The organism is Streptococcus infantis, assembly GCF_047464615.1.
Lineage (GTDB): Bacteria > Bacillota > Bacilli > Lactobacillales > Streptococcaceae > Streptococcus > Streptococcus infantis_Y.
Genome location: NZ_JASHBO010000016.1, coordinates 1 through 42,821 on the forward strand (window position 1 = coordinate 1; position 42,821 = coordinate 42,821).

The window sequence follows — 42,821 nt, forward strand, 5'->3', positions numbered from 1 at the left end:
CTAACATCTCTTCAAAAGTAGTGCGCTGAACACCAACAAGGCGCTTAAAGCGTGCATCAGTTAATAGTTTACTTGATTCATAATTCATAGTTTTATTGTATCATATTTTTATTTCGCAGGAAGTCTATTAGAACAGTAACGATTAAGATATCAAACTATTTTAAGTATTTTCAAGGTCTAGCAAGATAAATACTTTGTAGAAACTTCATATTCCCTCCTTATCTTTAAATGTATGGATTGATTATAAACATTCATTCTTAAAGTTATATGAACCGACTTGCTGGAAGATTAAAAAACAGCCTTATCAAAGACTGTTTTAATCCATTAAACTGAATGATGTTTCTTTTCAAGCATTAAATCCGTCAATGAAATGATAGTCACGGCTAGTAAAATCATTGCCATACCAAGAAAATCTACAGGATAAAAGATATCCCCCATAATCATGAAGGCAAAAAATACTGCCGAGATAGGCTCAATCGAAGCCAAAAGGCTAGACTTGACTGGTCCTATCATACTAGCTCCCTTGAGGAAGGCTGTATAGGCAAAGACCGTTCCAATCAGAATGATGCCTGCAAAAGCTAGAATGGTATCAAAAGCTAAGGGGACACTTGCACCGATAATTCCTGTAAAAGGCACTGCTAAAAAACCAGAGATGGTCATTCCAACACCAATAACCAATATGCTCCCCCATTTTTGAATCAATTTTATGGGTAAAATGATATAAAGAGCATAGGTTAGGGCTGAGAACAAGCCCCAGAATAGACCAGCTGGAGTCATCGAGAGTTGATCCAATTGCCCATGTGTTGCAATGAGAAAGGTCCCACCTATAGCTAAAAACATAGAGATGATTTCTGAAAGCGTCGGAGACACCTTATCCTTGATACAAGTGTAAGCAAGGATTCCAACTGGACAGACATACTGAAGTACTGTCGCTGTCCCAGCATTTGTCTCCTGAATAGCTGATAGATAAGCTAATTGATTTAGAAAAAGACCAAATAAAGAAAATAACAAGAGAGAAAACAGACTTGATTTATCCTTCAGAAAGGCCATAAATTTATCCCTCGATTTAGTATAAGCCAGAAGAACCAAGAGTAATCCAGCGATTATCAAACGAATATTAGTCAGAACGAGAGCTGAAATCCCGTGAACCATCAAGTACTGACCACTGGTTCCCGATAAGCCCCAGGCAATACCTGCAATGACTGTATAAAGAGTTCCTTTTAAAGCTTTTGACATACTTCCTCCCTAGTCTGCCTCTCGAATCAAGTCCATAACCTGATTACGGTCCAATATCCACTGGGCACGCTCATCTTTTTCATAGGTTCTGTTAGATAAAAAGATTACCGCCTCTTGTTTCTTACGATTCCACATGATAAAGGTCCCAGTATAGCCTGTATGGTCCAGCCAATCACCTTCAAGATTCCAGGCCAATGAGCGTTCTTTATCACTCAGATCCGAAAAATTCTGACTTAAGTCTGAAGCAAAATCATCCTGCAAATAATGCTCTAGAAAGATTTTTAAATCATGAACTGTCGAAAACAAACCTGCACTACCTGCATGCTTTCCAAGCAAACGAGCCTTGGGATCATGGACCACTCCTGCTTTCTGTCCACGGACCGTTGGAACAGCACAGTTAACTGGACCAAACTGAGTTTCCTTCATTCCCCAAGGATCCAAAACTTGCTCTTGTAAAATCTGATCCAAGTCCTTTTCAAAATAGTTTTCTAAGAGAAAACCTAGTAAGAGAAAGTGCACATCCGAGTAGAGAAAGGCTCTCTTCTCTCGACGATTCAAATGAAACATGGCATCTTTAAGTTGGTCTGATGAGAGTTGATCCCTATTAGGGATAAAAGGATCCAAATCTGTCGCATGCGTTAATAATTGTCGAACGGTTATGTCTGGATAATCCGCCTCTGGAAGATAATCTCTTATGGAGTTATCTAGCTCAATCTTACCTTCCTTCCACAAGAAGGATAAGACTGTTCCAACTCCAACAACCTTGCTGACACTTGCCAAATCATAGACCAAGCCCTCACGAGTATTCTCACCAATTTCTGTATTTACTTCTCCTAGATACCAGTCAGACCAAACGCCATCCTGATAATATGCAAAAGAGGCACCAGGATAAATCCCCGCCTCAATTTGTTGCTTTATTTTTTGAATGATTTTTTGTTTCATACTTCTTCAAACCACAATTCAATATTGTTGGCATCCTTGGTTAGGAAAAACTTCTCAGACTTAGGAATAAAGTAACCTGCAGTTTCAAAACGTTGACGCAATACAGGCAAATCCAAATTCTCTACTTGAAATTTCAACACGGACAAGTCCCAAGTTACATTATTTTCAACCAGTAAATCGCTCCCTTGAGCTTGATTAAAAGCTAGTCGATTTTCGATTTCTTCTTTATCAAGTAGGCTTGATGTCTCATCTGGCAAGTTAATTTCCACCGAGATTTCAAAAGCTGTCAAATATCTCAGTTTCTCATCTTTTGAAAAAGTGACTTCTTCCTCAACTTTTTTCAAAGCCTTGATATCATCTTCGGCATGAATAAGAATACAATCCCCTTCTGGAGAAAGAAGCTCAAAAGCATATCCCTTAGCTCCCTTATAGAGTTGAGGGATTTCTTCCATTCTAGCTAGTAGTGCTTCAATCTCAGATGGCTTCTCTACCTTTACAAGTAATCTAGCTAATTTTTTAATCCCTTCAACCTTACGGCTCCTCATACTTGGTGACTCTTCTAAAACTAACTTTTCAATGCCCGACCGGTCTCCTAGTGATAAGAAGGCTGACTCTTCAAGCAAAGGTTTCATCCCCAAAGTCTCAATATAAAATGATTCATTTAGATTTCTATTATTTACCTTTAGCGTCGGGATCATACGCTTTATTTGATTTACAATCATAAATTCCTCCAACACTTTTTATTTTAAAGGATTTTATCTTTTTTTACAAGTTATTCAATAAAAAACTTTAACTATATTAACTCTTTAAATGAAATTCCCCCTTCTGTTTGTAGAAGGGGGCTTGATTGTTTTTACTAAAATACCTTATTTAGTCTTTCCAAGATAGTGTTGCTTGTAGACCGTAATGATCGCTCACCTGTGGACTGTTTTTACCATCAAAGACCACGTGAAGTTTTTCTACCTGCACATCCTTTGTTGTAAAGATATAATCGATTCGAAGAGGTTCTGTATTTCCCTTCCAACCATCAATTTCAGGTGGAACAGTGTAGCTACCACTTCTTTCTTGAGCAACCTCAAATGCATCCTGTAAAGCTAATGGACTAGCTAAAATAGCCTGGTAACCTTCTTGACCTGCAGGATTGTTAAAATCTCCCGCTAGTAAAAGAGGCTTGTTTAATTCTCTTAAAACTGCTTCAAATCGTGCCCATTCTTCTTGGAAACCTTTATCCCACCATGAGAGATGGACACTCGCAACTGCAAGTGCTTTACCTTCAACTACTGTTTCTGCTAGAGCAACACGACGAGTGTGGTAATCTGTCGGATCATCGACATCTGAAACCAAAATTTCACGAGCTTCAATTGGTGTTTTAGAAAGGATTGCAACACCTTCATGGTAACGATCATAACCGATATGGTTGTAGGCCCAAGTCCAATAATAGTTTTGACCTTGCTCAGCCAACTTCTCTACCAAAAGTCGCACATAGTGGTCTTGATGAATCGGCTCAGCAGATGGTAATGGCTGATAAAGTGGGCCTGTTTCTACTTGAGCTGAAGTGATTTCTTGGTTGATTTCCTGAAAACAAATCAAATCATAACTGTTTTCAAGTATATCTTGAAGTAAAAGTTGGAACTTTTGTTCAGGATCTTTTTCCATCCAACTATGGGTATTCAGTGTTAAAAACTTCATTCTTTTCTCCTATAAACAAGAGGTTGGAAACAGCTTCCAACCTCTTAAATATTACAATTCTACTTTTGCAACTGCTGTTTTAGCAGCAAGAGAACCTGTTTTTTCTAATTTAACTGATTTGATTGCATCACCATTTGTGAAGACAACCACAGTTGTGGTTTCACGTCCTGCTGCACGGATAGCATCCAAGTCAGCTGTGACAAGAAGATCACCTGCCGCAACTTTTTGTCCTTCAGCAACATGAACTGTAAATGGTTTTCCTTCAAGACTTACTGTGTCCAAACCAATGTGAACAAGCACTTCAAGACCTGCTTCAGTCACAAGACCAAGAGCGTGTTTAGTTGGGAAGATACTTGATACAGTACCTGAAACTGGAGACACAATGTTTCCATTTGCAGGTTCAACTGCAAATCCATCACCCATCATTTTTTGAGCAAATACTGGATCTTTTACTTGTTCCAAGGCAATCACTTGACCGTCAGCAACTGAATAAACTTCTTCAGTTACACCTTTATATACAACAGCATTTTTAGAAGATGATGCCATTTGACTTGGAAGAGTTTCAGGAATCACTTCACCTGAGTCAAGAAGGTCTTGAATATCTGATTTCAAAACATCAGCTTTAGGTCCATAGATAGCTTGGACACCTTGCCCTTTCATGACAAGTCCCATAGCTCCTTCAGCTTTCCATTGTTCTTCTGTTCCGACTTTTTCAGCGTCTTTTACAGTAACACGAAGACGAGTCATACATGCGTCAACGTCAACGATGTTAGCACGTCCACCAAGAAGGTTGATGATGTTAACAGCTTGAGAAGCTTCTGCAACTTTTGACTCACCAGAAGCAGCAGATTCTGATGAACCTTCAGCAGTTTCGTAGTTTCCGTTACGTCCTGGAGTAGCATAGTTGAATTTTTGAATCATGAAGTTGGCGATGAAGTACATGATAACTGCAAATAGCGCTGTTACCCAGATAAAGTTAATAATATCCATACCAAGACCCGCATTAATCGCCATTGGTGTACGAGTCAAGAATTCGATAGAACCGAATGAGTGCATACGTAGGTTAACCACGTCAGCCATAGCAAAGGCAGCACCTTGAACTACTGAATAAACAAGATACATAGGTGTTGCAACAAACATGAACATATATTCAATTGGCTCAGTAACACCAGTCAAGAAAGTTGCAAGAGCTGTCGCAATCATCATTCCTTTGTATTGGTGTTTCTTGTCTGCTTCAACATTACGGTAAATAGCAACAGCCACACCCATCAAAATACCGAATGAACCAATCATTTGTCCAACTTTGAAACGAGCTGGATGTACTGTATCTAACAAGTGTTGGTATTGACTAGCATCAGTACCTTTAAGGTTTACAAGGTCTGTTACCCATGCAAGCCAAAGTGGGTCTTGACCAAATACTTGAGTACCTTTAGCTGCACCAGTTAAAATGTCATAAGTACCACCAAGAGCTGTGTAGTTCATTGGGATAGTCAACATGTGGTGAAGACCAAATGGCAAGAGCAAGCGTTCCAAAGTACCATACAAGAATGGTGCAAGGATTGGAGCAGTTTCTTGTGAGTTGGCAATCCAGATACCGAAGTTGTTGATACCTGTCTGAATCAGTGGCCAGAAAGCTGAAAGAAGAATTGCAGCGATTGCTGAGCGAAGAATAACTACAAATGGTACAAAACGTTTCCCGTTAAAGAATGAAAGTGCATCAGGAAGTTTACGGAAGTTGTAGTATTTGTTAAAAGCAGTCGCTCCAACAAAACCTGAGATAATCCCTACAAATACCCCCATGTTAAGGGCTGGAGCCTCAAGTACGCTAATGAAGTAATCAGAAACCTTGATAGATCCACCAAAGATTGTTGAAACCATAGCGTTAGGATCCTTCAACATATCCCCTGATACACCGAAGATTGTACCAGTGATACGGTTAATAAGGATAAATGCAAGACCTGCCGCAAAAGCACCACCAGCACGTTCCTTAGCCCAGCTTCCTCCAATAGCAAGGGCAAACAAAATATGAAGGTTACCGATAACTCCCCAACCAATTTGCTCTAGTACGCCACCAGTAATAACTAGGGGAGCAAGGTTTGGGTCAATCATTGCAAGTGACTTACCGATTGAAATCATCAATCCAGCCGCCGGCATAACAGCGATAACCACCATTAGAGCCTTACCGAATTTCTGCCAAAATTCGAAAGACAAGACATTTTTGAATGTATCTTTCATCATTCAAATCTCCTTTATATTTATTCGGCAAACGTTTTACGAAAACGTTTGCGCGTGTTTATGTTTTAATTTTACCACTTTTTATTTTTTTGTAAAGGCTTTTATAAAAAAAATTTGACTTTTTCTGTCGTTTCACTTTCTAGGCATGCTCTCTCTTACTGACCTTTTTTGAGTTTGCGGGTCTTTTCTGATATAATATTAGCTATGAAATCCTATAATACCTTGAATGATTATTATCGAAATTTATTCGGAGAAAAAACTTTTAAAGTCCCTATTGATGCTGGCTTTGATTGTCCCAATCGCGATGGAACTGTAGCACATGGGGGCTGTACTTTTTGCACGGTTTCCGGTTCTGGAGATGCAATCGTTGCTCCTGATGCTCCTATCCGCGAGCAATTCTATAAGGAAATAGACTTTATGCACCGTAAGTGGCCTGAAGTTAAAAAATATTTGGTTTACTTCCAAAATTTTACCAATACACATGAAAGACTTGAAGTGATTCGCGAGCGTTATGAGCAAGCCATTAATGAACCGGGGGTTGTCGGTATCAATATTGGGACTCGACCTGACTGTCTTCCTGATGAGATAATTGAGTACTTGGCAGAATTATCAGAGCGAATGCATGTTACCGTAGAGTTAGGCTTACAAACTACTTATGAAGAAACTTCAGAATTGATTAACCGCGCCCACTCCTATGAACTCTACGTGGAGACTGTCAAGCGCTTGAGAAAATATCCTAAAATCGAGATTGTTGCCCATTTGATCAATGGTTTGCCAGGTGAAACTCATGACATGATGGTGGAAAACGTTCGGCGTTGTGTAAGGGACAATGATATCCAAGGAATTAAACTTCACCTACTTCACCTCATGACCAATACTCGGATGCAACGCGACTATCATGAAGGTCGTTTGCAGCTCATGAGTCAGGATGAATATGTCAAGGTCATCTGTGACCAACTAGAAATTATTCCCAAGCATATTGTTATCCATCGGATTACGGGTGATGCGCCTAGGGATATGTTGATTGGTCCTATGTGGAGTCTCAATAAATGGGAAGTTCTAAATAGCATTGAGGCTGAAATGAGACGACGCGGTAGCGTCCAAGGATGCAAGGCTGTAAAACAGGAGTTTATGAATGAAAAGACCACTTGAAATGGCGCATGATTTTCTTGCCCAAGTCATCACCCAAGAGGATATTGTCGTTGATGCGACCATGGGAAATGGCCATGATACCCTTTTTCTAGCTAAGTTAGCTAAACAAGTCTATGCTTTCGATATACAGGAACAAGCTCTAGAAAAGACTAGTCAACGTCTACAAGAAGCTGGTTTGACCAATGCAGAATTAATCCTACAAGGTCATGAAACCGTGGATCAGTTTGTAACCGAGGTGAAAGCAGCTATCTTTAATCTTGGTTATCTTCCTTCAGCTGATAAAAGCATTATCACTCAACCTCAGACAACCCTTGAGGCACTAGAAAAACTCTGTCAGATGCTCATTAAGGGCGGACGGATAGCCATTATGATTTACTACGGGCATGAAGGCGGAGATATAGAGCGAGATGCTGTCTTAGATTTTGTCAGTCAGTTGCCACAACAAGAATACACCGCTACGATCTATCGCACTCTCAACCAGATTAACAATCCACCGTTTTTAGTCATGATTGAAAAATTAGAAAGGTATCGACATGGATAAACAATATCTACGAGATAAAATAGAAAATCTACGTCACAAGTTTGTAGAATCAACCCAACATGAACGGGCAGTTGGTATGTTAGATGAAGCTCATATGAGCAAGAAGATGCTGAAAATCAAGAAAAAAATGATAACACTTGAAATGGAACGTTGCCAGAAGAAAATCGAGCATAAAGACTGCTCGAAAATTGATCAAAAAATCCAAGAACAAAAAGAACTTTTTGAAGCTTGTCGAAAACAAAAATAAGGAGGTAGAAGATGGATTTACTTTTTTATCTCTTGATATTTTTACTTGTTCTCATTGTTTCTAGTACGACCAATAAACTTCTTCCCTTCCTACCCATGCCCCTGCTTCAGATTCTTCTGGGAATCGGTATTGGTCTTTGCTTACCTAATAACCAATATCACTTAGATACTGAGTTGTTTCTAGCTTTAGTTATCGGACCGCTCCTCTTTCGAGAAGCTCAAGAAGCAGATGTAACCTCTATCTTAAAACACTGGAAAATCGTTCTCTATCTAATTTTCCCTGTCATCTTTATATCTACTCTAAGTATGGGAGGACTTGCCCATGTCCTTTGGGCGAGCTTACCTTTAGCTGCCTGCGTAGCCGTAGGGGCTGCACTTGGTCCTACTGACCTGGTTGCCTTTGCTTCCCTTTCTGAACGATTTACCTTTCCAAAACGAATTTCAAATATCTTAAAAGGGGAAGGCTTGTTAAATGACGCTTCTGGGCTAATTGCTTTTCGTGTAGCTCTCATCGCATGGACAACAGGGACTTTCTCACTTACCCAAGCTGGTACTTCATTAGCAATTTCCATCGTTGGAGGTTTTGCAGTCGGCTTTATAACAGCCTTAATCAATCGTTTCCTCCATACTTTTCTACTCAGTGTTCGAGCTACTGATATAGCCAGTGAACTTCTGTTAGATCTCAGTTTACCACTTTTAACATTCTTCATCGCTGAAGAGATTCACGTTTCTGGAATTATCGCGGTCGTTGTCGCTGGTATTTTAAAAGCCAGTCGTTTTAAAAAGATAAATCTTCTCGAAGCTCAAGTGGATACAGTGACTGAGACCGTTTGGCACACTGTTACCTTTATGCTCAATGGTTCTGTCTTTGTTCTGTTAGGAATGGAACTGGAGATGATTGCGGAGCCCATTCTTAAGAGTGCTTTTTATAACAATGTGCTTCTTCTCGTCACAGTCTTTCTTTTAACCTTCCTACTCTTTGCCATCCGCTTTGTGATGATTTACGGCTTTTACGCGTTTCGAATAAAGAAACTTCAAAAAAGCCTCCACAAGTATGTCAAAGATATGCTTCTCCTTACCTTTTCTGGCGTCAAGGGAACTGTATCCATTGCTACTATCCTCTTGATACCGTCTAACTTAGAGCAGGAATATCCGCTCCTTCTCTTCCTCGTAGCTGGTGTAACCCTGGTCAGTTTTCTTACTGGATTATTGGTCTTGCCACACCTCTCTGAAGAGCAAGAGCCATCTAAGGATCATCTCATGCACATCGCTATCCTAAATGATGTTGCCATGAAGTTAGAGAGAGATCTGGACCATACTAAAAACAAGGTTCCACTCTATGCTGCTATTGATAACTATCATGGACGGATTGAAAATCTCATCCTCAGCCAAGAAAACAAAGAAATCCAAGAAGACTGGGAAGCTCTTAAACTCTTGATTCTCAGTATCGAGAACGATGGTTTGGAACAGGCTTATGAAGAAGGAAAAATCGGTGAAAGAGGTTATCGTGTTTATCAACGGTACTTGAAAAGCATGGAGAAAAATATTAAGCGAAACTTTGCTTCTCGCCTAACCTATTACTTCCTTGTTTCTATACGGATTGTGCGTTTTCTCCTTCATGAATTGGTCACATTTGGAAAAACCTTTTGTTCTTGGAGAGACAAGGAAAACCAAAGACTTCTTGCCATCGATTATGACCAGATTGCAGAGCTCTATCTAGCCAACACTGAAATCATCATCGAAAGTTTAGAAAACCTCAAAGGGATTTATAAGAGTTCTCTGATCAGCTTCATGCAGGAATCGCGTCTCCGTGAAACCAGTCATATTACCAGTGGTGCCTTTGTGGAACGGGTTATCAATCGTATCAAACCCAATAATATCGACGAAATGTTGAGAGGATACTATCTAGAACGTAAGTCCATCTTTGAATACGAGAAACAAAAACTCATTTCAGCCCAGTATGCTAAAAAACTGCGACAAAATGTTAACAACCTAGAAACTTATTCCCTAAAAGAATCAGCCAACACACTGCCTTATGATATGATGGAATTAGTTCGCAGAAATTAATGGCTATATAACATAAACAATTAAAAAATGGAGGTTTGATAAATGGTAAAGCTATGGAGAAAAATAACAGATAAACCTCTGTTAAAAGCCTTTTTGCATTACTATCAAGTCTCAGATAGTGAGTTGACTAGTGTAGCCGTTGCCTACTATTGGTTGATTTCAATCTTCCCTTTACTTATGATAGCCGTCAATATCTTGCCTTATTTTCAAATTCCAATCTCTGATTTTTTACTAACCTTAAAAGAACTTTTACCAGATACAATCTATGATGTAGTAGCAAAGATTGCTCGTGAAGTCCTGACGCAACCGTCTGCTGGACTATTGAGTTTTGCGGTGATATCAGCTCTTTGGACCTTTTCAAAATCCATGAATTTCCTTCAAAAGGCCTTTAACAAAGCCTATGGAATTGCAAAAAATAGAGGAATTATCTCACACCAACTGATGAGTCTCCTAGTTAGTTTGGGACTTCAAATTCTCTTTGCTCTTGCCTTATTCCTAAGTATGTTTGGTCATATGTTGTTGGATCTGCTAAAAAACTACTGGAAATCCGAAAGTTCTCTATTTGCATATTTACAGGACTTTACAGGACCGCTGATTTATGTCTTTCTGTTTGCGATCTTGATCATGCTCTATTATTTCCTTCCAAACGTGAAAGTCAGTCGTATTCGTTACGTCCTTCCTGGAAGTCTGTTCGTACTTCTTACTCTCATATCTTTATTAACGATCTTTTCAGCTTATTTCAATAACTATGTCAACTATCTAGTCGACGTTCGATTTTTCAGTTCCATCATCGTTGTTGTCATGATGTTTTGGTTCATTATCATTGCCAAGTTATTGATTGTCGGTGCAGTGATCAATGCCAGTGTTCAAAGTTTGAAGGATCCAGACTTTAAAGCAAAGCAATAATTTTTTATCGATTAATACTCAATAAAAATCAAAGAGCAAACTAGGAAGCGAGCCACAACCTCAAAACACCGTTTTGAGGTTGTGGATAGAACTGACGAAAGCAGCTCAAAATACTATTTTGAGGTTGCAGATGGAAGCTGACGTGGTTTGAAGAGATTTTCGAAGAGTATAAACAAATCAATCCCCCAGTTATTTGATACTGGGGGATTTTTGGATTTCGTACTTTATTGTCCACTCGTTAGGGCTTGCAATTCTGTTTTTAAATAGTGAGCCAAATGTTGGTGGGCAAAAATATTGGCATTTTTTTCTGCGGTAGGATTGTAGTTTGTGTTGGTATTCACATCATAAACATAAATATCACCGCTCTCTGACTGAACCCATTCAATCGCCGCAACTTCAATCTGAGCATTTTTTAGGAAGTTTTCATAAGCTTCTCTTCGGTCATCTGGTAGAGGTTCTGTAATCTGGAATTTCTCAGATGTTTCCAGTTGCTCTGGTCTCTTACCGATTTGGCAACCATCTGCTGGGCACAGTTGGAAACCATCTGAAGAATCAATTGAAACAGTATAAAGGAACTTCTGGTTGATAAACTCTGAACGACGGATGCGTCCATCACTTGGTTTGATGTAGGCTTGTAATAAGGTAATCCCGTCCACTGATGGTTCAAAGAGAGGGCTATTGACATAAGCTGCCAGTTCCTCTTCATTTTGGAAGAGTTGAACCCCTAAGCCCTTACCTGCTCGATTATGCTTGGTAATCAAAGGATAAATGTTCAATTTTCTTGCTGCTTCAATGATATTTTCTTGACCCAAAACTGCAACTGTCGCGGGAGTCTCGATACCAGACTCATTTAACTTCAAATATTGTTTGACTTTACTGATTTCTAGGTTGATAGCACCTGTTCCGTTCACAACCTTGCGTCCATGTGCCTCCAACCAAGTAATCACCTGCTCTGTAAATTCTGGTGCATAGCGATGCCCTCTGGTGTGAGAAGACGCAGACATACGATTGTAAAAAATACCTTGTGGCGGTGGACTTTGCAGATCCAAAATTCCACTAGACAAATCCCACAGTTCATACGGAACTTCTAACTCTTCCAACCATTTGACCAAATGCTGGGTCCATTCAAGATTCTCATGAATTACATAAACTTTTGCTTCACTCATTACTTATCATCTCCTTAAGAAAAGCTGACTGATAGTTGGCTTCCCTTTTCTTCTTCTAAAATATATCCTTCTGTTTTTTCAATAACACTGACTGTTAAGATTTGACCCAAAACATTGATCATAGTACGGCCAGCATTGACAAAGAAATCAACTGCAAAGATCAAGGCGACTCCTTCAACTGGCAAGCCCAGTTGAGGTGCTGCGGCTAGTAGAACCACGATAGCACCTGATGGCACAGTTGCTGCAGTTTTTCCAATCAAGGTCAAAAGCAAAACAGTAAACAAGAGACTTGATAAAGAAAATTGAATGCCGTAGGCATGCGCGATAAAGATTGTCGCTACTGAGAAATAAACTGCTGCTCCCTCTAAGTTAAAAGTATATCCTAAAGGAACAACTAAATCAATTGTATGCTCGTCATGCCCCTGTTTTTTCAAATCTTTAAGAAGTGATGGCAAGACAACACTAGAACTCCCCGTAACAAAAGCCAGAGTCAAAAGACTCCAATTTTCACGAAAGGCTGACAAATACGGTACTTTAAAGAATAGAGCGATCAAAGGGAAAATAAGCAGAACCAATACAGCATAAGTCAAGTAAGTTCCGATTACAAATTGACCAAGTCCGATCAATTTATCAAGGCCAGTCGTTGCAACATCTTTGGCGATAAAACCAAAAATTCCAATCGGTGATAGTTTGACAATCTCTGTAACAATCTTGTAGATGGCCTCAATCCAGATTTGGAAACCTTCGATAATTTTCTGAGATTTCTCTGATTTAAGATTCCCAATTCCGTAACCAAGAAAGATAGCAAACACGATAATTGGCAAAAGAGCACCTTCTGAAAGAGACTTGACGATATTTGATGGAATAAAACCAAGCAAAAATTCGCTGAACTTGACATTGTTCGCAATCCCATCAAGGTTTCCACCAGTTTGACCAATGTTCACACCTTGTCCAAATCCCAAAAAGTAACTAGCAAATACAAACAAAAGAGTAATGGCAGTTGTTACGGCAAAAAAGTAAACCAAGCTCTTGGCCAAGATTTTTTCGAAAGATTTTTTTCCGATAACTCCAGCTACTGCAACAACGATGGTTGGGAAGATTAGCGGAATGATAACCATATTGATCAATTTAATAAAGGCTTGTCCTAAAAATTGATAAAAGCCTGCAAATTGTGGCCAGATGACTGCAGCAATCACCCCCAAGACCAAAGCCACCAATAATTGGATTCCTAGTGAGAGTTTTGACCATAACGTAACTAATTTCATAAGAAACTCCTTTGTTTTATTTGCTACTCATTCTACTACTATTCTTCACTTCTGACTAATATATCTTTTCTATGGTCACCATAAAAAAGATTTATATTGAGAGTTCAAACTATCATCGTACCGAACACATGATTCATTCTGTTCAAGCAGGAATTATAAAATCTGTTTCTTACCAATGATTTTTTGCTAAAACAGTGATAAATCAAGGAATTTACTTTTCTATTCTCAAAATTTTATGATACAATAATGGTATGATTTTAATGAAACTTGCTTCCATCTTGCTTTTGGTACTAACCCTAGCTCTGGCGATTATTTTAAGCAGACTCTTTAAGTTAAAGAAAAGGGGCATCAATGCTGCTGATTTAGCTTTTCCTTTTCTGATATTTGAATATTATTTGATTACGGCTAAGATGTTTACACACAATCAACTTCCAGTATTGGGAACGGCCTTATCAATACTAGCAATTGTGTTAGTCTTTTTCTTCTTAAATAAAAAACGTAGTTTTTATTATCCAAAATTTATTAAATTCTTTTGGCGAGCTGGATTTTTACTAACACTGCTCATCTATATCATCATGATTGTTCAAATTTTCGTGATGAAATAGTCAACTATAGCAATACAGTCCACCAGCACATCAATCTTGGTCACTAAATGTTCTATATGAGGCACTTTTCTGATAAAATCATAAAAAAGTAAAAATAGGAGATAAATCAAGTGAAAAAAACGCTCTTGGCAAGTGCCATTACGCTTTCAGTATTTGGTCTAACGACCAACCTTAGCTATGCTGAGGAAAACAAAGTACAGTCAACCCCAGTAGAAACAACACATAGTGAAACCTCTACTGACAAAGTAGAGAAAAATAGTCTTCCTGCCAAGGAAGCTGAGCCTTCAACTGAAGCAAATAGCAATCAAACGACAAATCCAGCTAAAAAAGAAGAAGACAAGGCTCCAGAAGTTCAAAAAGAAGGTTGGGTATTAGAGGACAACCACTGGCGTTTCTATGAAAATAATGCCCCTGTTCTTAACTGGAAAAAAATCCACGGAAAATGGTACTACTTCAACAAAGATGGAATCATGTTGAGCGATACTATTTTTGACGGATATATCCTGACTAGTAGCGGGGCTATGGTCGATTCTGGTTGGAGTAAACTCCAAGAAAAATGGTATTACGCTAACGCTTATGGAAAAATTTCTCAACAAAAATGGGAAAAGATTGGTGGTGTCTGGTACTATTTTGACCAAGACGGTATCATGCTCAGCAACACAATTTTTGATGGCTATCTGTTAACGAATAGCGGTGCCATGGCTGAGAGTGCTTGGGTAAAACAAGATGGACAATGGTACTATGCCCTTGCTTCTGGTAAAGCAATCAAAAACATGTGGGAAAAAATTGGTGGTTCCTGGTACTACTTTGACAAAGATGGTATCATGCTAAGTAAGACAATTCTTAACGGATACCTTCTCTCTAATAGTGGAGCTATGGCTGAAAGGTCCTGGGTTTATTTAGAAGGAAAATGGTACTTTGCCCAAACATCTGGTCGTCCAACTCAAGAAAAATGGGAAAAAGTCGGTAGTGCTTGGTACTATTTTAACAAAGAAGGTATTATGGCCAACAACCAATGGCAAGGTAGCTACTACCTAAAAGCTAGCGGAGCTATGGCTGAAAAAGAATGGATTTTCGATAAAAACTATAATAGCTGGTTCTACTTAAAATCTGGTGGAGCTTACGCTGCGCGTGAATGGATTGGCTCTTACTACCTCAAGTCAGGTGGTTACATGGCAAAAAGTGAATGGATTTTTGATAACTACTATAACGCTTGGTATTACCTGAAAGAAAATGGCCTCTACGTTACTGGAACTCAGAAAATAAACGGCCAAACTCATTTATTCCAGAGCAACGGAAAATGGATTGGTGAAGTACCTATAAGTCGTGGATTTGAAAAAGGGAAATACACGAAAACTGTTTTCTTAGATCCAGGACATGGTGGAAAAGATCCTGGTGCTGTTTATTATAACACTCAGGAAAAAGACCTAACCATGCAAATTTATCAAAAACTACGTAAGGAACTCCAGGGGCTTGGTTATACCGTTCTTTCTTCGAGAGATAGTGATGTCTATGTCGACTTTGTCACTGAACGTTCAAAAATGGTTAACAAAACGGACTCAGACATGTTCATCAGTATTCACTTCAATGCAAGCGGAAATCCTGCTTCAGGGAGATCTGGTATTCAAACTTACTCTTACGAAGAAGACAGTGGCTATCGTGCTAAGATTAATCCGTACTGGCATAACCACCCTGATCGAATCAGTGAAAGTAATCGTCTTGCTGCAGATATCCACTCTTCACTACTAGCTGAAACTGGTGCTAAGGATGCAGGACTCCTACAAAGTAGTTTTGCTGTCCTTCGAGAAACTGATAAACCAGCGGTTCTATTGGAATTGGGCTATATTGACAATTTCAATGAGAATCAACAAGTCCGCAGTGACGCCTACCAAAACAGATTAGTTGCAGGTATTGTCAAAGGGATTCAAAAATATTACGCAGGTCAATAAAGAAAAAGTCTCGAGAAACCTCGAGATTTTTTGTATTATTCTTCTAACTTGTTGGCTTCAGGAAAAAGAAAACCAATTCCCACACAAGCCAAGACTCCTACACCGATAACTACACCACTTGAAAGTGGCAAGATATCAAGAAGAGCATTAGCGATGATAAAAGCAATAATCAAGCACATAATACTGGCCTTATAATCTTTTTTTACCAGATTTTCAAGAGTAAAAAACAGAAATAAACCTACTGGAAATAGTGCCCAGATGTTAACATCCAAACTCGGCCATCCAACAAAGCCAAAATACAAGACTACTACTGCAACAACTAAAAATCCAATACCTAATACTTTTTTCATGATACGACCTCAATTTTTATTTTGTTAAGAAGTTTTATCTCCCTTTAACAATTACAACTATAACAGAAATAAAAATCGCAAACAATAGCTTTTGTCTATGTGGCAGACATGATAGACTATGTGGTCAGAATTTTTCTTCACCACTATAGTTGACAAATAACTAATCTTTTTTAATCAGAATATTAGCCTTCTTTTTTCTTGTGAGCTACAAGACCAAATCCATACATTACTCCAAGAAGTCCAAGTACTGCTAAGCTAATATGATCTTCAGTACAGTATTTGGCAACTGAGGAGTATTTTCTTTAGCATAGTTTTCTTTCTCTGGAGTTACCGGTGTTGAAATCTTTTTGTAGACTTGTTCTGCATCTCCATCTGGAAGTTTCTTATCCTCTACTAAAAAGATTTACTTTATTTTCTAATAAAACAACGTTCTTGCACAACTTCCTATTACTCATAAATTTATACAGTCTACTAATAATAGCTTGCTATACTCACTTTATTATTCTAAAATTACAGTCACAAAGAGTTCATTATTGCAATAAATATCTAATTCATTTTCAGAATTATCACTAAATAATCCACCACCTTTTTTATAAAAATAAACTTCTAAATTACTTTCATACTCGACTTCAAAATTAGAATCTGCTTCTAAATCTTCTATCTGAACAGAATAATCATTTAGAAAATCTCGATTTTCTAATAAACTTGTACTTGTTTTCTTCAAACTATACAAATATCACATTGTTGTAAGTTTGTAATTGACTAAAAATTATGAGATATAATTTCAAAACAGCGTTTTAAGCTATTGTTGGCAAATATCATAGTTTGCTATTTAATTTTAACTAGAATAATCATCATACAAATCAAACTACTAAAAATGAATTTATGGTATACTAGTGATAATAAATAGTTATCGGTAGGAGAAGGAGAATTTGCATATGAATGAAGTCTACGTAAATCGAAAAATTACTCCGGAAGATCTTCTAAATAATGTAGATAAGAGAATTATTTTACTCCAGTCTGATGATGAGAGCGGACTAAGTTACTTTTTAAAATATACAACCGAGTTTTTTAATAGCCAGGAATTAACAAGTTTTTATATTAGTGGTAGTGAAAATATTGCAAAACAAATTTTTAGACAGATTTTTAATGCTATCACTATTGAAGAAGTTGAGAAAAAAATATCAAAGTATCCTAAACGAGAAGTTATTTTGACGATACTCAAGACAATGGTATATCCACTTGATTGCATCCCTTTTATTCCCAATATAGGTTCTACAATTGTAAATATTATTGATTGTATTGATAGTACACTTAGCGTAGATGCGATACATTATGAAGACTATAAGCTCGAACGAGCTCTTATTGAATACCTAAATAAGATTAATCCAAGAGTTGCTCTTATCATAGAAGAATTAGATGAAAGAAATATTGATTTCCTAAAAATACTTATACAGCATAAAGTTGACTTAATAGTCGCGGTTCCAAATAAAGACAAAAATGAAGTTATTAAGTTCCTTTCAAAATCTGAAATTACTAATCCATATACGTGGAAACAGAAATTTTTACGCCCAGATAATCAAGAAACATACCATTTTTTCGAAAGCTATCAAGCCGAATTAGATAAAAAGAGTTTGTCTAAAATATCAGCTTCAAATTTTAGCATACATGCTATTATGTCATGCATAAAGAAATATGATTTCGAGCGTGAATTGACTATCTTTGAACAAATCGTTTTAGGTTCTCTAACACAATTAAGGTGTCCCTTGTCATTAAAATTCTTAGATAAAGTTTATCGGACTTATCTCCAAAAAACATTAACTCTAAATGAAGAGAACTCTGACGTTTCGGAATTAATTCGTAAACTATCACAGGATGGATTTATAGAATATTTAGATTCAGGGAGGATAATTTTAGCTAATACCGGTTTTTCCTTTGCACAAAACCAAATTGAAGAAACATTGCTTATAAATACGCTTGTTGATGTAATCTCCGAAACAGAAGAGTTATCTGTAGAACTTTGTAAATATGGAATTAGTTATACCAATAAGCAATTATCAAAGAAAAAATATTTTCTATTAGGTCTCCTAAAACTTCAGAGAGATGAAATAGATACTGATTATTTGTTACAATTAGTTTCTTGTGAATTAGATAATTTAACTGAGCTCTTAACAATTGGTCGACTACTGTATAATCGTTTCTATTTCAATGAAGTTTTTCACCTACTTCAAAAATATCCGCAATATAGTAATGAAAGAAGTTATCTGCTACTACAAGCTTTAGTCAAAGAGCGATTGCGGTCGTCAGACCACCTTGACCTTTTACAACATCTATTAGAGACTTCAGTAGACAAAGATGAACAATGCTTAGTATTGTCAAACTTATTCGTTGCTTATATTAACAGGAATAATTCCACTGGGTATCGAGAAATACTTAATAGAACAGGAAAATTTTTCTATAAAAACTTTGTCGGTTCTGAATATTATCCTTACTTATTACGAAATATTGCATTTTATCTTCCTTTTGAAGAGGGGATGATAGCCTATAAGAATATTTTAGAGATTTTCAAAGGAGCGGACGATATTAATTATAATCGAACATTATCGAATTATATTTGCTTCTTAATGAAATTTAGTACAATAGAAAATGCTAGAGAAGAGTTGCAAAATTTAGAAACTGAAATACAGCAAATACTATTGCTAAAGGATAGTAGATATGAATATTTATATAATAACTTTTCCTTATATTTAATGAATTTTACAAATCAAAATCCTACACTATACTTCAATATGATATCAGAAGATGAAACTGGTTCGGAGACTCCCTTTATTTACTCTAGGATCAATCTAACACTCTACTTAGCTAAAGTTTCATCTTTAGAAGCAAATAAATTATTTTCTCAAGTTAAATCTCTGGTAGATAAATCTCCTGTTTATCAAACCAAGCGATTTTTTGAGATTAATCAACTTCTCTACTTCTATATGAACGATGTAGATATTTCAGAATATCTGGATACTCTAGATACAAGCCCATTTAGAAACGATAATCATTATGTTGAGGAGCTAGCCTTTCACTATTTACAAAAAATTGAGGATGGTCAAAAATATACTGATTCGGACTGGAAAAAATTATTTTGCCCAGGTTATCTTTTTTATAGATATTATGATGTAAAACTGTTGTTTCCTGAAAAATTATGCTATTAAATAAAGATAACCAGTTTACAACCAAATCAACTGTGGGGGTAAACTGGTATTTTTTACTTTATTGGATGTTTTACTCGTTCTATACCAATTTGTAATAGAGTGAGAATAATATCTTCATAAGTCTCAAAACCACTGTTTAAGAAGCTTAGCACAGAACCACTATGAATACCAAGGTTCATCATAGTATTTACTTCTAGAAAGTATGGTTTTCTATCTGTTCCTATAATAAAGTCTATCCTTCCATAGTCAGATGGTTGCATACTTTGGAAATATTTCCTTGATAAAGTAAACAATTCCTTGTTTAATACCTCATCCTTACTTATTTCTGTTTTCAGACCTCCTTCAGTTCTTCGTTTTTGACTTGTACTAATAATGTTTCCTTTTTTATCTGACGTTGAAAAATGCGGAGTTCCTATAATAATTTCACCATTGTTCCCCTTAATGAATGGCACACCATATAATCTTCCATCAATAAATTCTTCAACAATTATTTCAGTTTGCTTGAGATAAAATTCTTTCTCTTTTTCTTTAACATCTTTCCATGTTTCGCAATAGCATGATTCATCAATACCTTCTGAACCACTACCAAATCGTGGTTTTATGAAATAAGGTCCAGAAAATGGTGGATGTTCTACCAATGGAAACTCTATGCTACCGGTTTGCCAATTTGCAGTACTTATTCCCAAATGCTCAGCCAGATTTTTTGATAAATTCTTATCTTCTACCAAAGCTCTGACATTAGGTGCCGCTCCAATATATGGTATTTTTAAATATTCACACAATGATTGTACAAAAATCTCTGAATTTCTGAATCCAATCCTATTGTAAAATGACCATACCAAATCAATTTCTTCATAGTTTTTAATTAGATAGTCAACATTATTTGATGTGATTATCTTATGACCAGTTTTGGTTAATACTTCATAAATCTTATGATGGTAAGTTTCAGCATAGAAAACTTCCATATCATTTTGTGGTTCGATATAAAAATCATGATTAGGTGCAAATTGGGCTAAGAATAGAATTTTCATACAATGTTCTCCTACCGATAACTATTTATTATCACTATACAAAGCACCCAAATAGGTTTATAATAGCATGATTATTGATAAAGGAGATTTTTATGGATTATAAACTTATTTCTACTTACTTAGATTATTGCAAAACTCATAAGCGTTTGAGTTCACACACAATTCGAGCTTATAAGAATGATCTTATGCAATTTTATAACTCAGACCATGATAATGTCGAATCCTATATAGAACACCTGACACAATCTAGCATAAAAACGAATACATTAAGAAGAAAAATTGCTTGTATGAAGGTGTTTTATAACTATCTAAAATACCAGAACATAATTGAAGAGAATCCCTTCAATCAATTGCGCTTTCAATTTAGAACTGAAAAAATATTACCTAAAACGATTCCGTATGACATTCTGAAAAGCATTTTTATATATTTAGAACAGAAAGTAATTGTATCTAAAACTGACTATCAAAAACAAAAAGCTGAAAGAAATCTACTAATTATTTCCCTTTTACTTTCGACAGGGATCAGAATTTCTGAACTTTGCCACATTCGTCTCAAAGACATTAATCTTTCCAATAAGACACTCCATATTATAGGAAAGGGGAAGAAAGAACGTATCCTATTTTTAGGAGATCAAAAAACATTCAATTTATTAGAAACATATATAAATAAAACAAGAAATGAATCCAATGATTTCCTATTTCCAGGGAAACATTCGCTTAAGCCATTGTCAGAGCAAAGTGTACGTTTAATTTTAAAGAGAATCGTTGAACAAAACAGCTTATCTAGAACTATTACACCACATATGTTTAGGCATAGCTTTGCAACAATGCTCCTGGATAATGATGTAGATATTCGATACATTCAACAAATTCTTGGACACAGTTCTATATCAGTCACACAAATATATACTCACGTATCTCATTCAAAACAAAAAGAAATACTTAGTTCTTTTAATCCTGTATCTGCGATTCATTCTGAAAGCGAGTAAGAAACATCCCCAAAATCTACAGTTCACTTCAAAAATTAATTTTTGTAGTTCAACCTTAATTAATAGATTTTATACTCAACAAAAGCAAAAGCATACAAAACTTCACTTTGAACCAGCATTTATACTATATTCCGTATTAAGAACTCTATAATTGTTTTTCTAAAATACAATCTTAAAATATCCTTAAATATAACAAAAAAGTTTTGTCAAAAAACAATTCCTGGATAAAATGAAGTAAGGCTTCCCACAATAAAACGCATAGTATCAAGTTTTTCAACAGCTGATACTATGCGTTTTGCTGACTATAATATTTTTGCCCCCCCCTTTTGCTTACTACTAAAGTTTGATATACTCCCCTTATAGTGGACAGTGAAAAAAACAAAATTTCACTAGAAACTACAGGGGGAGTTTTCGTATGTCAAAAAGAGGTCCGAAATCAGTGGAGGAGAAGTTAGAAGTTGTTCATCTTTACCTTGAACAAGGGAAGTCAATATCTATTTTGACCAAAGCATTTGTAGTAAATGGTGACACAATCAGAAATTGGATTCGTAAGTATCAAACAGAGGGTGTCGAAGGGCTCAAGGAGCGTCATAGCTGGAAGAAATATAGTTCAGAGTTAAAAGAAAAGGCTATAACAGATTATCTTGCAGGTAGAGGTGGTTTATCTTGAATCAAATTTTCATTATTTTTGCTTTATCCCTTAAAGGTTACGATCGTTGCGCCAGATCCGCCTGCATTTTGTGGTGCATAGCCAAAGCTCTTGACCTGTTTATTTCTTTGTAGGTACTTAGTCACCCCTTCACGGATGACTCCTGTACCGATACCATGGATGATGTCAACTTGAGCCATATTGTTGAGAAGGGCTTGGTCAATAAAGGCATCCAAGGCTTCCATAGCTTCCTCGTAGCGTTTGCCACGAAGATCTAGTCGAGCCTGTGGGCCTTTGCCAGCAGCACGTTTGACGACGTTGACTTGTTTCTTCTTAACTGGTGCTTCTTGCTGAGCCTGAACTAAATCAAACTCTTTTTCCTCAAGCGTCATCTTAATCAAGCCAACCTGTGCTTCCCAACGTCCATCCTTGAGTTGATTGGTCAAGGTACCACGTTGACCATAGCTTAAAACGATAATATCATCTCCAACTTTTGGAGCTCGTTTTTTCTTGGCCTTTTGGAGGACCTTGTTTTTAGAAAGGTCAACTTTTTCAGGGGCTAATTTTTTGAGCTTAGCTTTGGCTTCAATAATCTCATGTGGTTTTAGTTGAGATTTACTGTGAAGATTTTTAAGTATATCATCACTCTCAGCTAGTGCTAAGTCAACAATCTCAGCAGCTTGTTCTCGCGCCTTATTGAGTTCAGTTTCTTTCTCACGATTGAGCTCGTTATAAAGTTTTTTAAGGGCACGGTTCATCTTGAGATTTTCTTGCTCGACTTGGCGGATATTCTCAAGACGTTTCCGGCTTTCAAGTGTCTGTTCTTCCAATTGCTCAATTATGCGATTGACATCATTGTCTTGATTAATCTGCTTGCTGGCATCACCTACGATGACATCTGACAAGCCTAGACGTTTGGCAATTTCAAAGGCATTGCTTCGACCTGGAACTCCCTGCATAAAGCGATAGGTTGGGCGCAGGCTAGCTGTATCAAACTCCATACTAGCATTTTGAACATAGGCCGTTTCAATACCATAGGCTTTAAGTTCAGGATAGTGAGTGGTTGCCATAGTCTTGACCTGACGCAGGCGCAAGTCTTCTAGGATAGACATAGCAAGGGCTGCTCCTTCTTGGGGATCTGTACCTGCTCCAAGCTCATCCAGTAGCAAGAGGGAGTTTTGGTTGACCTTACCCAGAATATCGACGATGTTGGTCATGTGACTAGAGAAGGTTGAAAGACTTTGCTCGATGGATTGTTCATCCCCGATATCCGCAAATATCTCCTCGAAAATCCCTACACGACTGCCCTTATCGGCTAAAATTGGCAAGCCTGACTGGGCCATCAATTGCGTCAAACCTAAGGTCTTCAGCATGATGGTCTTGCCACCAGTATTGGGACCCGTGATAACGATAGCTGTTAGTTCTTTGCCGAAGTGAACATCATTGGCAACAGCGTTTTTAACAAAGGGATGACGAACGTGAAGAAGTTGAATCTCCTGTCCCTCAGACACTTGAGGTACTACTGCCTCCGTCTCTTGGATAAAGCGGACCTTAGCACGAATTAGGTCCAAATGTCCAATAATCCAAGCATCATTGGCGATTTCAGCTGCATGAGGTCTTACTCTTTCAGAGAGTTCTTGGAGGATACGCATCATCTCATAGCGTTCGTCTGCACGAAGACTGGCGATTTCTTCACTCAGCTTGACTACTTCACGCGGTTCGATATAGACAGTGTTCCCGCTGGCAGAAATATCATGAACGACACCGGAAATCTTGTTACGATAGGTATTTTTAACTGGAAGAACTTGACGACCATTTCTACTTGCGATGATACCTTCTGTCAGCATCTGAGTTTTTTGTTTGAGAAGAGCTTGCAGGACATCACGGACTTGACTTTCACTATCATGGATTTTTCGACGGATTCGTGCCAAATCCTCACTAGCAAAGTTCTCAATAAATCCAGCTTCGTTGATGGCTTGTAGATTTCCCTGTAAATGTGGAAAATCATGAAGTTTCTCAAACCAGTTAGCTAGGTGGTCTAAACGTACATTTTCAAGATTGTCATAAAAATTCTGCAATTCACGACTGGCAAATATGACACGTTTGAGAAGGAGAAATTCCTCGATGTTGAGATCAGCACCCATTTCCAAACGTTTGGAGGTCGCTGCAATATCTTTTGTTGCAGAAATGCTGAAATGAGGATGCTCGACAAAGAGTTCTTGCATTTCCTTCATCTCTGCAAAAGCTTGTCTAATCTTGTCTCCTTTATCAGTCGGAGCAAGTTCTTTCAACTGCTCTAATCCTTGTTCCGTCAAAAGATGGGGCTCAAATAAAGCCTTGACCTTATTAAATTCTAATGTTTCTAGTATTTTTTTATTCATTTTCTTTTCCTTAGTTATAAGCCTAGGAACCCTGTATTCAAGTTCTACAGCTTTCTTAAAAGTCTCCTTAACTTTTGGAATTGTAAACAAAAGGCTAGGAATAATTCCCGCCCTTTTATCCGATTATTTTGGTTACCCAAAGTTGTTTAATCACATGACTAGTGATGGGAACACTCTGGATAATATGTTTAGCTACAAAACTGTTTTCAAGTGAATTTTGAACAATTTGTAAAGGAACAGTCGCAAGAATGGTCAGTATCATCTGGAGGACAAATAAGGTCACAGCTACTGATAAAACTCCTGCACCTATACGGAAATATTGACCCGCTAGCTTTTTAGTCGGTAGAAGATTAAGAAAGAGACCCAGCAAACGACCAATGCAATAAAATATAGTAAAGGCTAAGAGGTAACCAAGACCTGCATAAAAGACTTTGTCCAGCTGGAAAAGTTGATTCGACGGGAAAAAGAAGGTTCCCTGTCCTTCCTGTGGACTTGCATATGGGATCAACAAATCAAATTGTTTCCCTAAGGATTGATAAAAATTTCCTGCAAGAAGAGCTGAAATCACAGTTGCTACAAAATAGTAAATCTGGAGAACTAATCCTCTACGATAACCGATATAAAAGCTCCATGCAAGAACCAATAAGAGAAGGACGGAAATCATAGCGAATCCTCAGTCTTGCTCTGTTCTTGTTTTGCTGCTACAACCTGATGACGAAGGGCGTCTAATTCTTGCTCCTTATCATCAAATTCAATCTCACGACTGAGTTGAGTTGACAAACTATTGACTGCTAATAAAATAGCGATTGTCTCATCATCCGCTCCAGGCATCTGCTCTTTAATTGCTTCATATTTTTCTGTTGCGACCTTGGCAATTTCCTCCATAAAGAGGTTATCATGCTCAGTTGTTAGGGTCAATGTTTTTTTGCCGAATGTAAACTTGTATCGATTTAAATTTGCCATAAAATTCACCTCACGATATTATACCAAATTTCACTAAGTTTGTCAGTTTTTACCAATTCTACAGCTTTTATGGTACAATAAGAACTATGGCAAGTATTACATTAACCTCGAGTGAAAAGGAAATCCAAGCCTTTGTTCAGCAATATGAACAGGCACTGACTCCTAGTAAAAATCCTTATATTCGCTACTTTTTGAAGCTTCCCCAAGCTAGTGTTTCCATCTACACTTCTGGAAAAGTCTTGCTTCAGGGAGAAATGGCTGAAAACTATGCCAGTTTTTTTGGTTATCAGGTCAGTCAAGGAACTAGCGGACAAAATTTCCCCTTGATTGGAACAGATGAGGTGGGGAATGGTTCCTACTTCGGTGGTCTGGCTGTAGTAGCATCCTTTGTAACGCCTGACCAGCATGACTTTCTACGAAAACTAGGTGTAGGGGATTCTAAGACTCTGACAGACCAAAAGATTCGTCAGCTTGCTCCCCTGCTTAAGGAGAGAATCCAGCACCAAGCGCTTCTTCTTTCTCCAAGTAAGTATAATGAAGTCATTGGGGAGCGCTACAATGCCGTTTCCGTAAAAGTAGCCCTGCACAATCAAGCAATTTTTCTCCTCCTCCAAAAGGGAGTCCAGCCAGAAAAGATTGTGATCGATGCTTTTACGAGTGCTCAAAACTATGAGAAGTACTTAAAAAAGGAAGCCAATCATTTTTCTAATCCAGTCAGTCTGGAGGAAAAAGCCGAAGGTAAGTACTTGGCTGTCGCAGTAAGTTCTATCATTGCGCGTGATCTATTTCTGGAAAATTTAGAAAATCTGGGTGGAGAACTTGGCTACCAACTTCCAAGCGGGGCTGGGACAGCTTCTGATAAGGTAGCTAGCCAAATCCTTCAAGCTTATGGTATGCAGGGACTTAACTTCTGCGCCAAACTTCATTTTAAAAATACTGAAAAAGCAAAAAAACTGCTAGAAAGGTAAATTATGAAATATTTTAAATCGTTTTTAAAAGAGTGGAGTTTTATCCTCATTATCACTCTTATCGCCCTTAGTCGTCTCTTTCTCTGGAGGAATGTCAGTGTAGAAGGACATTCAATGGATCCTACCTTGGCAGATGGAGAAGTCCTCTTTGTGGTTAAACATCTCCCAATCAATCGTTTTGATATTGTGGTTGCTCATGAAGACGATGGGAACAAGGATATCGTTAAACGGGTCATTGGTATGCCAGGAGATACTATCCGTTACGAAAGCGACAAGCTCTATATCAATGGTCAAGAAACTGATGAGCCTTATCTAGCAGAATACCTTAAGCGTTTCAAGGAAGATAAACTTCAAAGCACTTATACTGGAACTGGTTGGGATGGTAAAAAGGGAGAATACTTTAGAACCATTGCCCAAAAGGCTCAGGCCTTTACCCTAGATGTTAATTACAACACTAGCTTCACCTTCACTGTTCCAGAAGGAGAATACCTCCTACTGGGTGATGACCGTCTGGTATCTAGCGACAGTCGACATGTTGGTACCTTTAAGGCAAAAGATATCACCGGTGAAGCCAAATTCCGCTTCTGGCCACTCAAGCGTATCGGAACATTTTAAAAACTAGGAAGAGGCCGAGAATTTTCCATCTCAGCCTCTTCTCATTCTATTTTGACTAAATCTGGGATAAATTTTCTCAGACACTATTGTAAGGAATTTTATGGAAGTTTATTTTTCAGGCACCATTGAACGCATTATTTTTGAAAATGTCAGCAATTTTTTCCGTATTTTACTCCTAGATATTGAAGATACCAATGCTGAAGACTTTGATGATTATGAAATCATTGTCACAGGTACCATGGCTGATATCATTGAAGGAGAGGAATATACCTTTTGGGGACAAATTGTCCAACACTCCAAGTATGGGGAACAGCTACAAATGACTCGCTATGAGAGAGCCAAGCCGACTAGTAAGGGCTTGGTCAAGTATTTCTCCAGCAGTCATTTTAAGGGAATTGGACTCAAAACAGCTCAGAAAATTGTGGATATTTACGGAGATAACACAATTGACAAAATCTTAGAAAATCCAGACAAACTCCAGTCTATCTCTGGACTCTCTGCTAAAAATCGTGAAGCCTTCGTCTCAACTCTTCGTCTTAATTACGGAACAGAGATGGTCTTAGCCAAACTGGCTAATTACGGCATCCCAAATAAACTAGCCTTCCAGATTCAAGACTTTTACAAGGAAGAAACGCTAGATATTGTCGAGAACTATCCCTATCAACTGGTCGAGGATATCAAGGGCTTGGGATTTACCATCGCTGATCAACTGGCCCAAGAATTGGGGATTGAGAGCCAGGCTCCCGAGCGCTTCCGTGCTGGTCTCGTCCATAGCCTCTTTCAAGGTTGCATGGAAACAGGAGATACCTATATGGAAGCTAGAGACTTGTTGGAGCAAACCCTTAATCTTCTAGAATCCTCCCGTCCAGTCGAACTAGAGCCGAGTCAAGTTGCCCAAGAACTTGCTTATCTGATTGAAGAAGATAAGGTTCAGCAGATTGACACCAAAATCTTTGATAATAGCCTCTTTTTTGCAGAAGAAGGGATTCGCAGTCATCTCATCAGAATCCTCGAAAAAGGTCAGAGTAAAAAACAGGAACTAGAGACTATTCAAGAGCATATCGCAACTGTTGAGGAAGAACTGGGGATTGAGTATGATAGCATCCAAAAACAGGCCATCTGCGATGCTATCCAAAACAAGGTCTTTATCCTTACAGGTGGACCTGGTACTGGTAAGACAACTGTTATCAATGGCATTATCGCTGTATATGCTCTTTTAGAAGGACTGGACCTCAAGAAAAAGAGCAATCTACCCATTCTCCTAGCTGCTCCCACTGGTCGCGCGGCTCGTCGCATGAATGAATTAACAGGTCTACCAAGCGCTACCATTCACCGCCACCTAGGCATGACTGGAGATGATGACACCAGCCATCTGGAAGATTATCTGGATGCTGACTTTATCATTGTGGATGAATTCTCCATGGTAGATACTTGGCTGGCCAACCAGCTCTTCTCCAACATCTCTTCAAACAGTAAAATTCTCATCGTGGGTGATAGCGACCAGCTGCCTTCTGTCAGCCCTGGACAGGTACTGGCTGACCTACTCCAGATACCCCTGATACCACAGACTCGCTTGGAGCGAATTTACCGTCAGAGCGAAGAATCAACCATCGTCACGCTTGCCAGTCAGATTCGTCAGGGAATATTACCTGCTGACTTCACCCAGAAAAAAGCAGACCGCTCCTACTTTGAAATCACTAGTAACCATATCCCTGCTAGCATTGAAAAAATCTTGGGTGCTGCTCTCAGAAGTGGCATTCCTGCTCGCGATATTCAGGTTCTTGCCCCTATGTACCGTGGAACTGCAGGTATTGATGCCATCAACCAGCTCATGCAAGACCTCCTTAATCCTCCACAAAAAGACCAGCTTAGCTTTGAAGCTCCTCAGTGTCACTATCGAACAGGAGATAAGGTTATCCACCTAGTTAACGATGCAGAGGTCAATGTCTTTAACGGAGACTTAGGCTATATCACAGACTTGATTCCAGGAAAATACACCGAGTCCAAGCAGGATGAGATTGTCATCGATTTTGATGGTAACGAGGTTTCCTATCCTCGAAATGAATGGTACAAGATTCGTTTAGCCTATGCTATGAGTATCCACAAGTCTCAGGGTAGCGAGTTTCCCGTCGTTATTCTACCTATCACCAGTGCAAGCAAGCGCATGTTAGAGCGTAATCTCATCTACACTGCTATCACTCGGGCCAAAAGTAAACTGATTTTACTAGGCGAAATACAGGCCTTTGACTATGCAACTCAACATATCGGAACAGCTCGTAAGACCTATCTAATTGAACGTTTCGCTGACCTAATGGAGAATGCAGAGGAAACAAACCAACTTGCAACCGATACTGCTAGCTCAACAGAAACTGAACAATCCTACATCCTAACCGAAGACAACTGGTCTAGTATCCCAGCAATGATTGGGATTAGCCAAGAAGACCTGCAGGAGTTTTTCGGAAAATAAAGCATAAGAAAACCCACCAAATCAGGTGGGCTTTTATCTTGTAAAGATTATTTTACTGTTGCAGTGCTTGTGATCAATTCAACAGCTTTTTTGATTGTGATGTCGTGTTTCAACATATCAGCTGAAAGCAAGCTTTGTACTTGTGCAACTTCCATGTTGTAATCTGCAGCTAATTGCTCGATTTCTTTTTGGATTTCTTCGTCAGTAGCGTCAAATCCTTCAGCTTTTGCAACTGCTTCGATAACAAGGTTAGTCTTGGTACGTGACTCAGCTTCTGCTTCGTATTGTTTGTGAAGATCTTCTTGAGTAGTTCCAGTGATTTGGAAGTACATGTCAGGGTTGATACCTTGACGTTGCAAGTTTCCGAGGAATTCATTTACTGAACGGTGAACTTCTTCGTGGATCATTTCTTCTGGAAGTTCTACGATTTCAGCGTTTTCTACAGCTTTATCAATTGCTGCACCTTCAACTGCATCCTTGTATGCTTCTTCTTTAGCAGCAGCCAATTCGTTGCGGTATTTTTCTTTCAATTCAGCAAGTGTTTCAACTTCTTCGTCGATATCTTTTGCAAGCTCATCGTCAAGAGCTGGAACTTCTTTAGCTTTTACTTCGTGGATAGTTGTCACGAATTTAGCTTCTTTACCAGCAAGGTCTTCAGCTTGATAGTCTTCTGGGAATGTTACGATAACGTCAACAGTTTCACCAGCTGAGTGACCTACCAATTGGTCTTCAAAACCAGGGATGAATTGACCTGAACCAAGTCCAAGTGAGAAGTTTTCACCTTTTCCGCCATCAAATTCAACACCGTCAATAGAACCAACAAAGTCGATCACAACAGTGTCGCCGTTTTCAGCAGCAGCTTCTTTGATAACCAATTCAGCCAAGTTGTTGCGTTCGCGTTCGATACGCTCTTCAACATCAGCGTCAGTTACTTCTTTTTCAACATCGACTGATACTTCAAGGTTTTTGTAGTCACCCAATTTTACTTCAGGTTTTGTCACGACTTCAGCTGTGATAACCCAGTCTTGACCTTTTTCCATTGAAGTTACATCAATTTTTGGTTGAGCAACAACTTCAAGACCAGCTTCTTTTACAGCTGCTTCATAAGCGTTTGGCAAAAGAGCGTTCATAACGTCTTGATAAAGTGACTCTTCACCAAATTTTTTGTCGAAGATAGGACGTGGAAGGTGACCTTTACGGAAACCTGGAACATTAAGAGATTTCTTCACTGAGTTGAAGACACGGTCCAATTCTGGTTTGATTTGGTCTTGAGAGATAGTGAAAGTCAAGACACCACGGTTTGTTTCTTTGTTTTCAAATGATACAGACATTCTGTCATTTCTCCTTAAAATTTTTTAAATACAGTCTATTATAACATTTTCTATAAATAAAATCTAGACTAATGCAGACAAATCTGGCTAAAACACATTTTGGGTGATTTGGCGCGTACTATTCTAGGTTCAATCCATTATATAAAAAGAAGACAAACATTCTTAAAATGTTTGCCCTCTTAATGCTATAGACTCGATCATCTAGTCCAAAGTAATTTCAATAGGATTAAATATTTATTCTAATCTTCTTTTTTCTTACGGGCTAAACCTAATAGCGTTGTTGCCATTCCAATGATTCCAAGTCCAGTCATAACCGTATTTGAATCCGTACCAGTATTTGGTAATTCCTGCACTACTTTTTCAGGATCCAAAGGTTTCGGATCTGGTTTTGCAGGAGTTTGTGGTTCTGGATTAGGGACTACTGGAGTGTCAGGTTTAACTGGAACGTAGATGATTGGTGTGTCGTCACCTGGGTTTGTTGGAAGGTTTGGTAGTTCCTTACCTGGTTCTACTGGTTGACCTGGTTTGCTTGGATCTTTTGGATCTGGCAAGTATGGTTTGTAGCCTGGTACGTCTGGAACGACTGGTTTACCTGGTTTACCTGGATCTGTTGGATCATTTGGATACTTCACTTCTGGTGTTGATGGGAAGTTTGGATCATTTGGTTTCTCTGGTTTTGGAACCAATTTTCCAAGTGGTTTGTAGGTTACTGTATCTGTTGCTTCAGGATTTTCTGGAGTAACTGTCTTACCACCAGCTTCTGTCTTATCAGCGTAGTAACCTGGAATTACTGGAACAGATACCTTACCATAAGTATGGCTCTTCTCAGTCCATGTTGCAGTTCCAGAAGCTTTGTTTTCTTTACCAGTAAACGTAAAGTCATCTTGGACATTGTCTCCTGGAGTCTTATCGCCTGCTCCTTCAAACTTAACTGTTTGTTTAGTTGGTTTCTTCACATCATTTACGATTGGTACGTAGATGATTGGTGTGTCGTCACCTGGGTTTTCAGGAGTGATTGGTTTTCCTGGTTCTACTGGTTTACCTGGTTTGCTTGGATCTTTTGGATCTGGCAAGTATGGTTTGTAGCCTGGTACGTCTGGAACGACTGGTTTACCTGGTTTACTTGGATCTTTTGGATCATTTGGATATTTCACATCTGGTGTTGATGGGAATTTAGGATCATCAGATTTCGGAACCAAGCTACCAAGCGGTTTGTAAGTAACTGTATCTGTTGCTTCAGGGTTTTCTGGAGTAACTGTCTTACCACCGGCTTCTGTCTTATCAGCGTAGTAACCTGGAATTACTGGTACAGATACCTTACCGTAAGTATGGCTCTTCTCATTCCATGTTGTAGTTCCAGAAGCTTTGTTTTCTTTACCAGTAAATGTAAAGTCATCTTGGACATTGTCTCCTGGAGTCTTATCGCCTGCTCCTTCAAACTTAACTGTTTGTTTAGTTGGTTTCTTCACATCATTTATGATTGGTACGTAGATGATTGGTGTGTCGTCACCTGGGTTTTCAGGAGTGATTGGTTTTCCTGGTTCTACTGGTTTACCTGGTTTGCTTGGATCTTTTGGATCTGGCAAGTATGGTTTGTAGCCTGGTACGTCTGGAACGACTGGTTGACCTGGTTTACTTGGATCTTTTGGATCATTTGGATATTTCACATCTGGTGTTGATGGGAATTTAGGATCATCAGATTTCGGAACCAAGCTACCAAGCGGTTTGTAAGTAACTGTATCTGTTGCTTCAGGGTTTTCTGGAGTAACTGTCTTACCACCGGCTTCTGTCTTATCAGCGTAGTAACCTGGAATTACTGGTACAGATACCTTACCGTAAGTATGGCTCTTCTCATTCCATGTTGTAGTTCCAGAAGCTTTGTTTTCTTTACCAGTAAAGGTGAAGTCATCTTGGACATTGTCTCCTGGAGTCTTATCGCCTGCTCCTTCAAACTTAACTGTTTGTTTAGTTGGTTTCTTCACATCATTTACGATTGGTACGTAGATGATTGGTGTGTCGTCACCTGGGTTTTCAGGAGTGATTGGTTTTCCTGGTTCTACTGGTTTACCTGGTTTGCTTGGATCTTTTGGATCTGGCAAGTATGGTTTGTAGCCTGGTACATTAGGAACAACTGGTTTACCTGGTTTACCTGGATCTGTTGGATCATTTGGATACTTCACTTCTGGTGTTGATGGGAAGTTTGGATCATTTGGTTTCTCTGGTTTTGGAACCAATTTTCCAAGTGGTTTGTAGGTTACTGTGTCTGTTGCTTCAGGATTTTCTGGAGTAACTGTCTTACCACCAGCTTCTGTCTTATCAGCGTAGTAACCTGGAATTACTGGTACAGATACCTTACCGTAAGTATGACTCTTCTCATTCCATGTTGTAGTTCCAGAAGCTTTGTTTTCTTTACCAGTAAACGTAAAGTCATCTTGGACATTGTCTCCTGGAGTCTTATCGCCTGCTCCTTCAAACTTAACTGTTTGTTTAGTTGGTTTCTTCACATCATTTACGATTGGTACGTAGATGATTGGTGTGTCGTCACCTGGGTTTGTTGGAAGGTTTGGTAGCTCCTTACCTGGTTCTACTGGTTGACCTGGTTTGCTTGGATCTTTTGGATCTGGCAAGTATGGTTTGTAGCCTGGTACGTCTGGAACAACTGGTTTACCTGGTTTACCTGGATCTGTTGGATCATTTGGATACTTCACTTCTGGTGTTGATGGGAAGTTTGGATCATTTGGTTTCTCTGGTTTTGGAACCAAGTTTCCAAGTGGTTTGTAGGTTACTGTATCTGTTGCTTCAGGATTTTCTGGAGTAACTGTCTTACCACCAGCTTCTGTCTTATCAGCGTAGTAACCTGGAATTACTGGTACAGATACCTTACCGTAAGTATGGCTCTTCTCAGTCCATGTTGTACTTCCAGAAGCTTTGTTTTCTTTACCAGTGAATGTGAAGTCGTCTTGGACATTGTCTCCTGGAGTCTTATCGCCTGCTCCTTCAAACTTAACTGTTTGTTTAGTTGGTTTCTTCACATCATTTACGATTGGTACGTAGATGATTGGTGTGTCTTCACCTGGGTTTGTTGGAAGGTTTGGAAGCTCCTTACCTGGTTCTACTGGTTTACCTGGTTTGCTTGGATCTTTTGGATCTGGCAAGTATGGTTTGTAGCCTGGTACGTCTGGAACAACTGGTTTACCTGGTTTACCTGGATCTGTTGGATCATTTGGATACTTCACTTTTGGTGTTGATGGGAAGTTTGGATCGTCTGGTGTTCCTGGTTTTGGAACCAAGTTTCCAAGTGGTTTGTAGGTTACTGTATCTGTTTCTTCAGGATTTTCTGGAGTAACTGTCTTACCACCAGCTTCAGCTTTATCCGCATAATAGTGTTCAACGACTGGGACTTTTACTTTGCCATAGTCATGACTGTTTTCAGTCCATGTTGTTGTACCATCTGCTTGATTCTTCTTACCTGTGAAGGTATAGTCGCTTTGAACATCATCTTTTGGTGTGGTTGAACCAGCTCCTTCAAACGTTACCGTTTGTTTTGTTGGTTGCGTCACATCATTTGTTTTTGGTACATAGATGATTGGCGTATCTTCCCCTGGTTTATCAGGTGTTACAGGTGTTCCTGGTTGGATTGGTTGACCTGGTTTCGTTGGATCGTTTGGATCTGGAAGGTGTGGTTCATAACCTGGTACATCAGGAACGACTGGTTGACCTGGTTTCGTTGGGTCTGTTGGATCATTTGGATACTTCACTTTTGGTGTTGATGGGAAGTTTGGATCATTTGGTGTTTCTGGTTTTGGAACCAAGTTTCCAAGTGGTTTGTAAGTAACAGTTTCTTCAAGGTTTTCTTGAGTAACTGCCTTAGAAGCAACACTTGCTTTATCAGCGTAATATCCTGTCAAACTTGGCGTTGGAACTGCAGCGTAGGCTGTCTTATCTGATGCCCATGGTGTCGCTGAAAGTTCTTTACCTGTGACTTTATCCAAGGTAAGGGTACGTGTCCATGTCGCGTTTTCAACATGATCCGCTGGGGCTGCTACCTTACCATCTGATACCACATACTTAACAGTAGATGTGACATCTTTCTTCCATTGATCTGTCGCTGGGTACTTAGGACTGTTTGGATCATTTGGATTGATTGGATCTGTTGGGTTATGTGGATCATTTGGTCCTACTGGAGTTTCACCATGTTTCAAGGTTACTGTCCAGGTTTGATCTACTGATGCATCGGTATCAAAGTGAGCTCCTGCTGGGAATTCATCGCTTACAAGAACATAGCCACGATCTTCATAATACTTGATCTTGTCCGCAGTTGAGTAGTTGATTGCCTCACCTGATTTACCACCGACTTGATCATTGGCAAGGGTTTGACCTGTTGTTTGGTCAACGTACTTGATAGTAGCTTTTTGATCTACCTTACGATAGATAATTTGTGTGTCAGTACCTGGTTTTTCAGGAGTGATTGGTTTTCCTGGTTCTACTGGTTGACCTGGTTTCGTTGGATCGTTTGGATCTGGCAAGTATGGTTTGTAGCCTGGTACATCTGGAACAACTGGTTTACCTGGTTTTGTTGGATCGTTTGGATCATTTGGATACTTCACTTCTGGTGTTGATGGGAAGTTTGGATCGTTTGGTTTCTCTGGTTTTGGAACCAATTTTCCAAGTGGGTTGTAAGTGACAGTTTCTTCAAGATTTTCCTCAGTGACTGTCTTAGAAGCAACACTTCCTTTATCAGCGTAGTAACCTGTCAATCCTGGTGTTGGAACTGCAGCGTAGGCTGTCTTATCTGATGCCCATGGTGTTGCTGAAAGAACTGCACCTGTAACTTTATCAAGTGTCAAGGTACGTGTCCAAGTTGCTTTTTCAACCTTATCTTCTGGGGCAGTTGCCTTACCATCTGATACCACATAATGAACTGTTGACGTTACATCTTTCTTCCATTGATCTTCCGCAGGGTATTTAGGACTCTTTGGATCATTTGGATTGATTGGATCTGTTGGTTTATGTGGATTATTTGGTCCAACTGGAGTTACATCGTGTTCTAATCTAACTACGAATTCTTGATCAATGTTTTCATCACTATCAAATTTCTTTTGATCTTCAGTTGAGTTTGTGAAACCATCTTCTACAAGCTTGTAACCCTTATTAACAAAATCAGCAATCTTAGCTGCAGTTGAGTAGTTAATGGCTTCATACGATTTACCAGAAACTTCATCTTTTGCTAATTCCTTATTATTGTCACTGGTATCAACATACTTGATAATAGCTTTTTGATCTGCCTTGCGGTAGATAATCGGCGTATCTTCACCTGGTTTTTCAGGAGTGATTGGTTTTCCTGGTTCTACTGGTTGACCTGGTTTCGTTGGATCGTTTGGATCTGGCAAGTATGGTTTGTAGCCTGGTACATTAGGCACAACTGGTTGACCTGGTTTTGTTGGATCGTTTGGATCATTTGGATACTTCACTTCTGGTGTTGATGGGAAGTTTGGATCGTTTGGTTTCTCTGGTTTTGGAACCAAGTTTCCAAGTGGGGTGTAAGTGACAGTTTCTTCAAGATTTTCCTCAGTGACTGTCTTAGCTTCAACACGTGCTTTATCAGCGTAATAACCTGTCAAACCTGGTGTTGGAACTGCAGCGTAGGCTGTCTTATCTGATGACCATGGTGTTGCTGAAAGAACTGCACCTGTAACTTTATCAAGTGTCAAGGTACGTGTCCAAGTTGCTTTTTCAACCTTATCTTCTGGGGCAGTTGCCTTACCATCTGATACCACATAATGAACTGTTGACGTTACATCTTTCTTCCATTGATCTTTCGCAGGGTATTTTGGACTGTTTGGATCATTTGGATTGATTGGATCTGTTGGATTATGTGGATCGTTTGGTCCAACTGGTGTTTCACCATGTTTCAAGGTAACTACGAATTCTTGATCAACTGACTCATCCTTGTCATAAGTAGCCCCTGCTGGGAATCCATCACTTACAAGAACATAGCCACGATCTTGGTATTTCTTGATCTTGTCTGCAGTTGAGTAGACAATAGCTTCACCTGACTTGCCACCTACTTGATCACTTTCAAGTGTTGCACCAGTATTTTGGTCTACGTACTTGATAACAGCTTTTTGATCTGCCTTACGGTAGATAATTTCTGTGTCAGTACCTGGATTTTCAGGAGTGATTGGTTTTCCTGGTTCTACTGGTCTACCTGGTTCACCTGGTTTCGTTGGATAGTTTGGATCTGGCAAGTATGGTTTGTAGCCCGGTACATTAGGCACAACTGGTTTACCTGGTTTGGTTGGATCATTTGGATCATTTGGATACTTCACTTCTGGTGTTGATGGGAAGTTTGGATCGTTTGGTGTCTCTGGTTTTGGAACCAAGTTTCCAAGTGGCTTGTAAGTAACAGTTTCTTCAAGATTTTCTTGAGTAACTCTCTTAGAAGCAACACTTCCTTTATCAGCGTAGTAACCTGTCAATCCTGGTGTTGGAACTGCATCATAGTTAGCCTTATTAGCTGTCCATAGTTCAGTAGGGTTAAGAACTTTACCTGTCACCTTATCAAGTTTTAAGGTACGTGTCCATTGTGCATTTTGAACATTGTCAGCTGGGGCAGTTGCCTTACCGTCTGATACCACATAATGAACAGTTGACGTTACATCTTTCTTCCATTGATCTTCCGCAGGGTATCTTGGACTGTTTGGATCATTTGGATTGATTGGCTCTGTTGGTTTATGTGGGTTATTTGGTCCAACTGGAGTTACATCGTGTTCTAATCTAACTACGAATTCTTGATCAATGTTTTCATCACTATCAAATTTCTTTTGATCTTCAGTTGAGTTTGTGAAACCATCTTCTACAAGCTTGTAACCCTTATTAGCAAAATCAGCAATCTTAGCTGCAGTTGAGTAGTTAATGGCTTCATACGATTTACCAGAAACTTCATCTTTTGCTAATTCCTTATTATTAGCACTTGTATCAACATACTTGATAATAGCTTTTTGTTTTACTTTTTTATAGACAACAACTGTTTCGTATGTACCCAAATCAGACTTAGCTACAATATTACGCCAATAAGTTTCTGAAACGGTACGTTTACCTGCTTGAGCATCAATAAGCGTTTCTGGTGCATTGCTTGAATCATATGAAACAGAAACTGAATCAGCTTTAGCCCCAGCTACTAATCCTGGAACATTACTTGACTTGATTTCTGCTTTATAGCCTTCGAGTTTTGGCGAAGCGATAGTACCATAATTATAAGTACCTGAATTTGTTTCGGCTTCTTTCCAACCAGTATCAGCTATATGATCTCCATCAATATCAGAAATGTGATACTTCGCTTTACTATAAGCTGCTAAGAATTCATCACCATTTCTAACGCTTGAATTTCTCAAAATATTTTCGAAACCTTCTTTGTCGATTGAGACATCCAAAGTACGGTTCCATTCTGATGACTGGATAACATCATTTTTAACTGGAGTTCCATCTTCGTAGACATATTTGATGATATTTTTATGAACACCAGTCGGGTTGATTTTCGAACCATTTGAAACCCAAATGTTTTGACGGTTATGACCAACAGGGTCAATACCATAGGTTCTATCTGTAGCACTTACCCCTCCAGAAGAAGAGCCTGTTGGAACAGATGCAGCGTTAGCAGGTTGAATATCTGGTCTTCCACTTTGGAAACCAGCAATTGGCATTGAACCATTCTGGATATTAGTCCAAACAGAACTTTGTTTATCTTTAGTTTGGCTATCCCTGCCATCTTTATTCATAGAATAGACGGTATAAGTTCCAACAGTAGAGCCACCGTTCTGACTAGCTGGACCGTTAAATTCTATTCTGTTTCTAGAAGCTTGTGTTTTATCTGAAATATAAAGGATGTTCCCATGTCCGATATCCTGTGGGTTGTTCCCTTGAGGAATAGATACTGGTAATTTACCAGTAATTTCCCCTGCTGAAAGACCTTGTGAGTTTGTATATCTCATGAAGGATACGTACAGTGGATTATTAAACTGGAAGTAAGTGTTTTTACTAGCCCCCAAGGCTACTGAGGTCAACTCAGCATAGTAGTTGGTATTATCGTCTCGGATATCTACGATAGAACCTTTATTAGCTTGGAAAAGTGGTTCAGACTTAGTACCATTCTGAGAACCAAGAGAAATCACATCATCCCAGTCATTATCGCCACGGTTATCCATCTGTACACGGAATGTTGCAAAGTCATCTACAAGAATCTTACCATTTTCATTAAGGCCGATATAGTTGTAACCATCGTAACTACCAGAAGGTGCCCCACCGTTCTTACCTTTACCTACTGAATGGAAGGTATTGTTTGAATGTTTTCCAAAGACTACTCTTGAATCATTTCCGAAATCAAGGGCAACACCACGACCTTTATTTTCAAAGCGAACTTTGGCATTTTGACCTGTGACAAGTTCTGAGTGATTCCCCATCATAATCCCATCACGGCCATGAAATTCAAAAGTTCCACCATCGCCAATAAGAACTCGGCTTGGTCCATTTTTTCTACCGTGGTTACCTGCAACATATCCACCGTAACGATCCTTATCAGTGATACCATCAGCTGGACGATTTACACCAATTGAAATCCCTTGTCCGATACTAGTATTCAAGACTAACTTAGAGTCCTTACCAGTTTCTACAGTACCACTATCAGCCATAAAAATACCAGCATTATGGTAGCGAGCATTTTCAGATCGATTGTCAGTGTTCATGTTAATAGTAAGGCTACCTTTATCTTTTACACTGACCTTAGCTCCACTTTCAAGAGTGATAGCATCCCCTTGAGAAGAACGACTAAGAATTAAACTAGCACCTTCAGCAACTGTTACTGATTTAGCAGAGTGAATATTTGACTCACGACGTTGATCTGAATGACCTGCAGCTCCGACATTCCGTTGTACGTGTTGAGTTTGACCATTTGCAGCTTGATAACTGTCACTAACTGTTGAAGTTGTAGTTCCTTTGATAACAACATGGGTGTTACCACCACCATAAAGTGATGAACCAACACTTGTCACGTTTTCAAAAGTTACTGTATTTGACCCACTGGTACTTGATAAATCAATCGGACCTTTAGAATTAGCAGTCGCTATTTTAAGGTTTTTAAGATTTAGTTCCCAGCTAGCTCCTGTCAATTCCAAAGTATGCGACAAAAGATCTAGACGAGCATTGCCGTCCTTACCTTGGATCGTAACTGGGCGAGATTGTGCATGAATAGTAGTCCTACGGTCAACAGATCCTGAACGTCCATTGTCGGTATTACCATTATCACCTTGAGCTACGACATCACCATTTACAGTGATTTCGCTGACATTTCCATCCTCTAAGGCTGAAACAAACTCACTCCAATTTGATACTTCACGTTTATTTTCTGAAGTAGCTCGGCGTGTACGGGTTGAACGGGATGCTTCAGCAGGAGCTTTATCAATAGACTTATCATCTTTTTCAGTAACATCAGTTTTAGCTTCAGTTACTTTCGCCGTATCTTCACTTGAGTCATTAGCTGATGCTTCCGACTTTTCAGATTTTAAGCTATCAGTTGCAACTTTTTCAGAATCTGAAGAAATTTCAGCCTTTTCTGGTGTTACAACAGCCTTATCTTCTACTGTTGATTTTGAATTGGCAGTTTCTAGTGATAGATCAGACTTATCTGCTACTGTAGGTTTTGATTCAGAAGTTCTTGGTACTGAAGATTCCGATGTACTTGTTGAACTTTCTGGACTAACAGATACTACGGAGGTGAGCAATGTTTCTGAAACATTTACCTCATCAGCACTAGCAACTTGTCCACTCAAAAAGAAGGCAGTTCCTAAAAGAACAGAGGCTAAACCAAAACTATACTTACGTAAAGAAAAGCGCTGGCGCTCATTAAAATGAAACATCATGTTTATCTCCTTTAATTTTTTTATACAAATTTAGTATATCAATATATTTGTAAAAATCAAGTGTTAGCGGTTACTTTTTTATAAAAAATGCATCATATATACTGAATTCAATTATTTTTTACATTTTTTATGAGGAACTTATTAATTCTTTAACAAATAGAATTAAAGAAACAAACATGCATCTAGTGATGTGTTTCAGCTCTATTATGAGAGATTTATCCGTTTTTATATTCATACAACTTATTTAACAGTATTAAAAATTTTTAGTAAATATTTTTAGCAGTCTTAGTGTACTATTCTAGATTCATTCTACTATAGCTTTTTTCAACCACTATAGTTGACAAATAGCCTCATTTTCCATCAAAAAAACCGTAAGAATTTCTTCTTACGGTTTTTATAGCAAATTCATAGAATTGAGATTCTCAGTTTTGCCTTATTTGAGTAATTTCTTACTCTTCTTCCTCACGTTTTTTAGCGAAGAGGAGTCCGCCTGTCGCTGCTGCAAGAAGTGCTAAAGCAAGTGAAGCGCTAGATTGTTCTGTACCAGTATTTGGCAATTCTTTCGCTCCTGCTTTCTTAGCTGGTGCTTGAGCAGGTGAATCTTGGTTAGCAGCTGTAACAGCTTTTTCAGCTGGAATGACTGCTACTGAACCATCTTCAAAGGTTACAACTACTGATCCATCTTTGTTAACCTTGATATCTTTCGCGGTTGGATTAGCTTTCTTAACTTCGTCAGCTACTTTAGCTTTTTCTGCATCAGTCAAGTTGCTTGGATCTGTAACTGGGGTTACTGATGGATTCTTAACTCCATCTGATTCCTTAACTTTATCTGATGATTTCTTAACTGTCTTATCTGCTGGAATAACAGCTGTTGTACCATCTTCAAAGGTTACAACTACTGATCCGTCTTTGTTAACCTTGATATCTTTCGCGGTTGGGTTAGCTTTCTTAACTTCATCTGCTACCTTAGCTTTTTCTGCATCAGTCAAGTTACTTGGATCTGTAACTGGAGTTACTGATGGATTTGTAACTACTTTATCAGCTGATTTCTTAACTGTATCACCTGATGGAATAACGGCTGTGCTGCCATCTGGGAAGGTTACTGTGGTTGTGCCATCTTTGCCAACTTTAACATCTGTTACTGTTGGGTTTGATTTCTTAACTTCATCTGCTACCTTAGCTTTTTCTGCATCAGTCAAGTTGCTTGGATCTGTAACTGGGGTTACCGCTGGATCCTTAACTGCGTTATCTGATGATTTCTTAACTGTATCACCTGATGGAATAACGGCTGTGCTGCCATCTGGGAAGGTTACTGTAGTTGTGCCATCTTTGCCAACCTTAACGTCAGTTACTGTTGGGTTTGATTTCTTAACTTCATCTGCTACCTTAGCTTTTTCTGCATCAGTCAAGTTGCTTGGATCTGTAACTGGGGTTACAGCTGGATCCTTAACTGCGTTATCTGATGATTTCTTAACTGTATCACCTGATGGAATAACGGCTGTGCTGCCATCTGGGAAGGTTACTGTAGTTGTGCCATCTTTGCCAACCTTAACGTCAGTTACTGTTGGGTTTGATTTCTTAACTTCATCTGCTACCTTAGCTTTTTCTGCATCAGTCAAGTTGCTTGGATCTGTAACTGGGGTTACAGCTGGATCCTTAACTGCGTTATCTGATGATTTCTTAACTGTATCACCTGATGGAATAACGGCTGTGCTGCCATCTGGGAAGGTTACAGTTGCTGTTCCATCTTTACCTACTTCAACATCTTTCGCTGTTGGGTTAGATTTCTTAACTTCTTCTGCTACCTTAGCTTTTTCTGCATCAGTCAAGTTGCTTGGATCTACAACTGGTGTTACCGCTGGATCCTTAACTGCGTTATCTGATGATTTCTTAACTGTATCACCTGATGGAATAACGGCTGTGCTGCCATCTGGGAAGGTTACAGTTGCTGTTCCATCTTT

Annotated in this window: 28 protein-coding genes and 3 pseudogenes; 13 read left to right on the forward strand and 18 right to left on the reverse strand. The window is 38.8% G+C overall.

The features are described 5' to 3' along the window. From QM450_RS09125 to QM450_RS09150, 6 genes and pseudogenes are all read right to left on the reverse strand, one after another. Nucleotides 1-88, reverse strand: a pseudogene (locus QM450_RS09125) (IS5/IS1182 family transposase); the annotation flags it as partial. Nucleotides 89-324: 236 nt separating this feature from the next. Then, complete coding sequence (locus QM450_RS09130; protein ID WP_414320371.1) at nucleotides 325-1,236, reverse strand: DMT family transporter; 912 nt, start codon at nucleotides 1,234-1,236, stop codon at nucleotides 325-327. A gap of 9 nt (nucleotides 1,237-1,245) precedes the next feature. Then, nucleotides 1,246-2,178: a serine hydrolase domain-containing protein gene (locus QM450_RS09135; RefSeq protein ID WP_414320372.1), complete on the reverse strand. Its 933-nt coding sequence runs from the start codon at nucleotides 2,176-2,178 to the stop codon at nucleotides 1,246-1,248. Continuing rightward, on the reverse strand, nucleotides 2,175-2,900 hold the full coding sequence (locus QM450_RS09140; RefSeq protein ID WP_414320373.1) for a CppA N-terminal domain-containing protein: 726 nt from the start codon (nucleotides 2,898-2,900) through the stop codon (nucleotides 2,175-2,177). Before QM450_RS09140 ends, QM450_RS09135 begins: the two co-directional genes overlap by 4 nt. Before the next feature lie 148 nt (nucleotides 2,901-3,048). Then, nucleotides 3,049-3,867 (reverse strand): endonuclease/exonuclease/phosphatase family protein, encoded by an 819-nt coding sequence (locus tag QM450_RS09145; protein WP_414320374.1) that lies wholly within the window; start codon nucleotides 3,865-3,867, stop codon nucleotides 3,049-3,051. Between the two features lie 51 nt (nucleotides 3,868-3,918). Then, a complete protein-coding gene (locus tag QM450_RS09150; RefSeq protein ID WP_414320375.1) occupies nucleotides 3,919-6,105 on the reverse strand; it encodes a PTS transporter subunit IIBC in 2,187 nt (728 codons plus the stop codon). 201 nt (nucleotides 6,106-6,306) lie between these two features. On the opposite strand from QM450_RS09150, the gene QM450_RS09155 reads away from it, so the two are divergent. Genes QM450_RS09155 through QM450_RS09175 form a run of 5 tightly spaced genes read left to right on the forward strand, consistent with a single transcriptional unit; the run spans nucleotide 6,307 to nucleotide 11,014 of the window. Beyond that, nucleotides 6,307-7,254, forward strand: coding sequence for a TIGR01212 family radical SAM protein (locus tag QM450_RS09155; RefSeq protein ID WP_414320376.1), 948 nt, complete (start codon nucleotides 6,307-6,309; stop codon nucleotides 7,252-7,254). After that, the gene (locus QM450_RS09160) at nucleotides 7,238-7,795 is read left to right on the forward strand and encodes a class I SAM-dependent methyltransferase (RefSeq protein WP_414320377.1); all 558 of its coding nucleotides are present in this window, start codon (nucleotides 7,238-7,240) and stop codon (nucleotides 7,793-7,795) included. Before QM450_RS09155 ends, QM450_RS09160 begins: the two co-directional genes overlap by 17 nt. Then, a complete protein-coding gene (locus QM450_RS09165) occupies nucleotides 7,788-8,042 on the forward strand; it encodes a hypothetical protein (protein ID WP_223139941.1) in 255 nt (84 codons plus the stop codon). The genes QM450_RS09160 and QM450_RS09165 overlap by 8 nt, the downstream gene beginning before the upstream one ends. Before the next feature lie 11 nt (nucleotides 8,043-8,053). Continuing rightward, nucleotides 8,054-10,108: a cation:proton antiporter gene (locus tag QM450_RS09170; RefSeq protein WP_414320378.1), complete on the forward strand. Its 2,055-nt coding sequence runs from the start codon at nucleotides 8,054-8,056 to the stop codon at nucleotides 10,106-10,108. Between the two features lie 42 nt (nucleotides 10,109-10,150). Beyond that, the gene (locus QM450_RS09175) at nucleotides 10,151-11,014 is read left to right on the forward strand and encodes a YihY/virulence factor BrkB family protein (protein WP_414320379.1); all 864 of its coding nucleotides are present in this window, start codon (nucleotides 10,151-10,153) and stop codon (nucleotides 11,012-11,014) included. Nucleotides 11,015-11,238: 224 nt separating this feature from the next. On the opposite strand, the gene QM450_RS09180 is transcribed toward QM450_RS09175, so the two are convergent. Both QM450_RS09180 and QM450_RS09185 read right to left on the reverse strand, forming a co-directional pair. After that, nucleotides 11,239-12,180 carry an ATP-grasp domain-containing protein gene (locus QM450_RS09180; RefSeq protein WP_414320380.1) on the reverse strand — a complete coding sequence of 314 codons (942 nt, stop codon included), beginning with the start codon at nucleotides 12,178-12,180 and terminating at the stop codon, nucleotides 11,239-11,241. A gap of 14 nt (nucleotides 12,181-12,194) precedes the next feature. After that, the gene (locus QM450_RS09185; RefSeq protein ID WP_414320381.1) at nucleotides 12,195-13,445 is read right to left on the reverse strand and encodes a dicarboxylate/amino acid:cation symporter; all 1,251 of its coding nucleotides are present in this window, start codon (nucleotides 13,443-13,445) and stop codon (nucleotides 12,195-12,197) included. Nucleotides 13,446-13,696: 251 nt separating this feature from the next. Here QM450_RS09185 and QM450_RS09190 point away from each other — a divergent pair, with 251 nt between their 5' ends. Next, the gene (locus QM450_RS09190) at nucleotides 13,697-14,050 is read left to right on the forward strand and encodes a DUF3397 domain-containing protein (RefSeq protein WP_060955976.1); all 354 of its coding nucleotides are present in this window, start codon (nucleotides 13,697-13,699) and stop codon (nucleotides 14,048-14,050) included. Nucleotides 14,051-14,160: 110 nt separating this feature from the next. After that, nucleotides 14,161-15,999 carry an N-acetylmuramoyl-L-alanine amidase gene (locus QM450_RS09195; protein WP_414320382.1) on the forward strand — a complete coding sequence of 613 codons (1,839 nt, stop codon included), beginning with the start codon at nucleotides 14,161-14,163 and terminating at the stop codon, nucleotides 15,997-15,999. Nucleotides 16,000-16,034: 35 nt separating this feature from the next. On the opposite strand, the gene QM450_RS09200 is transcribed toward QM450_RS09195, so the two are convergent. From QM450_RS09200 to QM450_RS09210, 3 genes and pseudogenes are all read right to left on the reverse strand, one after another. Then, nucleotides 16,035-16,349 carry a hypothetical protein gene (locus tag QM450_RS09200; RefSeq protein ID WP_414320383.1) on the reverse strand — a complete coding sequence of 105 codons (315 nt, stop codon included), beginning with the start codon at nucleotides 16,347-16,349 and terminating at the stop codon, nucleotides 16,035-16,037. Nucleotides 16,350-16,531: 182 nt separating this feature from the next. Beyond that, nucleotides 16,532-16,638: pseudogene (locus QM450_RS09205) on the reverse strand (LPXTG cell wall anchor domain-containing protein); the annotation flags it as partial. 210 nt (nucleotides 16,639-16,848) lie between these two features. Continuing rightward, entirely contained in the window at nucleotides 16,849-17,073 is a 225-nt protein-coding gene (locus QM450_RS09210) for a hypothetical protein (RefSeq protein ID WP_414320384.1), read from the reverse strand. Between the two features lie 214 nt (nucleotides 17,074-17,287). On the opposite strand from QM450_RS09210, the gene QM450_RS09215 reads away from it, so the two are divergent. Further along, nucleotides 17,288-19,552, forward strand: a complete 2,265-nt coding sequence (locus tag QM450_RS09215; protein ID WP_414320385.1) for a hypothetical protein — start codon at nucleotides 17,288-17,290, stop codon at nucleotides 19,550-19,552. Nucleotides 19,553-19,605: 53 nt separating this feature from the next. Here QM450_RS09215 and QM450_RS09220 read toward each other — a convergent pair whose 3' ends face one another. Then, on the reverse strand, nucleotides 19,606-20,583 hold the full coding sequence (locus QM450_RS09220; RefSeq protein WP_414320386.1) for an ATP-grasp domain-containing protein: 978 nt from the start codon (nucleotides 20,581-20,583) through the stop codon (nucleotides 19,606-19,608). A 92-nt stretch (nucleotides 20,584-20,675) separates the two neighbouring features. Here QM450_RS09220 and QM450_RS09225 point away from each other — a divergent pair, with 92 nt between their 5' ends. Then, nucleotides 20,676-21,572, forward strand: coding sequence for a tyrosine-type recombinase/integrase (locus tag QM450_RS09225; protein ID WP_414320387.1), 897 nt, complete (start codon nucleotides 20,676-20,678; stop codon nucleotides 21,570-21,572). Nucleotides 21,573-21,987: 415 nt separating this feature from the next. Beyond that, nucleotides 21,988-22,236 (forward strand): annotated as a pseudogene (locus tag QM450_RS09230) (transposase); the annotation flags it as partial. A gap of 29 nt (nucleotides 22,237-22,265) precedes the next feature. Here the strand turns inward: QM450_RS09230 and QM450_RS09235 are convergent. The 3 genes from QM450_RS09235 to zapA all read right to left on the reverse strand — a co-directional run bounded on the left by QM450_RS09235 (nucleotide 22,266) and on the right by zapA (nucleotide 25,565). Further along, the gene (locus QM450_RS09235; protein WP_414320388.1) at nucleotides 22,266-24,602 is read right to left on the reverse strand and encodes an endonuclease MutS2; all 2,337 of its coding nucleotides are present in this window, start codon (nucleotides 24,600-24,602) and stop codon (nucleotides 22,266-22,268) included. A gap of 115 nt (nucleotides 24,603-24,717) precedes the next feature. Next, on the reverse strand, nucleotides 24,718-25,266 hold the full coding sequence (locus QM450_RS09240; RefSeq protein WP_371559198.1) for a CvpA family protein: 549 nt from the start codon (nucleotides 25,264-25,266) through the stop codon (nucleotides 24,718-24,720). After that, nucleotides 25,263-25,565, reverse strand: a complete 303-nt coding sequence (gene zapA / locus QM450_RS09245; protein WP_414320389.1) for a cell division protein ZapA — start codon at nucleotides 25,563-25,565, stop codon at nucleotides 25,263-25,265. Before zapA ends, QM450_RS09240 begins: the two co-directional genes overlap by 4 nt. 86 nt (nucleotides 25,566-25,651) lie before the next feature. On the opposite strand from zapA, the gene rnhC reads away from it, so the two are divergent. The 3 genes from rnhC to QM450_RS09260 all read left to right on the forward strand — a co-directional run bounded on the left by rnhC (nucleotide 25,652) and on the right by QM450_RS09260 (nucleotide 29,615). Then, entirely contained in the window at nucleotides 25,652-26,533 is an 882-nt protein-coding gene (gene rnhC / locus QM450_RS09250; protein ID WP_414320390.1) for a ribonuclease HIII, read from the forward strand. A gap of 3 nt (nucleotides 26,534-26,536) precedes the next feature. Further along, nucleotides 26,537-27,148 carry a signal peptidase I gene (gene lepB / locus QM450_RS09255; RefSeq protein ID WP_075231822.1) on the forward strand — a complete coding sequence of 204 codons (612 nt, stop codon included), beginning with the start codon at nucleotides 26,537-26,539 and terminating at the stop codon, nucleotides 27,146-27,148. 100 nt (nucleotides 27,149-27,248) lie between these two features. Further along, entirely contained in the window at nucleotides 27,249-29,615 is a 2,367-nt protein-coding gene (locus QM450_RS09260) for an ATP-dependent RecD-like DNA helicase (protein ID WP_414320391.1), read from the forward strand. Nucleotides 29,616-29,662: 47 nt separating this feature from the next. Here the strand turns inward: QM450_RS09260 and tig are convergent, their stop codons facing one another. The 3 genes from tig to QM450_RS09275 all read right to left on the reverse strand — a co-directional run. Beyond that, nucleotides 29,663-30,946 (reverse strand): trigger factor, encoded by a 1,284-nt coding sequence (gene tig / locus QM450_RS09265; RefSeq protein ID WP_414320392.1) that lies wholly within the window; start codon nucleotides 30,944-30,946, stop codon nucleotides 29,663-29,665. A 239-nt stretch (nucleotides 30,947-31,185) separates the two neighbouring features. Then, nucleotides 31,186-40,860: a mucin-binding protein gene (locus tag QM450_RS09270; RefSeq protein WP_414320393.1), complete on the reverse strand. Its 9,675-nt coding sequence runs from the start codon at nucleotides 40,858-40,860 to the stop codon at nucleotides 31,186-31,188. 449 nt (nucleotides 40,861-41,309) lie between these two features. Then, nucleotides 41,310-42,821, reverse strand: a 1,512-nt coding sequence (locus QM450_RS09275; RefSeq protein WP_414320394.1) for an LPXTG cell wall anchor domain-containing protein, incomplete at its 5' end; no start/stop codon positions are given.

What these genes read in the sequence shown, in the direction of transcription:
- QM450_RS09185 (WP_414320381.1), bottom strand. Translation starts at nt 13,445, where the DNA reads ATGAAATTAGTTACGTTATGGTCAAAACTCTCACTAGGAATCCAATTA.
- QM450_RS09170 (WP_414320378.1), top strand. Translation starts at nt 8,054, where the DNA reads ATGGATTTACTTTTTTATCTCTTGATATTTTTACTTGTTCTCATTGTT.
- QM450_RS09190 (WP_060955976.1), top strand. Translation starts at nt 13,697, where the DNA reads ATGATTTTAATGAAACTTGCTTCCATCTTGCTTTTGGTACTAACCCTA.
- rnhC (WP_414320390.1), top strand. Translation starts at nt 25,652, where the DNA reads ATGGCAAGTATTACATTAACCTCGAGTGAAAAGGAAATCCAAGCCTTT.
- QM450_RS09215 (WP_414320385.1), top strand. Translation starts at nt 17,288, where the DNA reads ATGAATGAAGTCTACGTAAATCGAAAAATTACTCCGGAAGATCTTCTA.
- QM450_RS09220 (WP_414320386.1), bottom strand. Translation starts at nt 20,583, where the DNA reads ATGAAAATTCTATTCTTAGCCCAATTTGCACCTAATCATGATTTTTAT.
- zapA (WP_414320389.1), bottom strand. Translation starts at nt 25,565, where the DNA reads ATGGCAAATTTAAATCGATACAAGTTTACATTCGGCAAAAAAACATTG.
- QM450_RS09180 (WP_414320380.1), bottom strand. Translation starts at nt 12,180, where the DNA reads ATGAGTGAAGCAAAAGTTTATGTAATTCATGAGAATCTTGAATGGACC.
- QM450_RS09225 (WP_414320387.1), top strand. Translation starts at nt 20,676, where the DNA reads ATGGATTATAAACTTATTTCTACTTACTTAGATTATTGCAAAACTCAT.
- QM450_RS09260 (WP_414320391.1), top strand. Translation starts at nt 27,249, where the DNA reads ATGGAAGTTTATTTTTCAGGCACCATTGAACGCATTATTTTTGAAAAT.
- QM450_RS09240 (WP_371559198.1), bottom strand. Translation starts at nt 25,266, where the DNA reads ATGATTTCCGTCCTTCTCTTATTGGTTCTTGCATGGAGCTTTTATATC.
- QM450_RS09145 (WP_414320374.1), bottom strand. Translation starts at nt 3,867, where the DNA reads ATGAAGTTTTTAACACTGAATACCCATAGTTGGATGGAAAAAGATCCT.
- QM450_RS09235 (WP_414320388.1), bottom strand. Translation starts at nt 24,602, where the DNA reads ATGAATAAAAAAATACTAGAAACATTAGAATTTAATAAGGTCAAGGCT.
- QM450_RS09165 (WP_223139941.1), top strand. Translation starts at nt 7,788, where the DNA reads ATGGATAAACAATATCTACGAGATAAAATAGAAAATCTACGTCACAAG.
- QM450_RS09150 (WP_414320375.1), bottom strand. Translation starts at nt 6,105, where the DNA reads ATGATGAAAGATACATTCAAAAATGTCTTGTCTTTCGAATTTTGGCAG.
- QM450_RS09160 (WP_414320377.1), top strand. Translation starts at nt 7,238, where the DNA reads ATGAAAAGACCACTTGAAATGGCGCATGATTTTCTTGCCCAAGTCATC.
- QM450_RS09140 (WP_414320373.1), bottom strand. Translation starts at nt 2,900, where the DNA reads ATGATTGTAAATCAAATAAAGCGTATGATCCCGACGCTAAAGGTAAAT.
- QM450_RS09135 (WP_414320372.1), bottom strand. Translation starts at nt 2,178, where the DNA reads ATGAAACAAAAAATCATTCAAAAAATAAAGCAACAAATTGAGGCGGGG.
- QM450_RS09200 (WP_414320383.1), bottom strand. Translation starts at nt 16,349, where the DNA reads ATGAAAAAAGTATTAGGTATTGGATTTTTAGTTGTTGCAGTAGTAGTC.
- QM450_RS09270 (WP_414320393.1), bottom strand. Translation starts at nt 40,860, where the DNA reads ATGATGTTTCATTTTAATGAGCGCCAGCGCTTTTCTTTACGTAAGTAT.
- QM450_RS09155 (WP_414320376.1), top strand. Translation starts at nt 6,307, where the DNA reads ATGAAATCCTATAATACCTTGAATGATTATTATCGAAATTTATTCGGA.
- tig (WP_414320392.1), bottom strand. Translation starts at nt 30,946, where the DNA reads ATGTCTGTATCATTTGAAAACAAAGAAACAAACCGTGGTGTCTTGACT.
- QM450_RS09130 (WP_414320371.1), bottom strand. Translation starts at nt 1,236, where the DNA reads ATGTCAAAAGCTTTAAAAGGAACTCTTTATACAGTCATTGCAGGTATT.
- lepB (WP_075231822.1), top strand. Translation starts at nt 26,537, where the DNA reads ATGAAATATTTTAAATCGTTTTTAAAAGAGTGGAGTTTTATCCTCATT.
- QM450_RS09175 (WP_414320379.1), top strand. Translation starts at nt 10,151, where the DNA reads ATGGTAAAGCTATGGAGAAAAATAACAGATAAACCTCTGTTAAAAGCC.